This is a genomic window from Rhodoflexus sp. (genome assembly GCF_053489755.1).
The window spans coordinates 1-49,541 of sequence record NZ_JBRCHD010000054.1 but is presented as its reverse complement, the minus strand read 5'-3'; the positions used below and the strand labels follow the sequence as shown (position 1 = coordinate 49,541).

The 49,541-nt window shown below is 47.4% G+C and carries 41 protein-coding genes; 16 read left to right on the top strand and 25 right to left on the bottom strand.

Translation table 11 applies throughout. The annotated features are described in order from the left end of the window. Positions 1–962: deoxyhypusine synthase family protein (locus ACWIP2_RS12655; RefSeq protein WP_448520305.1), on the bottom strand; the 962-nt coding region annotated here is incomplete at its 3' end. A gap of 100 nt (positions 963–1,062) precedes the next feature. On the opposite strand from ACWIP2_RS12655, the gene obgE reads away from it, so the two are divergent. The 3 genes from obgE (at position 1,063) to nqrF (ending at position 4,177) form a co-directional block, all read left to right on the top strand. Continuing rightward, a complete protein-coding gene (obgE, locus tag ACWIP2_RS12650) occupies positions 1,063–2,100 on the top strand; it encodes a GTPase ObgE (RefSeq protein ID WP_448520304.1) in 1,038 nt (345 codons plus the stop codon). After that, positions 2,097–2,756: a phosphatidylserine decarboxylase family protein gene (locus ACWIP2_RS12645; RefSeq protein ID WP_448520303.1), complete on the top strand. Its 660-nt coding sequence runs from the start codon at positions 2,097–2,099 to the stop codon at positions 2,754–2,756. Before obgE ends, ACWIP2_RS12645 begins: the two co-directional genes overlap by 4 nt. Before the next feature lie 119 nt (positions 2,757–2,875). Next, the gene (nqrF, locus tag ACWIP2_RS12640) at positions 2,876–4,177 is read left to right on the top strand and encodes an NADH:ubiquinone reductase (Na(+)-transporting) subunit F (RefSeq protein WP_448520302.1); all 1,302 of its coding nucleotides are present in this window, start codon (positions 2,876–2,878) and stop codon (positions 4,175–4,177) included. A gap of 162 nt (positions 4,178–4,339) precedes the next feature. Here nqrF and ACWIP2_RS12635 read toward each other — a convergent pair whose 3' ends face one another. The 3 genes from ACWIP2_RS12635 to tsaE all read right to left on the bottom strand — a co-directional run bounded on the left by ACWIP2_RS12635 (position 4,340) and on the right by tsaE (position 7,733). Further along, entirely contained in the window at positions 4,340–5,782 is a 1,443-nt protein-coding gene (locus ACWIP2_RS12635; protein WP_448520301.1) for a hypothetical protein, read from the bottom strand. 258 nt (positions 5,783–6,040) lie between these two features. Then, complete coding sequence (locus ACWIP2_RS12630; RefSeq protein WP_448520300.1) at positions 6,041–7,279, bottom strand: alanine dehydrogenase; 1,239 nt, start codon at positions 7,277–7,279, stop codon at positions 6,041–6,043. Next, positions 7,272–7,733: a tRNA (adenosine(37)-N6)-threonylcarbamoyltransferase complex ATPase subunit type 1 TsaE gene (tsaE, locus tag ACWIP2_RS12625; RefSeq protein WP_448520299.1), complete on the bottom strand. Its 462-nt coding sequence runs from the start codon at positions 7,731–7,733 to the stop codon at positions 7,272–7,274. Before tsaE ends, ACWIP2_RS12630 begins: the two co-directional genes overlap by 8 nt. 98 nt (positions 7,734–7,831) lie before the next feature. Here tsaE and ACWIP2_RS12620 point away from each other — a divergent pair, with 98 nt between their 5' ends. The 3 genes from ACWIP2_RS12620 (at position 7,832) to pyrE (ending at position 10,658) form a co-directional block, all read left to right on the top strand. Next, positions 7,832–8,494 (top strand): DUF2461 domain-containing protein, encoded by a 663-nt coding sequence (locus ACWIP2_RS12620; protein WP_448520298.1) that lies wholly within the window; start codon positions 7,832–7,834, stop codon positions 8,492–8,494. A gap of 45 nt (positions 8,495–8,539) precedes the next feature. Further along, positions 8,540–9,787 carry a competence/damage-inducible protein A gene (locus tag ACWIP2_RS12615; protein ID WP_448520297.1) on the top strand — a complete coding sequence of 416 codons (1,248 nt, stop codon included), beginning with the start codon at positions 8,540–8,542 and terminating at the stop codon, positions 9,785–9,787. 232 nt (positions 9,788–10,019) lie between these two features. Next, entirely contained in the window at positions 10,020–10,658 is a 639-nt protein-coding gene (pyrE, locus tag ACWIP2_RS12610) for an orotate phosphoribosyltransferase (protein WP_448520296.1), read from the top strand. On the opposite strand, the gene ACWIP2_RS12605 is transcribed toward pyrE, so the two are convergent. The 8 genes from ACWIP2_RS12605 to ACWIP2_RS12570 form a co-directional block, all read right to left on the bottom strand. After that, on the bottom strand, positions 10,653–11,060 hold the full coding sequence (locus ACWIP2_RS12605; RefSeq protein ID WP_448520295.1) for a thiol-disulfide oxidoreductase DCC family protein: 408 nt from the start codon (positions 11,058–11,060) through the stop codon (positions 10,653–10,655). The two genes, pyrE and ACWIP2_RS12605, sit on opposite strands and share 6 nt — an antisense overlap. Positions 11,061–11,066: 6 nt before the next feature. Then, positions 11,067–11,729, bottom strand: a complete 663-nt coding sequence (locus tag ACWIP2_RS12600; protein ID WP_448520294.1) for a rhomboid family intramembrane serine protease — start codon at positions 11,727–11,729, stop codon at positions 11,067–11,069. Continuing rightward, complete coding sequence (gene ftsY, locus ACWIP2_RS12595; RefSeq protein WP_448520293.1) at positions 11,729–12,688, bottom strand: signal recognition particle-docking protein FtsY; 960 nt, start codon at positions 12,686–12,688, stop codon at positions 11,729–11,731. Before ftsY ends, ACWIP2_RS12600 begins: the two co-directional genes overlap by 1 nt. Positions 12,689–12,822: 134 nt before the next feature. Next, positions 12,823–12,978, bottom strand: coding sequence for a DUF4295 domain-containing protein (locus ACWIP2_RS12590; RefSeq protein ID WP_448520292.1), 156 nt, complete (start codon positions 12,976–12,978; stop codon positions 12,823–12,825). Between the two features lie 5 nt (positions 12,979–12,983). Continuing rightward, positions 12,984–13,166: a 50S ribosomal protein L33 gene (gene rpmG / locus ACWIP2_RS12585; protein WP_448520291.1), complete on the bottom strand. Its 183-nt coding sequence runs from the start codon at positions 13,164–13,166 to the stop codon at positions 12,984–12,986. 30 nt (positions 13,167–13,196) lie between these two features. Continuing rightward, positions 13,197–13,451, bottom strand: coding sequence for a 50S ribosomal protein L28 (gene rpmB / locus ACWIP2_RS12580; RefSeq protein ID WP_448520290.1), 255 nt, complete (start codon positions 13,449–13,451; stop codon positions 13,197–13,199). 70 nt (positions 13,452–13,521) lie between these two features. Then, positions 13,522–14,328, bottom strand: coding sequence for an enoyl-ACP reductase FabI (locus ACWIP2_RS12575; protein ID WP_448520289.1), 807 nt, complete (start codon positions 14,326–14,328; stop codon positions 13,522–13,524). A gap of 88 nt (positions 14,329–14,416) precedes the next feature. Continuing rightward, complete coding sequence (locus ACWIP2_RS12570; protein ID WP_448520288.1) at positions 14,417–15,166, bottom strand: SGNH/GDSL hydrolase family protein; 750 nt, start codon at positions 15,164–15,166, stop codon at positions 14,417–14,419. A gap of 179 nt (positions 15,167–15,345) precedes the next feature. Between ACWIP2_RS12570 and ACWIP2_RS12565 the strand changes: the two genes are divergently transcribed. Further along, positions 15,346–17,961: a leucine-rich repeat domain-containing protein gene (locus ACWIP2_RS12565; protein ID WP_448520287.1), complete on the top strand. Its 2,616-nt coding sequence runs from the start codon at positions 15,346–15,348 to the stop codon at positions 17,959–17,961. On the opposite strand, the gene ACWIP2_RS12560 is transcribed toward ACWIP2_RS12565, so the two are convergent. Then, the gene (locus tag ACWIP2_RS12560; RefSeq protein ID WP_448520286.1) at positions 17,958–18,131 is read right to left on the bottom strand and encodes a hypothetical protein; all 174 of its coding nucleotides are present in this window, start codon (positions 18,129–18,131) and stop codon (positions 17,958–17,960) included. The two genes, ACWIP2_RS12565 and ACWIP2_RS12560, sit on opposite strands and share 4 nt — an antisense overlap. 293 nt (positions 18,132–18,424) lie before the next feature. Between ACWIP2_RS12560 and ACWIP2_RS12555 the strand changes: the two genes are divergently transcribed. Next, positions 18,425–20,287: a SpoIIE family protein phosphatase gene (locus ACWIP2_RS12555; RefSeq protein ID WP_448520285.1), complete on the top strand. Its 1,863-nt coding sequence runs from the start codon at positions 18,425–18,427 to the stop codon at positions 20,285–20,287. A 346-nt stretch (positions 20,288–20,633) separates the two neighbouring features. Here ACWIP2_RS12555 and ACWIP2_RS12550 read toward each other — a convergent pair whose 3' ends face one another. From ACWIP2_RS12550 to ACWIP2_RS12540, 3 genes are all read right to left on the bottom strand, one after another. Then, on the bottom strand, positions 20,634–21,920 hold the full coding sequence (locus ACWIP2_RS12550) for a DUF5690 family protein (protein ID WP_448520284.1): 1,287 nt from the start codon (positions 21,918–21,920) through the stop codon (positions 20,634–20,636). Positions 21,921–21,937: 17 nt separating this feature from the next. Beyond that, complete coding sequence (locus tag ACWIP2_RS12545; RefSeq protein WP_448520283.1) at positions 21,938–24,331, bottom strand: alpha-L-rhamnosidase-related protein; 2,394 nt, start codon at positions 24,329–24,331, stop codon at positions 21,938–21,940. Between the two features lie 76 nt (positions 24,332–24,407). Further along, positions 24,408–26,249: a CocE/NonD family hydrolase gene (locus ACWIP2_RS12540; RefSeq protein ID WP_448520306.1), complete on the bottom strand. Its 1,842-nt coding sequence runs from the start codon at positions 26,247–26,249 to the stop codon at positions 24,408–24,410. An 805-nt stretch (positions 26,250–27,054) separates the two neighbouring features. On the opposite strand from ACWIP2_RS12540, the gene ACWIP2_RS12535 reads away from it, so the two are divergent. The 3 genes from ACWIP2_RS12535 (at position 27,055) to clpP (ending at position 30,600) form a co-directional block, all read left to right on the top strand. Then, positions 27,055–27,819 carry a murein L,D-transpeptidase catalytic domain family protein gene (locus ACWIP2_RS12535; protein WP_448520282.1) on the top strand — a complete coding sequence of 255 codons (765 nt, stop codon included), beginning with the start codon at positions 27,055–27,057 and terminating at the stop codon, positions 27,817–27,819. Between the two features lie 57 nt (positions 27,820–27,876). After that, entirely contained in the window at positions 27,877–29,835 is a 1,959-nt protein-coding gene (locus ACWIP2_RS12530; protein WP_448520281.1) for a GAF domain-containing protein, read from the top strand. Positions 29,836–29,922: 87 nt separating this feature from the next. Further along, positions 29,923–30,600: an ATP-dependent Clp endopeptidase proteolytic subunit ClpP gene (clpP, locus tag ACWIP2_RS12525; RefSeq protein WP_448520280.1), complete on the top strand. Its 678-nt coding sequence runs from the start codon at positions 29,923–29,925 to the stop codon at positions 30,598–30,600. A 148-nt stretch (positions 30,601–30,748) separates the two neighbouring features. On the opposite strand, the gene ACWIP2_RS12520 is transcribed toward clpP, so the two are convergent. Next, a complete protein-coding gene (locus ACWIP2_RS12520) occupies positions 30,749–31,666 on the bottom strand; it encodes a tetratricopeptide repeat protein (RefSeq protein WP_448520279.1) in 918 nt (305 codons plus the stop codon). 91 nt (positions 31,667–31,757) lie between these two features. Between ACWIP2_RS12520 and ACWIP2_RS12515 the strand changes: the two genes are divergently transcribed. After that, entirely contained in the window at positions 31,758–32,504 is a 747-nt protein-coding gene (locus ACWIP2_RS12515) for a hypothetical protein (RefSeq protein WP_448520278.1), read from the top strand. Positions 32,505–32,637: 133 nt separating this feature from the next. Here ACWIP2_RS12515 and ACWIP2_RS12510 read toward each other — a convergent pair whose 3' ends face one another. The 3 genes from ACWIP2_RS12510 to ACWIP2_RS12500 all read right to left on the bottom strand — a co-directional run bounded on the left by ACWIP2_RS12510 (position 32,638) and on the right by ACWIP2_RS12500 (position 38,693). Further along, positions 32,638–34,761 carry a M3 family metallopeptidase gene (locus tag ACWIP2_RS12510; protein WP_448520277.1) on the bottom strand — a complete coding sequence of 708 codons (2,124 nt, stop codon included), beginning with the start codon at positions 34,759–34,761 and terminating at the stop codon, positions 32,638–32,640. Positions 34,762–34,863: 102 nt separating this feature from the next. Then, on the bottom strand, positions 34,864–37,980 hold the full coding sequence (locus tag ACWIP2_RS12505; RefSeq protein WP_448520276.1) for a LysM peptidoglycan-binding domain-containing protein: 3,117 nt from the start codon (positions 37,978–37,980) through the stop codon (positions 34,864–34,866). Positions 37,981–38,048: 68 nt separating this feature from the next. Next, the gene (locus ACWIP2_RS12500) at positions 38,049–38,693 is read right to left on the bottom strand and encodes an O-methyltransferase (RefSeq protein ID WP_448520275.1); all 645 of its coding nucleotides are present in this window, start codon (positions 38,691–38,693) and stop codon (positions 38,049–38,051) included. A gap of 102 nt (positions 38,694–38,795) precedes the next feature. Between ACWIP2_RS12500 and ACWIP2_RS12495 the strand changes: the two genes are divergently transcribed. Genes ACWIP2_RS12495 through ACWIP2_RS12485 form a run of 3 tightly spaced genes read left to right on the top strand, consistent with a single transcriptional unit; the run spans position 38,796 to position 42,048 of the window. Then, complete coding sequence (locus tag ACWIP2_RS12495; RefSeq protein ID WP_448520274.1) at positions 38,796–40,265, top strand: leucyl aminopeptidase family protein; 1,470 nt, start codon at positions 38,796–38,798, stop codon at positions 40,263–40,265. Further along, the gene (locus tag ACWIP2_RS12490; protein ID WP_448520273.1) at positions 40,262–41,188 is read left to right on the top strand and encodes a hypothetical protein; all 927 of its coding nucleotides are present in this window, start codon (positions 40,262–40,264) and stop codon (positions 41,186–41,188) included. Before ACWIP2_RS12495 ends, ACWIP2_RS12490 begins: the two co-directional genes overlap by 4 nt. An 11-nt stretch (positions 41,189–41,199) precedes the next feature. Beyond that, positions 41,200–42,048, top strand: coding sequence for a GWxTD domain-containing protein (locus ACWIP2_RS12485; protein ID WP_448520272.1), 849 nt, complete (start codon positions 41,200–41,202; stop codon positions 42,046–42,048). 2 nt (positions 42,049–42,050) lie between these two features. Here the strand turns inward: ACWIP2_RS12485 and ACWIP2_RS12480 are convergent, their stop codons facing one another. The 5 genes from ACWIP2_RS12480 to ACWIP2_RS12460 all read right to left on the bottom strand — a co-directional run bounded on the left by ACWIP2_RS12480 (position 42,051) and on the right by ACWIP2_RS12460 (position 47,640). Then, positions 42,051–42,374 carry a Rieske (2Fe-2S) protein gene (locus ACWIP2_RS12480; protein WP_448520271.1) on the bottom strand — a complete coding sequence of 108 codons (324 nt, stop codon included), beginning with the start codon at positions 42,372–42,374 and terminating at the stop codon, positions 42,051–42,053. Between the two features lie 39 nt (positions 42,375–42,413). After that, positions 42,414–43,766: a leucine-rich repeat domain-containing protein gene (locus ACWIP2_RS12475; protein WP_448520270.1), complete on the bottom strand. Its 1,353-nt coding sequence runs from the start codon at positions 43,764–43,766 to the stop codon at positions 42,414–42,416. A 2-nt stretch (positions 43,767–43,768) separates the two neighbouring features. Continuing rightward, positions 43,769–44,968, bottom strand: a complete 1,200-nt coding sequence (locus tag ACWIP2_RS12470; RefSeq protein ID WP_448520269.1) for a response regulator — start codon at positions 44,966–44,968, stop codon at positions 43,769–43,771. Between the two features lie 4 nt (positions 44,969–44,972). Beyond that, the gene (locus ACWIP2_RS12465) at positions 44,973–47,156 is read right to left on the bottom strand and encodes an ATP-binding protein (RefSeq protein ID WP_448520268.1); all 2,184 of its coding nucleotides are present in this window, start codon (positions 47,154–47,156) and stop codon (positions 44,973–44,975) included. Positions 47,157–47,250: 94 nt separating this feature from the next. Then, positions 47,251–47,640 (bottom strand): ArsR/SmtB family transcription factor, encoded by a 390-nt coding sequence (locus ACWIP2_RS12460; protein ID WP_448520267.1) that lies wholly within the window; start codon positions 47,638–47,640, stop codon positions 47,251–47,253. A gap of 105 nt (positions 47,641–47,745) precedes the next feature. Here ACWIP2_RS12460 and ACWIP2_RS12455 point away from each other — a divergent pair, with 105 nt between their 5' ends. Further along, positions 47,746–49,428, top strand: coding sequence for an ArnT family glycosyltransferase (locus tag ACWIP2_RS12455; RefSeq protein ID WP_448520266.1), 1,683 nt, complete (start codon positions 47,746–47,748; stop codon positions 49,426–49,428). Positions 49,429–49,541 lie beyond the last annotated feature (113 nt).

The window sequence follows — 49,541 nt, the reverse complement described above, 5'->3', positions numbered from 1 at the left end:
GCAAAAATCAACGGGGCAACAATTGTAGCATCCGATTCAATGACATAAGAAGGCGACTCGATGTGCAGTTTGCCCCATGAAATTTTCTCGTTGGGAACCGCGCCGCTGTATGAGCCGTAGCTGGTTGTAGAATCCGAAATCTGGCAGAAGTACGACCAGAAACTGATTTCATCCATTTGCAAGTCTTGCTTCAGCATGGGTACTACGCAGATAGGGAAATCACCTGCAATGCCGCCACCGATTTGGAAGAAGCCGATACCGTTGCCTATTTTGTGGTTTTGGATATACCATTGTGCCAGCGTAGTCATATACTCGATACCGCTCTTCATCGTGGAAGGTTTCAGTTCGCCTGTTATGCAGTAAGAGGCAAAGATGTTGCCCAGCGTAGAGTCTTCCCAACCCGGTACAAAAACGGGGAGATTGCGCTGGCAGGCAGCCAGCAGCCATGAGTTTTCAGGAGGGATTTGGTAGTACTGCTCCAGCACACCACTTTTGAGCAATTGGTAGAAGAACTCGTGTGGCAAATAGCGCTCACCTTTGTCTTCAGCCCCTTTCCAGAGTTGAAAAATATGCTTTTCTATGCGGCGGATAGCCTCACCTTCGGGAATACAGGTATCAGTAACGCGGTTAAAACCGTTTTCCATCAGATCCCATTCTTCAGCAGGGGTTAGGTCGCGATAACGAGGGATGCGCTTATAGAAATTGTGCGCAACCAAATTAAATACATCTTCTTCTAAGTTGGCGCCTGTGCAGGTAATCGCATGTACTTTTCCTTGTCGGATCATTTCAGCTAGCAAAATGCCCAGCTCGGCGGTAGACATCGCGCCTGCCAGCGTCATGAACATCAAGCCGCCTTTTTCCAGATGCGCTTCGTAGCCTTTAGCAGCATCTACCAGCGCAGCGGCATTGAAATGGCGGTAATTTTTTTCAATAAATTGTGAAATCGGACCTTTCGTAGCCATGATTTGGAGTATGGTGAATAGTTGTTGATTATCAGCAAGTAATAATTTTGTGCCGCGAAATTAGCCATAAATGACTAACTTGCGTCCCATTTAAGGGAGAATGTCATCACCTAATTTCATAGACTACGTCAAAATCTACTGTCGCTCCGGAGCGGGTGGGGCAGGATCAGTGCATTTCCGCCGCGAGAAGTACGTCCCCAAAGGCGGACCTGACGGGGGAGACGGCGGACGGGGCGGGCATATTATTCTGCGCGGCAATGCACAGCTTTGGACACTGCTGCATCTCAAATATACCAAGCATCTCAAAGCGCAGAATGGTGCAGCAGGCACCGGACAAAATTGCAGCGGCAAACAGGGCGACGACCTGATCGTCGAAGTTCCGATCGGAACTATTGTCAGGCATGCCGAAACAGGTCAAAAAATGGCCGAGATTATGCAAGATGGTCAAGAGATTATACTGCTAAGAGGCGGACGCGGCGGACTGGGCAACCAGCATTTTGCAACCCCCACCAATCAGGCGCCGCGCTATGCACAACCCGGCGAGCCTTCTGAAGAGGCATGGGTAATTATGGAGCTTAAGGTGCTTGCAGATGTCGGGCTGGTAGGATTTCCTAATGCAGGTAAGTCCACCTTGCTTTCGGTTATCTCGGCAGCGAAACCTGAGATAGCCGATTATCCATTTACTACTACTACACCCAATTTGGGCGTAGTGCGCTACCGCGACGGGCGTTCCTTTGTCGTGGCAGATATTCCCGGGATCATCGAAGGGGCTGCCGAGGGCAAAGGGCTGGGGTTGCGCTTCCTGCGACACATCGAGCGCAACTCTGTGCTGCTGTTCATGGTGCCTGTGGATAGCAAGCATATTGCCAAAGAATACAATATTCTGCTCAATGAACTGCGCAAATATAATCCCGAATTGCTCGACAAAAAACGACTGCTGGCAGTTACCAAAGCCGACCTAATAGACGATGAGCTAAAAGAAGCCATGAGCCGCGAACTACCCGAAGGAGTACCGGCAGTATTCATTTCTTCCGTTGCCCAGCAAGGCTTACAGGAACTCAAAGACATGCTCTGGAAAGCTATTCAAGACGAAAATCAGCCTCAAGAAGAATTTAAAACGAATCTGCTAAAACTATGACGATCCACCGCGAAGGCTATCCTACGCTACTGCTGACCTTAGTTGTACTGACCGCTGTAAACGTAGCACTGCATTATTTCCTACCTGGACAAGAGCTTATACACAACATCGTGCTGCTCATTAGCTTAGTCCTTTTCCTGATTGTACTACAGTTTTTCCGAAATCCGCACGTAGATATACAAATACAGGAAGGCAAGATCATAGCGCCTGCCGATGGTAAAGTAGTGGTAATTGAGGAAACAATTGAGCACGAATACTTTAAAGATAAGCGCAAACAGGTATCCATCTTCATGTCGCCTTTCAACGTACATGTAAACCGCAATCCGATGTCGGGCGTGGTAAAATACTTTCGCTATCACCCGGGATTATATTTAGTAGCATGGCATCCGAAGGCAAGTACAGACAATGAACGCACCACAATTGTTGTGCAGAACAATGCAGGCATCGAAATTCTTTTGCGCCAGATCGCCGGAGCACTCGCCCGCCGCATCTGCTGGTACATAGAAGAAGGGCAGCGCGTCGTACAAGGTTCAGAATTCGGCTTTATCAAATTCGGTTCTCGCGTAGATATTTTTCTGCCGCTCGACGCAAAAATCACCGTACAAATGAACCAGACAACCACTGCCGGTAAGACAATTATCGCAGAACTTGCCTGAACTTTACAGGGAAATATTCACTGCCCTTCCAAACTATGTGCCTAAACAAACGGTTAGGAATTTATTAAATATTTTAGAGTGCGTATATTTGTGAACCAATCTTAAACGAATCACTTTCGATGACAACAGTTGTAATAGCGTCTATCGTTGCATTTATGGTGCTTATCACCTTGCTGGTATTGCTGTTGCTTTTTGCTCAGGCAAAATTGGTACAGTCCGGTAATGTAAAGATCGTAATTAACGGAGACGAAGCCCATCCGCTCATTGTTCCGGCAGGTTCTACTTTATTGACGACCCTGTCCAATCAAAAAATCTTTTTACCTTCTGCCTGTGGTGGTGGTGGTACTTGTGCCATGTGCAAATGCGTAGTAGAAGACGGAGGCGGCGATGTGTTGCCAACTGAAGTTGGACATTTGAGCCGTGCTGAGCAGAAACAAAAAGTACGTCTTGCATGTCAGGTAAAAGTAAAGCAAGACATGCACATCCACGTGCCCGAAGAAATTTTTGGTATTAAAAAGTGGGAGTGCGAGGTAGTATCGAACTACAACGTAGCTTCTTTTATCAAAGAGTTTGTTGTTAAGTTACCGGAAGGTGAGGTACTTAATTTCCAATCAGGCGGCTACATTCAGATAGACGTACCTCCAATCGAGGTGGACTTTAAAGACATCAATATTGAGCCGCATCCGGAAGATCCTGCGGGCCCTGATAAGTTCAAACCCGAGTGGGATAAATTCAAGATGTGGGATCTAAAGATGAAAAATCCTGAGCCTGTTTTCCGTGCCTACTCAATGGCTAACCATCCGGCAGAAGGTAACATCATCATGTTGAACATCCGTATTGCAACCCCACCATGGGATCGTGCCAACAATAAGTGGATGGATGTCAACCCGGGTATTTGCTCATCTTACGTGTTTACACGCAAACCGGGCGATAAAGTAACTATCTCGGGGCCTTATGGCGAGTTCTTTATCAAGCCAACCAAGCGAGAAATGGTTTATATTGGTGGTGGTGCAGGTATGGCTCCTCTGCGTTCGCACATATTCCACCTGTTCCATACAATGAAAACAGACCGTAAGGTTTCTTACTGGTACGGTGGACGCTCCAGACGCGAGCTATTCTACACCGAGCATTTCCGTGCTATAGAGAAAGAGTTTCCTAACTTCAAGTATTACATTGCGCTCTCTGAGCCATTGCCGGAAGATAACTGGAAAGTAAAAGACAGCATTGACGGGGAAGGTGATGGATTCGTAGGTTTCATCCACCAAGTGTTTATTGATAACTATCTGTCCAAGCATCCTGAGCCTGAGGAAATCGAGTTTTATTTCTGCGGCCCTCCTATGATGAATGCAGCCGTGCTCAAAATGTGCGATGATTTCGGTATTCCACCGGAAAACGTAGCATTTGACGATTTCGGCGGATAGTCCAATCTAAACCCCAATAAAGAGGCTGTCCAGAAAGACTACATGTAGCACAGACTTCAGTTTGTAGCCATCTGATTATCAAGTATTTCAACGATCACAGACTAAAGTCTATGTTACTTTTTGGACAGTTTCTTTTATATTGTAACCTATGCCGGTGATCTATCAGAGATTGACAAACTTGTTCACTAATTTCTCATCGAACAGGATGTATTTGGTAGGCGAAAACAGTTTGCGTCCTCCCGAGGATATACGTGCTGCCAGCGACCTGATCTTCACAGACTTTTCTTTCTTAGCATCGCTGACGGCTACACGCAAAATCTTGAGAAAAATAACGATGTGCGGACATTCGTCTTTGCCCAGCATCCTAATCTGTCGCTGAATGCTATTAACTAACTGTTTGAATAGTTCAAAATCGCCCATAAGACAGTATTGCAGCGCAAGCAGCGACTTAATTTCGATAGTTGCGTGTTGGTATTTTTTCAGGCTGAAAGCATTAAGCAGCGTGTTGAGCCAGCGGGCTGCCTCTTCGTACTTTTCGGCATAATAGCAGCAAATAGCTCTGTAGGTCATATAGTTGATGTACTGCGGGATATTTTCTTCATCCAACTCAAAATCATTGAAAAGCATCTCGTTTTCTTCATACAGGTGTCCCTCGATGCCCAAACGTATGCTGCGCTCAAGTTTAGTCATCAGGAATTGCGAAGGGAAAGTGTAGAGCGAATAGTTAGCAAGCAGCAAGGCAGCAGAGTCATTCACATCCTCGAAATAGCGCTCTGCCTTTTTAAAAACTTTGTAGTGATTGTAATATTCGAGCCGCAGGTACTCAAATACCAGCTTTAGGTGGTGATAAATCGGGTCTAATCCGTACTGCGTAAACTTTTTATGTACGTTGTCTATAATATCTTCTATCGGCTCGTGATCGTCTGTGGGCTTGTCTTCCTCTACAAAAAGGCGATGGAAAATATTCATACAGCTTTGATAGACAAACAAGCGATGCGACTCGTACATTTTTGCAATGTTGCCCATCTCTTCGTTAAGAAGAACCAGTTGCATTTTGTCAATTTCATCACCCGTGAGCGTATAGATGCCGAATTTTTTGAAATAATCTGCCAGCATATCCTCTGCCTTATCTACTGCCAGCATGTAAGCAACGTGGCGGTTATAGGCTTGTGAGTACGAAAAATAATCCGGGGAGTTAATGTGCAGTTTTTTGAGATGCTTGTAAACAATGATCAGTTCGTTAGACAGATCGTAGTCGAGCAGTTCGCGCTCTAAACGCTTCAGCGTAGCAATTGCGATCGCTCTTTTGCGCGTAAAAATAGTCTCGTTGATGTTGGCTACCCGCTTCAAGAGGTCGGTGCGGGGGCTTTCCATTTGCTGTAGCAGGTACTCTTCGATCTTTTGGTTCAGGCGCGAGCGCAGGGTGTAATACGCATTGGTATTTACATCCAGTTCTTCCATGATTTTATTGTCGGATTGCTGCTTTTCGCGCATTGATCGTAGCAGTGTGGCAGACTTTTCTGCATTGCTTTCCAGCAGGGAATTGTAAATTATTTCGTAGTCTCTGTTAGATAGCTGCTTGATAATATTTTTGAGCTTTGCCATTACAACCTAATGTTAAAAAGTACTTACCGCGAAGGTAGCAACTCTTGCATAATTTTGCGCAAATTTACTCCTGTGGTAAACTAATTTTTTTTATAAATAGGACTAATCTAATAAAAACAGTTCTTTTTCGGTGCCTAACTGACTAAAGTATTTAAAAATCGGTTTTTATTACATAATGTTTTTAACAGGCCCTTTGGGCAAAAAAGGCAAAATAGCGCGTCTGGTAATAAAAAATTACTTGCAAAACATACATGAAACTTACTGACGAGTGGCTGCAGCAATAATGAGCGACAGTTCTTTATGTTTCATATGGAATTTACGCCCGATGTATTCGTTGGTCAATTCACCTGAATAGCTGTAAACTCCTTTGGCAAAACCCGAATCCATGTAAATCATTTCATCCACTCCGCCATATTCGCCCATTTGCCTGAGCAAAGGTGTAAAAATATTGCTAATGGCTTTGGTTGCTGTTCGGGCTACACGTGAGGCAATATTAGGAACACAATAGTGAATTACCCCATACCGACGATAGGTCGGAGCGTCGTGGAAAGTTAGTCGCGAGGTTTCAAAGCAGCCGCCATTGTCTATGCTGACATCAATGATTACAGCATCGGGGCGCATTTGGCTGACCATTTCTTCAGTTACCACACAAATAGATCGCCCGTTTTGCGAACGCAAAGCGCCAATGGCAACGTTGGTAGTTTTCAGGGCGCGTGCAAGCGTCGTGGCTTCGATAGTAGAAGTGTAGAGTTGCTGGTCGCCGAGGGAGTGTTTCAGACGGCGCAATTTGTAGAGGCTGTCATCAAAAACTTTGACAGAAGCTCCCAGCCCAAGCGCAGCACGAGCCGCATATTCGGCAACGGTGCCTGCTCCCAAAATAAGCACTTTGGTAGGGGGAACACCCGTGATGCCACCCAGAATAATGCCTTTGCCACCACTTGTGTTGCTAAGTAATTCGGCAGCTATCAGCATGACGGTACTGCCTGCAATTTCGCTCATCGCACGTACCAGCGGCAAGCCGCCGACTTCATCTTCGATCATTTCGTAGGCAATGGCTGTCAACTTTTTCCGATTGACGGCATGCAGGTATTCCTGCGTAACTTTGGCTAATGGCAAAGATGAGATCAGGGTTGCGCGGTGCGACATCATCTCAATTTCTGCCGGGGTGGGCATGTCTATCTTCAAGACAATATCTGCCTTAAAAACTTCTTCGGGCGAGTAAACTATTTGTGCACCAGCCTCGCTGTAGTCGGTATCGGAGTAGCGCGAAGGAAGGCCCGCACCCGATTCGATGTAGATCTCGTGCCCGTGGGCAATTAGTACGCGCACCGATTCAGGGCGAAGCACAATCCTGTTTTCTTGATAGGCGATCTCTTTGGGTAGACCTATTACCAAGCGTTTGTTGCTTTCCTGTACCTTAACAAGCCTTTCCTGCGGGTGGAACAAACGGTGTTCCTGCGCGAGTCGCTTCATTTCAGATTTCAGATGATCAGTCATATCGGTAAAGGTCTATAATGCGCGAAAAATCAGAAGCCGTACTTATACGGACTGTTAAATTTTGGGGTGGAATTAGTCCGGCAATGCGGCTACCCCACTCTATCAGGCAGCGATTACCCGAATAAAAGTACTCTTCTACGCCAATGTCTATGGCTTCTGCCTCGTTGCTAAGGCGATAAAAATCAAAATGGAAAACGGTGGCATTTGTGCCCGGCAGTGCATATTCATTGACTAAAGAAAAAGTAGGACTTGAGACATTTTCTTGCACTCCCCATAGCTTGCAAAGGTGCTGGATCAAGGTTGTTTTGCCTGCGCCAAGGTCGCCCTCGAAGAGCCAGATGGTATGCTGTTGCGCAAAATCGGCTAATGTGCGGGCAATCGCATCCAACTCACCTATGTGGTGGCAAACTAACCGAAGTGCTTCCGAACAAGATTGATGCGTCAAAAAGTCCATTTCTAACAAAGTTACAGAAGTAAATAAAAATAATCATTATCGCGCGTCTCATACTTTACAGGATCGCTTACCTTTGACAAAGCTAATTTACCAATCTTATGCAACAAGCCGCTTTGGATTTTCTTGCTGACCTGAAAGCAAACAACAGCCGCGAGTGGTTTGCCAAACACAAACCACGCTACGAGCAAGCAGCGGCCGACTTTTTGGAGCTTGTCGAAAACTTATTGCAGCGACTGGCTATACGCGAGCCGGCTTTTGCGAACCAAAAAGCCAAAGAATGTGTGTTTCGCATCTATCGCGACACGCGCTTTTCGCCCGATAAAACGCCCTATAAAGTACATCTGGGGGCTTATTTTTGCAAGGGTGGCAAGCAGTCGCCCCTTGCAGGTTATTACCTCCACATACAGCCGGGCGAAAGTTTCATAGCAGGCGGCTGCTGGATGCCTCCCGCGCCAATGTTGCAGGCAATCCGTCAAGAAATAGACTACAACGCTGCCGAATTCCGCGCCATTGTACAAGCCCCCGCCTTTGTCCAGCGTTTTGGCAAACTTTCCGGCGATACTTTGAAAACAGCACCTAAAGGCTATCCTGCCGATCATCCCGAGATTACTTTTCTCAAACACAAAAGTTTTGTTGCTGTTCAGCCGCTGACAGACACGCAGATATTGGCAAGCAATCTCGATGAACAGATCATGGAAAGTATCGCCGCGATGCAACCCTTAGTAGATTTTCTTAACCGTGCCGTAGCAGATATTAGCTAAATTCGGTCAAATAGGTATAATTTCAAATCTTCAAAACACAGCACCATGAAACAAGTTCTTGCCGAAATAATTACCATCGGCGATGAAATACTTTACGGACAGATAACCGATACCAACTCGCAGTGGATGAGCGCCGAGTTAGACAAAATTGGGGTGCGCACCGTCCGCAAAACCTCTATCGGCGACTCAACGGAAGCTATTTTAAACGCTTTGCAAGCCGCCGAAGCCGTAGCGGACATCATCTTGATGACGGGAGGTTTAGGCCCCACCAAAGACGACGTTACCAAGCGCACCTTAGCTGAGTACTTCGGCGCAGCGCTCGTATTTGACCAATCGGTATTGGACAATATCACGCGGCTGTTCAGCGCGCGCGGGCGCGAAGTTACGCCTACCAACCGCCAGCAAGCCTATGTGCCGGCTAACTGCAAAACGCTGCAAAACCTGATTGGCACGGCGCCCGGCATGTGGTTCGAGCGCAACGGAAAGGTGTTTGTTTCTTTGCCCGGCGTTCCCTACGAAATGAAAAAAATGATGAAAGAAACCGTGTTGCCCATGCTACAAACGCGGTTTGAAACCCCGCACATCATCCATCGGATGATTAAAACCATCAATATTCCCGAATCTACCCTTTCCGATTTGATAGAGGAATGGGAACTATCGCTGCCGCCGCACCTCAAACTTGCCTATCTGCCGCGCATGGGGCAGGTGCGCCTGCGACTGACAGGCATCGGCACAGACAAAAAGGCATTGCAAGCAGAGATTGACCGCGAAACGGCAAAAGTTGTAGCCCTGATCGGCAAACACTTCTACGGATACGACGATGACGAAATAGAAACCACAGTAGCCAAGTTGCTGCTCCAGCAAGGTAAAACCATCGCCACCGCCGAGAGTTGTACGGGCGGCTATATCGCCCATCAGTTCACTCAACACGCGGGGTCAAGCCGCTATTTTGTAGGAGGAATTGTAGCTTATAGCAACGAGGTGAAAGTTTCGCAACTCGGCGTACTGCCTGAAACGCTGGCAACTCATGGCGCAGTGAGCGAAGCAACCGTGCGGCAAATGGCTGAAAATGTGCGCATTCGCTATGGGGCAAGCATCGGCATCGCCACCACAGGCATCGCAGGCCCCGACGGCGGCACGCCCGAAAAGCCCGTCGGCACGGTTTGGATTGGCTATGCAGACGGCGCGCAGGTCATCGCCAAAAAACTTGCCCTTGCGCAAGAGCGCAGCCTCAACATCAGTTTGACCTGCAACGCCATTCTTGATTTGGTAAGAAAGCAACTGACTTGCTAACGCAAGATTCATATTGATACAATTTATCGGTAACATGCGCCACCTACTTGAGGCTGTCCAAGAAGGCTGAATCTAGCACAGACTTCAGCCTGTAGCTATTTGGTTATCACGTGATTAACAAATCACAGACTCATGTTACTTTTTGGACAGCCTCGATTTACCCATCATGCAGTTCATAATTGGATAAGCTTTTCAATAGCACAAAACTGTTGTCGCCAGTGTAATTTTGGGCATGAATACTACTGTTGCACAAAAAATTGCTGCGCTGCTGCTGGAAGCTGGCGCGGTTAGGCTCAGCCCACACGAACCTTTCACATGGGCATCAGGCTGGAAATCACCGATTTATTGCGATAACAGGCTTACGTTGTCTTTCCCGCACATTCGCAGCTATATCAAAGAGGCGCTTGCTAATGCTGCTCGTGAAGTGTTTCCGCAGGCAGAAGCTATCGCAGGGGTAGCTACGGCAGGAGTGCCTCAAGGTACGCTTCTGGCAGACCTGCTCAATCTGCCCTTCCTCTATGTGCGCCCCAAACCCAAAGGTCATGGCTTGGAGAATCTGATTGAAGGTAAAATTATGCCGGGCGCTAAGGTGCTGCTGGTCGAAGATCTGGTTTCTACAGGGGGCAGCAGCCTCAAAGCTGCGCAAGCTATCCGCAATGCAGGAATGGAAGCCTACGGTATGCTGGCAACTTTCAGCTACGATTTTGACCTAACCAGACAGAATTTTGAACAGGCAGAAGTGCCCCTCTACACGCTGTGTACCTATCCGACGCTGCTTATAGAGGCTGTAGCTCAAGATCTGATCACAGAAGAGGATATGGCATCGCTACAGGAATGGCGCAAAGCCCCTGAAGTTTGGTGGCAATCATAGAAAGCGGGTTTTCAGTTCGGGCGTGGGCATTCGGCAGGCATCGCGTTTGCCAAACCAGCGGTAGCGATTCTTAGCAACCCAACGATAGATCCCGTCGCGAATAAACGGCGGGATCATAATTCCCACATAAGCGATCTGCCACAGCCCACCGAGCTTGCGAGCAACCTCTATTGCCGCACGCGAGCGCGTATATGCTTTCCCGTCTGTGTAAAAAACAAAAGTATCCAAGTCTGTTGTATCCATGCCAAAGCGCAGCAGCACCTCCTGCCCTGTTTCGGATTGCAGCGAGGCGAATTTCAGCCGCCCCCGGCGGTCTGCATCTATTAGAAAATTGACGATGCCGTTGCACAGGTTGCATGCACCATCAAACAATACGACCGATTCAGATTCCCAGCGATACATGATTCCTTAGCCTTTTCGCTTAATAAATACGTAGCGGATTTTTTTATTGCGCAGCGGACGATAGCCCTCTTCCAGATCGAAAAGTATTGTGTCCTTATGCTGCGGCATGATTAGCAGAGGTGATGCCATGTTGCGGTAGTGCCATGCAAGCACTCCGCCGACAAGCGCCCCGAACAGATGCGACTCCCACGATATATTATGCTGCCCCATCTGGGGAAACACTCCCCGTATCATACCGCCGTACAGGATGCCAACGCCTACTGCAATAATCAGCGAAGCACGATTGCGGCGAAAAAGTCCGGAAAAAAAGAGAAAAGAAGCCAATGCATACACCTGCCCGCTCACCCCGATATGATACGAAGGACGCGCCAGCAGCCACACGCAGATACCCGTAGCAAAGTAAGCAATTGTTAGTACGGGGCGGCTTTCGCGCGGGTAAAACATAAAAACTGCTGTGCATAAGATCAGCAGCGGGCATACGTTTGAGAGTAGATGCATCCAGTCGCCATGTACCAGCGGCGCGGTCAGAATGCCAATTGCCCCCAGCAGCGAACGCGGAAAAATACCCAGACGCGCCCAGTTATAGCCCGAAACCCACTGCAAGAGTGCAAAAAGCCAAAAAGGCACAGTTAGCAACAGGCTCAAAAGGAAACTTCTGGACAGTCGCATCAGCCTTGCTTCTTGAAAAAGGAATCTACAAACTCATCGCGATTGAAAATTTGCAGATCTTCTATTTTTTCGCCCACGCCGATATATTTGACAGGAATTTTGAACTGATCAGAAATTCCGATCACTACTCCCCCTTTGGCAGAGCCGTCTAATTTCGTGATAGCCAGTGAGTTAACTTCTGTAGCCTTAGTAAATTCGATTGCCTGCAGAAATGCATTTTGTCCGGTACTGCCGTCCAAAACGAGCATTACCTCGTGTGGTGCATCGGCAATGAACTTCTGCTGCACGCGCTTAATCTTGGCAAGTTCGTTCATCAGATTCACTTTTGTATGCAAACGTCCTGCAGTATCTATAATGATAATATCCGCGCCCATTTCCGTACCTTTTTTGACGGTATCAAAGGCGACAGCAGAAGGATCAGTATTCATACCGTGGTCTATAACAGGCACCCCTACACGCTCGCCCCAGAGTTTGATCTGATCTACAGCAGCGGCGCGGAAAGTATCCGCCGCACCAATAACAACGCTGTAGCCCTGTTTTTTGAACTGAGCAGCCAGTTTGCCGATGGTTGTGGTTTTGCCTACACCATTTACACCGACGACCATCAACACATAGGGGCGCTTATTTTCAGGAATATGGAAACCATCCAGCGTATTTTGCGGATTTTGCGCCAGCAGCGACTTGATTTCGTCGCGGATGATGCTATCCAGTTCTGAAGTGCTTACGTACTTATCGCGCTTCACGCGGTCTTCTATGCTGCGGATAATCTTGATTGTAGTAGCTGCACCTACGTCGGAAGCAATCAGAATATTCTCCAGTTCGTCGAGTACTTCTTCATCTACCTGCGATTTGCCTGCGATAGCTTTGGTGAGCATTGAGAAAAAACCTTTGCTGCTTTTTTCAAGCCCTTTGTCTAATGATTCTTTTTGCTCTTTGGAAAAAAATCCGAATAAACCCATGGTAATACGGTTGCGTTGGTATTTAACCTTAAAGTTGCGAAGTTTAATAATAAAAACCCTAAGGACTGCTAAAATCCTTAGGGTTTTGAGGCGACAAAAGCGGCTCGACTCAAGTCTGCCGCACAATGACAAAATTACTTCGCACTGAGGAAGTCTTTTACCTGATCTTCAGGCATAATTTCCTCTTTGAAGATATATGCACCGGTTTTAGGCGACTTAACAGCCTTTACAACGCGGGTATATTTCACACCGCCTTCTTTCTTCAGGGTAGCAACTACTTTCTTTGCCATGACGATTACTTAATTTCTCTGTGAACAGTATAGCGCTTCAGAATTGGGTTGTACTTTTTCAGCTCAATGCGCTCGGGAGTATTTTTGCGGTTTTTAGTCGTAACATAACGCGACATGCCGCCCATGCCTGAATTTTTATGCTCAGTACACTCCAAAATTACTTGAATGCGATTGCCTTTCTTTGCCATTGTATCTTGTAAGTTTATGCTGTGCAACAATTATTTCAACTTCACCTTAGGCGACAGCGTACCTTTCAGAGCAGCTGCTTTCAGTACATTGCTCAGACCGTTCTTGGTAATGGTACGCATAGCAGAAGTAGATACTTTCAGCGTTATCCAGCGGTCTTCCTCTGCCAGATAAAACTTTTTCCTCTGCAAATTAGGAGTGAAAGTGCGCTTTGTTTTGTTGTTAGCGTGAGATACGTTGTTTCCAATACGCACACGCTTACCGGTAATATCGCAAATTTTAGACATGGTGGTACTTTTTGAACAGGACTGCAAAATTAGTACAGAGGCGACAAAAAACCAACAGATTGTCAAATAATTAATTTGCTTTCCCTATGACAGCATCGCTGATGCCCATGCTGCTGAACCCGCCGTCGTGGAACAAGTTCTGCATGGTTACTTTGCGGGTCAGATCGGAAAACAGCGTGATAATATAGTCTGCGCACTCGTCGGCAGTGGCATTGCCCAGCGGCGACATGTTGTCAGCATATTTGAGAAACTCGTCGAATCCGCTCACGCCCGTACCTGCGGTGGTAGGTGTAGGCGACTGCGAAACGGTATTCACGCGGATCTTCTGCGATTTGCCGAGGCGGTAGCCGTAGCTGCGAGCAATAGATTCGAGCAGGGCCTTAGCCTGCGCCATATCGCCGTAGTCGGGGAATACGCGCTGCGCTGCGATGTAGCTCAACCCTACGATAGAGGCATAGTCGTTAAAAGCAGCCAGTTTTTCGCCTGTCTGCATCATTTTGTGGAACGAAATAGCAGAAATATCGAGTGTTTTGATAAACCAGTCGTAGTTCAAATCGCCATATTCTTTCTTTTTGCGCACGTTGGGGCTCATACCGATAGAGTGTAACACAAAATCTATCTTGCCGCCCAAATGATCTATTGACTGGCGGTAGAGGTTTTCCAAATCTTCTATCGAAGTAGCATCTGCCGGAATGACAATCGTCTGGCATTCTTCTGCCAATTTATTGATTTCGCCCATGCGCAGGGCAATCGGTGCGTTGGTGAGTGTGAAAGATGCTCCTTCTTCTTTGGCACGCAGCGCTACGCGCCACGCAATAGAGTTGTTGTCTAATGCGCCTGTAATGATACCTCGTTTGCCTGATAACAGCTTATACATCGCTAAATGGTTAGATTAAAGTGGAAAAACCGGGTGCAAATTAACAAACCTGTGTTAGTACGCAAAAATCGAAATAAATTGGCAGCATTTATTTGTTGCCCGAAAACGAGAAAGCGATGCGTGGATTGCGATCTATCCAGCGGCTGATGCTGTCTGCCCAAATGGCTGCAGCTTTTGCAGTCGGGTGTGCGCCATCTTTGCGCCGTTCAAAGTTCAACCGGCGTGAATCGAAGAAGCGCTCATTGCCTATATGCTTGATAATGAGGTTATTAATTCCTGTATCCTCCTTCCAGTTAGGCGGGCCGATCCAAACGTATTCCGCATCGCCCAGTTGGCGGACGATCTCGCGGATATGGTCTTCTTTGGCTGTAATTTTATGGTCGTTGATTTGATTAGCACCCAGCGAAAAAAGCACCAGCGTAGGGCGATAGCTCCTGATCATATGCTCGAGCTTATCGGTTTTTGCCCAACTGTCGGTTGTTGAACCATACCATGGCTGGTAGCGAATATCGAAATTGCCTTTTTTACGCATTTTGCGCCAAGCCAAAAAAAGTCCGTCGCCCATAGAATCGCCTGTGAGTAGGATGCGGTATTGGCTGGTATCATTTTTATCATGGAAAACCAGTTCTTTTCCCTTTTTAACTTTGCCTTTGGCAACAATGCGTTCGTGTCGGCGCAGGGAGTCGGCAACGCGGGCAATGCTGTCCCTAATGGCTGCTTCGCGTTGTGCTTTCAGCCTTTCTGCATTGATCGGAAATTGCGCAGCCCAGCGTATCATGAGTGCAACAACAATTAAAGCAAATATGCCCAAACTGATATTGCGATGTATTGGATTCATATTTTATCGGCATTAGTATTGCTGTTGAATACCTCTCAACTAAATACAAGCCATAAAACAAACGATAAGGCTTTTTGGTTCCCGATTTGCTCATAAGCCAGCATCATAGGCAGACAATCTTTGTAAAATCGCCTTTTAAAAGCTCTCTGTTACAACAGGAAACAACGAACTTTGCAAACATGAACAAAAAGGAAACTTGCACCATGAAATCGCTTTATGGATTAAAATATACTCTTGCTGCAATTGCCATTGCCGTCCTATTGATGGGTACAAGTGCTGTGGCGCAGCAAAGACCTCAGAATAACCAGAAAGCTCCTGCCAGAAAACCGGCTGCCCCCAATCAGAAACCTGCGACGACTACTCAAAAGCCGGTAGTAGCAGCCCAAAAAGCGACGACTACCGCGCCCGTTCAGCGCGATTTGGCTGCTTTAGAGCCGCACTACCAAAATCAAGTATTTCAGATCATTGAATTTTTGGAGTTGATTTTCAACGAGTTGGGATCGAAAGAAACGCCGCTGCAAGACAAAGAAGAAATTATCCGCACCAGCTACCTCAAAGTATTCCGCGACGATAAAGTACAGGTAGAAGACGATCTGGATACGCGCAGGGCTACGCCTACTAATAAAAATGTGCAGTCGTACTTGAAAGACATTGATTTTTTCTTCCGTCAGGCAGAGTTCAAACTGACACATAAACGCACCGAACAACTCATCTCCGAACAGGGTATTCGCGTAGTTAAGGTAACGCTCAACCGCCAACTGACCGCCACATTGCTCGACGGTAGCACAATTGCACACAATCAGTTGCGCTACATCGAGATGAACATTGACTCTGTGCGACGCGAACTGAAAATTGCCAGCATCTACACCAATCGTTTAGACGAGGCGCAAGAACTACAAGAATGGTGGGCGAGTTTATCTCCTGAATGGAAAAAATTAGTTGCACCTCAGTTTGAAGGACTATCGGAAGTTAGTCTCGAACAGCTCCGCACCATTACACAGATAGAAGCACTCGACCTAAGCGCGCCTGCGCGTGCAGGGCTGATCACCTCATTCGATCCGCTTACCGAGCTTACCGGGCTGCGTTCGCTGAAATTAGCACAGACACATATCAGCGATTTGTGGCCGCTGCGCAATCTTTCGCGCCTGCAAAGCCTCGATATTTCGGGTACGCAAGTTAGCTCGCTCGATCCGCTGAAATATCTTTCCTCGCTGCAACAACTGAATCTGGCAGGCCTTGCCATCTCCGATTTGTCGCCTCTGAGCAACTTGTTGCAGTTGCAGCAGCTCAATATCTCCGGTACGCGCGTCAGCGACTGGGAAGCTCTCGCAGAGCTTTCTAATCTGCAAACCTTGCAGGCTACGAATCTGCCTGCCACCAGCCTCAAAGGCATCGAACAACTCAAATCTCTCCAATTTTTGGATGTTTCTAACCTGAAAATCAACAATATAACTCCACTTGCCGCCCTGCCTGTCTTAGAGCGCGTTTATTTAGATAACACGGAAATTTCTACGCTGGGTGCGCTGCGCGGCAAAAGCAGCCTACAGTTGCTCTCTATCAACGGCACGCGCATCAGCAGCCTGAGCGATTTGGGCACAATGCCTGCGCTGGAGCGCATCTATGCCGACGGAACACCACTTACCCGCGAAGAGATTAACCGCTTTATTGCCGCTAATCCCAAATGTTTGGTGATGAATAACAGCGATGCTATGGCAAGTTGGTGGGAACAACTGCCGCGCAACTGGCGCAATGTAATCGTTACCTACGTGCGCGTACACAGCGCCAATCCAAGCCGCGAACAACTGGCGCAAATGGCGCGTCTGACAGAAATAGACATTACCGGCAAGTCGGACATTACCAGTCTGGAGCCGCTCAAGGCACTGCGCGAACTGAAACAACTAAAAGCCAACGGTACTGGGGTGAGCAGTCTTGCGCCGCTGCAATACTTAGACGACCTACAACACATCGAATGCCGCAGCACGTCAGTCAGCGACCTTACGCCGCTTGCAGGCCTCAAGCGCCTTACTTATCTGGATATTTCGGGGACGAAAGTAGCCTCGCTAACAGCTATTCAAGGGCTGCCGGAACTCGCCTTTCTATATGCCGACAATACCTCGATCGAACAAGCGCAATTTGCCACTTATATAGATGCTAAACCCGAGCGCACAGTCATATTCATGACGCGGGTCTTGGAAAATTGGTGGGCGCTACTCACCCCTGAGTGGAAGCAGATTTTCAGGCAGGCAATTGCCCTCCGCCAAGAGAACCCCACAACGGAACATCTGCATCAAATGGCAAAACTGCACATGCTGAATATTCCGGCAGGTACGCGGATTACTTCGCTTGCTCCGGTGGAAATACTTTTCCGCTTACACGAGTTTAACTTTAGCAACACACAGGTGCAGGATCTCTCGCCGCTGAGCAAAGTGCGCACCCTGCGCGTGCTGCGTCTGCCCAATAACCCGATCCGTAGTCTGTCCGCAATCTACAGTTTGAATGGTTTGGAAGTCCTCGACATCCAAAGTACGCCCATCGAAAAAATAGAGGAAGTACTGCCTTTCGTCAACCTGCGCGAACTCAATATTTCAGGTACGCCGATCAGACGACTCCGCGGCATCGAGCAATTGCAGCGCTTGGAACGTCTGAGTTTCTTCAGCACCGCCATTAACAATATTAAGCCGCTGGAAAGTCTTCCTAACCTGAAGAAAGTACAGTGCTACCGAACCAGACTCTCGCCCCGCGCAGTAGAAAATTTCCGACGCATCAGACCGGGCTGCGAGGTAGAGTACTATTAGCCACGCGCCGTTGCACGCGCCGTTGCACGCGCCGTTGCACGCGCCGTTGCACACGCCGTTGCACGCGCCGTTGCATTTTTATGCGCGTCATTCCGAAAATTCAGATAGAAAAATCCGGGCAATTTGTTGGCCCACACGTATGCTGTCGGCACTTCGGAATAGGTTTGCATGTTATTTTTTTGTTGCTTAAACGCGTTGTGCAAACTTTATTTAGGCGCCGAACGTTAATGGTTTATCAATTCTTACACTAAGTATGTAAACTGACAAGCAACAGACGTATCATATAACTACTTTTATTCGTTAACCATTTGTACCCCTACCGCGAATTACATTTTTAATTACCTAATTACCGTTTGCTAGGTTCATTTTAAGGGCATTTATGGTTAATATACGTTACGTTTTGATCAGCTGGCTGTTCTTGTTTGCAATATCTGCAAGTGCAGATGACCGTATCGGGCAATTAATGCAGATCATCAGTCAGGATAAAAAAGATGCGCGGCAAGTAGATGCGATGAATGAGCTTGCCGAGCATCTTGCTGTCAATGAGGTGGAAAAAGCACTTGAACAAGCCCGCCAAGCAGAAAAACTTGCCCGTCAGATCGGATATGTGAAAGGGCAGGCAAAGGCTTTGGAAGTACAGGGAACCATTTGTGCGTTTCGGCAACAAAAGCACGACGATGCGGCAGATTACTTCAAAGATGCCTACAAAATCTATTACAGGGATTATCAGGCCGGTAAGCTCGACAAACAAGTGCTCTACGACTTTGTTACCAAGAAAATATTACCTGCCTATCAGCTCATTACAGGCAAAGAAGAAGATCTGAGCAGACGCGACAAAAGAGCATTGAAAATCTATAAAAACTTACAGAGTGAGTTTACCCCCGTTCTTGCAGAAATAGCAGCCATACGAGAACAAGAAATCCGCAAGCGCGATTCCCGCTTGGACTCTGCCAAAAATCTCTTGGACAGCAAAAAAAATGAGCTTGAATCCAAAGAGGCCGAACTTAGGCGCAAAGAAGCCGAGTTGCAAAATAAAAACAAGCAACTGAGCAGTAACAAACGCGACCAATTCCAACTGGTGAATATGAATGCTCGGTTAGGCGACAGTTTGCGCCGCTCGTCGGACAGCCTGAAAATGACGATGGATAGCCTTGCGCAAATGGCCGAACACTTGAAAATCACAACTGAAATGCTAATGCTGCACGAAATCCGCCTGCAACAGGCAGCAGTAAGAGCGCTTGAAGAGAAAAACCGCAACATGATATTAGAGCAGGAAAAGAAACAGCAGCAACGCATTATCTACCTCTCGCTGGCAGCACTTGGCGTCTTACTCATCATCGGCGTGCTAATTTATCGGAACAACCGCGCACAACGCAAACTCAATATCTTATTGACTAAACAACGCAACGAATTGGCGGAAAAGAATGCGGAAATAGAGATGCAGAAAGAAGAAATTCTGGCGCAAAATCAGAATATTATGCAGCAGAATATACAGATAGAAGCCCAACGCGATAAAATCCACGCCAAAAACCAGCAGATTATCGCAGGGCTGAACTATGCAAGCCGCATTCAGTCTTTCATGTTGCCGTCTATCGAATACATCAGACAGTCTATTCCTGAATTCTTTGTATTTTACAAGCCTCGCGACGTAGTCAGCGGCGACTTCTATTGGTTTGGCAAAATTGGTGAAGGTGCAAATGCACCACTGGTAGTTGCCGCAGCCGACTGTACCGGCCACGGCGTGCCGGGCGGCTTTATGAGTATGATCGGCAATAAATTGCTCGATGAAATCATCTACATCCGCAATATTCATTCCCCGGAACTGATCCTGAACGAAATGCACAAAGGCATTATCAAGTCGCTGCGTCAAAATGAAACACGCAACAACGATGGTATGGATATTTCCATCGTAATTATCCATCCGGCGGAACAAAAAATAGCAGTTGCCAGCGCAAAAAGTCCTGTGGTTTACATTCAAAACGAAGAATTGCGCGAAATCAAAGGCGATAAGCTACCGATCGGCGGTGTAGTAACCGAGCAGCGCGACTATACGCTCCATCACATTGATGTCAGTCAACCCGCTATGATCTATATGTTTTCCGACGGTTTGCAAGATCAATTTGGCGGCCCTGAAGGACGCAAGTTTACGCTTCGCAACCTGCGCAACAAGCTCGCGTCTATCTACGACCAACCGATAGAAGCCCAGCAACAAGCTGTTGAAACTACCATGAAAAAATGGATGGAAGGCTATGGAACAACATATAAGCAGATTGACGATATGATGCTGCTTGGCTTTAGAATAGGTGGTAAAGCAGTAAACGCATAAAAATATTTGGTTGATTAAATACTCAGGCAAATTAAAGTTTCTTTGTTGCCGTTGCGCTACGCGCCTATGACGACACATTTACAGCTTTGTAGCTAATAAAATTGCACAACAGCCTATCAAAAATTAGCAAGCCAACATGTTATACTAAAATGAATTATCTACCGTGCAGTTTTACACAAGGAGGCTGTCCAAAAAGTAACATAGACTTTAGTCTATGATCGTTGAAGTAATTGATAATCAGAGGGTTACAGACTAAAGTCTGTGCTACATTCAGCCTTTTTAGACAGCCTCTACAGGGCAATTATCATACTATCCCGAAAATTTATGCTTATGGATTTCTGAGGTTTTAAGTAGCTTGCAGCCAATGCCGCCGCCAGAAATAGATAGCCGAAACCAGTATCAGCAGAGTACCTGCAATCGAGACAATATAGCTTCCTTGTACGAAAAACGGCAGCCAGCCTGTGGCTTGCTGTCCAAAATTTTTGTAGAATAATACCGATACGCTGCCCACATAGCCAAAAGAGTCAGCAAGATAGATCAGAAAACCAACATTGCCTGCGTGGCGGAAGGTAGCAATCAAGCGATCGAAAAGGACGCTGTTGAAAGGTACGTAGCCCAGATACAGCCCAAAACCAACGCTGATAATCCACCAGACAGGGGAGATAATACCCGCCTCGAAACCCAGTGTCGCCAATCCGACAAGTACAAATCCGCCGCCAATCATCGCATGGTTAATAAGGAATGCCCGCAGATTGTCTTTGACTAACATCATCAGGCTGACGGCTATCATCACGGCGAGGGCAACAGGCGTTTCGGTCAGTGTAAATATCTGCGGCGAGCCGCCATAGCCCAGCGCCTGCCAGATTTCGGCAGCATAGTTATCGCGAAAGTCGCGGTAAATGGTCAGCAGGATGTAGGCCAAAATCAGACTCACTAAGCCACCTGCAAAACGGCTGAAGAATGCCAGTCGCTCTGCTCCACTCATGGGTTCGCGGCGGGTGCGGGCTGCTTCGTCGGCAGCAGAGGGCGGCGGCAACTGCTCCAGCAGCCAGATAAACACCACTAAGGGCGCAGCAAAACCGACAGCTACGACTAAGGGCATCAAAAAAGGACTAATGCCCAAGCCATTGACTACCCACAGGGCAATACTTTTGGAAATGCCCGACGAAAAGATGAAACTGACCGACAGTCCTGCGCCCAGTACTTCGGTTACGCGCCTGCCCTCCAGATAGCCAATCATCAGTCCCCAGCCCATACCCAGCGGCAAGCCATTGAAAAATAAGCAGATAATATTGTAAGGTGCCGGTATGAGCGCAAAGCCAAGCCACGAAGTCAGCGCAACTGCAACCATAACAGCAATGCTGACTGCCCGTTTACCGTGCGACATTTCGGCAATCAGTTTGATGCCGATAAATTTGGACAGCATATAGCCGAGCACCTGCGCCGTAATCAGCCAGATTTTATAGTCAATGCCTGCAAATACAAGCCCCTCAAAAGTAGCTGCCGTAAAAGGTTTCCGAAGTGCAAAAATGCAAGTGTAAGCACAAAAAGCAGCGCCTGCTGCATAGGCAGAAAAGGCAGCTGGCGAACTTTGGGAAAGCCATTGTTGTAGGCGGTTTGAGATGGTGGACATAAGGGGCTACCGATGGTTTATCGCGCTGTGAGTTCGTTGATGCCGCTTTTGAGCGGGTAAATTTTTCCGTTCCACACAAAAGTTCCTTCGATACCTTGCGGAAGTTCTACAACTGCTTTGATAGCATTGCGCGGTTGGCGTGTGAGCGATACGCGAATCATCCCTTCCGGGTGCGGCATAGAGGCAGTTACGCGATTGAGCATTCCCAAGGCCGGAGCCACACGAACAGCGGTAAATCCCGGCGCATCGGGTGTGATGCCGCAGATAGTCGCCAGAAAGTCGTAGTTGGGGCTTGCTGACCATGCGTGGCAGTCCGAGCGCGTTGGTTCGCTTTTTTCGGCAAAGGTAGTCAGCCCGATAGCGAGCATCTCGCGCCAAGGCTGCAAGGTGGCATAGTAAAAATCTGCCAAGCCGGCTTTCACCATTGCCCGTGTGAGGTAGAACCGATAGTACAGACTGGCCTGCGTAACGCTCTCATCGGCGAGCGCCCGCTCGATCAGACTTGCCTGTTGGAGCATAGGTGCGCCTCCGCTCAATACAGCCATAATCTGTGCATGTTGGCTGAAGGTTTTTTTCTCGGGCGTATCGGCTACCAGTCCTTTTTTGATGTCATAACAGGCGTTGTAGGTTTCTCGTGCCAGTTGTTCTGCCTGTTGCAAATAGATGGCAGCAAGTTCCTTCTGTTCGTAGTACTCCAGCAGTTCGGCAGCTTGCCGCAGGGTGTAGGCATAGTGGAAAGTCAATACAGAGGAGTAGCTCTTGTCTGCCCCTTCCGGTACGCCGCCGATATTGGTTTCGTTCATGTATTGCCACTGCTCCGTCCAGTCGGTAAAGTTCCACCAAGGCAGCCCCCCAAGCATGTCTTCGCTGCGGTCGGTGTTGTCTGCAAACCACTGCAAAACCTGCTGTATGCCGGGCAGCATTTGTCGCACAAAATCGTCGTCGCGGCGGTGCATCCAGTAGTCGTGTACCATCGAGACCCAGTAGAGTGAAAAAGGCGGTATAAATTGCTGCACAGCGCTCGGATAACGCGCCTGCGTCAGTCCTTCGGGAACGCGGGAATGGTTGATGTCTTGGATGGCTTTGCGCACCAGCCGATCGTCGCCACTGACGTATAGGGAAATCAGCGCTTGTATGCGCGCATCGCCCACGTATTGGAGTTGTTCGTAGTAGGGGCTGTCATAGTAGGTTTCGTTGGCGCAAAGTCGCGCTGTGCGCCAGCCCGTTTTCCAGATTTTTTCCAGTTCCGCATCATCGCTGCTAAACCGCGCATTCTCTTCCATTGGATAGGCGGTAAACTGATGCGTAATGTCGCTGATAATCAATGGTTCTTCGGCGGTTTGGATGTCTAACTGCACGTAGCGAAAAGTCCGGAACCACAGCGGGCGAAACAGGCGGTTTGCGCCACCGTCGGGCAGGAAGCGGTCTTTATAGCCAAAAATTTTCAGCCCGTCTATGCGGTCGCGGTGGTGCTTTTGCCAATCGGCATCTACCAATGCCTCTGCGTAAGTAATTTCAATGCTCGCACCTTTGCCGCCCTGTACAATCAGTTCAGGATAGGCGGTTGTCAGTTGTTTGTTGTCCAATAAAATAGCTGCATGCGTATTGGGCGGAATGCTTAGGGGCTGCTTCCCCTTGAGCCAGTTGTCGGAAATATTGGCAATACCTGTGCTGCGGCGCACCTGTGCAAATCGCTCGGTATTTTCCTGCCAGAGCGGAATGGTGCGCGGGGTGAGATAGTATGCCGACCCTGTGCCTCTGCCGCGCGGCATGCCCTTGTAGAGTGGAATGGCTACTTGCCACGCGCTGTCGTTGTAATTTTTATCTTCCCAACCCCAAGGGTAGCGGCTGCCTGCAACTTCTTCGCCCGGGCCAACCACGATGAAATTTCGCACATCTTCCATGCGGATAGGAATGGGGCTAATCGCCTGATTACGCAATACTTTCCATGTGGAATTTGTGTTAATAAACGATTCGTTTTCGGTGTTGCCTTGCAAAATGAAGCCTGTTTGATAGCTGATTTGCGCCCAAGGCGCATGCTCGGCAAAGTTCCAGACAACGGCAGCCAGCGTATTGCCTCCGGTTTGCAAATAGGGGGCAATGTCTAATGTTTCAAAGTTCCAATAGGCAAGATCGCTGCGAGCAGGGCCGTGCGCAACAGGCACGCCATTGACAAACAACCGGTAGCGATTATCTGCCGAAACATGAACGATAAATCTGTTGGGTTTGACTTCTAAGACAAAGTTTTTGCGAAAGTGATACACACCAAACGATTTGAGCGGCACGTCAGGACAGGCAATCCAGAAGGCTTCCCACTCGCGGTTGAGTATGCGCGGGTGAATATCGGCGCTTTGCGCCAAGAGCACAAAAGGCAGCCAACAAGCAATCAGATATGGCAGCAGTTTTTTCATCATTTTTTACGTCAGGCCATATTAAATATTTTCGCTTTATCCTGCAAGCAGACAAATAGCTGCGCTTATTTTGCTTTCATTGCCCTGTCCAACGCAAAATTTCCAAATAGCTGGGCTGCGTTGCACTATGAAAAATAGTTTGTGTGGCTTTAACGTAATGTTCGGGTTTTGTGTCTTTATACAGATTAGCTACATAAGTTTGCGGATTAATTTCAATCATAGGAAAAGCTGTGCTTTGTATTTGTATCATAATTTTGTGTCCTTTTTTGAAAGTGTGCATAATGTCTTGCAAAGGAATTTTTATTTGAGTAGGCTGATTGGGAATCATAGGCTTGGGCCTATAAAAACTTTCACGCCAACGACTTCTAAATACTTCGCTGCGCACCATTTGTTGGTATCCGCCCATTTGAATGTGCGGCGGATTATGGAAAAAATTAGGATGGTCTAGCGGATATACGTCTATTAATTTTACGAACCAATCAGCATCCGTACCTGTCGTCGCTACGATTAAATTCATCAAACTTCCGCCTACTAAGGTTATATCTTCCGTTAAAATATCTGTTTCAAAAGTAAGTACATCGGGGCGGCGCGCTGCAAATCGTTGGTCGTCTGTCATATACTCGCGCGTCATGGTTGGTGCAATATTTTCGTAGCTTGGCACGGGTTTTTTAGGGTCGCTAATGTAGCTGCTTGCAGATGTTGCCTTTGTAGGCGCAGCGTTTATGGTAAGTTTTCCGTTTTCTTGCAAATACAATCTTATTGTTTGAGTTTCTTTGGGAGGCCATTTGTCAAAAGTGCGCCATTCATTTTTACCCGTAATAAAAATAGAGGCTTCGGGCAACGGAGGCGTTCCTTTTCCATCTTTTTTCAAAAAATGCTCAAAAAATTTTTGCTCTATGTGTTTCGCGTAATAATTAGAGATAGTATCGCCAAAATCTATGTTGCCGTGAGTTAATCTGCCAAAATCTCTTGCCCATCCGCCGTGCCGCCAAGGTCCGAACACGCAAATATTATAGGCTTGGGGACTTTTTCGTTCGATGTTGTAATAAGTTTGAAAACTACCGTAAAGGTCTTCAGCATCGTACCACCCCCCTACGGTCATAACGGCGTGTGTGATGCTATCGGTGTGGTTTAAAATATTTCTTCTTTCCCAAAAAGCGTCATAATTGGGATGGTCTTTTATTTGTTGCCAAAGTATGTTGTCTTTTCCGTAATATCGGTCTATGTTGGGCGTTGGGCCTAAGTTTAAGTAAAATTGATAACCGTCTTGCGTTCCCATTTTTACTTGTTTGTCTGCAAACCAATCTTTTGTGGTCAGGGAGTCTTTTTGATAACCAAAAACGTGATTAAAGTTTGTAGAAGTAAGCACAAAAGCGCCTTGATGGTGAAAATCGTCATACCAAATATCCGCCATAGGCGCTTGCGGGCTGCTGGCTTTGAGAGCAGGGTGACGGCACAGAGAAGAGGCGGTTGTATAAAAACCGGGATAGCTAATGCCATAAATGCCTACGTTGCCGTTTGTATATTTTGCCAAATGCGCAAGAAGCCACTCGATTGTGTCATAAGTATCGCTGGCTTCGTCTATGCTATCTTTACTTGTTTTTTGGCGAATGTGCGGCGTCATATTTTCGTAATAGCCTTCGCTCATGTACCGACCACGCACATCCTGATATACAAAAATGTATTTGTCTAACATCAACAACCGGCTGGGGCCTAAACGCTTAGGGTATTTATCTTCTCCATAAGGGCGGCATGTGTAAGGCGTTCTTTGCATCAATATAGGATATTTTACAGTAGTATCTCTTGGAATATATACGGCTGTAAAAAGATGTTTGCCATCTCGCATAGGTATTCTAAACTCTTTTTTGAAATAATTGGCTACAATCCAAACGCTATCCGCATCTAATTGCGCTTTGATTGCTTTTTGTACAGAATCTTGATAAGTTGTTACTTGAATGCACGGGGATGCGTTCGCTAAGGCGCTTTCTTTTTTTTGACAAGAGCATACGCTGCCGAAAGCAAATGATGCAAGCAGTAGAGCAATTGCTTTTAAAATTCTGACTTTCATATTCTCACGCTGAAACGAAGGATTTTTTAATATAAGCAAACATTTTACATAAAGCAAGCTATTTTTTTGCTAAGTTTTATTTTTAGCAGATTTTGAAAGATAGCAAGCCGCTTTTCATAACCAAACGAAGATAACGCCACATTCTCCACAGTTATGGCTTTTCACTCTTTATATTCACAATGCCGTGTTAAACAAACATGTTGCTTTGCAGTTACTAATTTATTGTTAATCAACAGGTTTTTAGAAAAAGAAAACTTAACAACAGAAATGTCAGAATCATTAGACCATTATGAATCGCATGATAGGGAATTTCCGTGCTACCCATATGCAATCCCTAGACGATAAAAACTGCATGGTAGATGATTCATTTTAGTATTCATTCATGTCTTGCATCACAACGAAATTAGTTTACAATGTCAGATTTTTGACGAAAAAGCATTTTTTTAAATAAAAGCAATACCAATTTGACTTTTTTGAGGTTTTGCATTGTTGCAATGAGCATCAGACTACTGCGTAGTGTCTTTTTATGTACAAAGACAGCCCAAATCTTACATAAACTTTTCAAGCCGGCAGCAGTTTATTTGGCAATAACCCAAAGATTGCGCGGTTAATTTACGGCATTCACCTATTGCTAACCTAAGAATATTTTTACCTGATGGTACGTAAATTACTCTGTTTTTGGTTTTTTTTGGGGGGAGTATGGGTGCAAACGCCTGCGGCGGCGTTTAATCAATGGCACACAAATTTTGTTCCTTACAAGATTGCATACCGCATCGAAAACGTTGTTGAGATTGTTTACGATAAACTCAATCTTGCCCGTCAGGGTATGCATCCCGATGCTTTTAAAAAGGCACTGATTGGTTATCTGCAATTCAGACAGGCAGAAAAGCTTTCGGCCAAGTCGCTGCTGACAATCATAGATTTCTCGCTGCCTTCGCATCGTCCTCGTTTATGGGTAATAGATCTGGCAGAACAGCGGGTGCTGTTTCACTCGCTGGTGGCTCATGGGGTGAACAGCGGGCTGCATTACGCCGAGAAGTTTTCTAATGCGGAAGGCTCATTCCAAAGTAGCTTAGGCTTCTATATCACGGGCGAAACTTACTATGGTAAACATGGGCTTTCCCTTTATCTGGATGGTCAAGAGGCACTTTTCAATAGCAACGCCCGTCGCAGAGCCATCGTTATGCATGCGGCAGATTATGTCAGTGAGGCGCATATTGCCCGTACAGGGCGCATCGGACGCAGTCAGGGTTGTCCTGCAATACCTGAACACCTCAAAGATGATATTATTTCTACCATTAAAGAGGGGACATGCCTGTATATCTATCATCCGTCGCCTACTTACCACAAGCGCACCAAGTGGGGAAACCAGCATAACGGGGGCGAGCAATTACTCAGTTATTTGCCTTTTCCCATCTGATTTGTTAGTAAAGTATATCGAAAAGTGTAACTTAGAGGGCATATAGGGCTTGTATCCATGAACAGATCATTCTTCAGCATCCAACTGAAAATTGTTGCAGGGACTTACTTAGTCGCATTTCTTTTTTTACTCAATGCGATTTTTACCTACGCTTTTTCGCAGCAGGTGCTCGACTTTATCAATAAAGACTATGAAAATATTGATCGTCTCATTGCGCAGTTGAATAAGTTGCGTACTATCGTCATCCAGTCGCAACTCAATACTAGCAACTGGATTTTTCGTGAAAAAGACGCAAGCAGCAAACTTGCACTGCGCAATATCCATAGCGACGATTTTACGACCCTGCAAATAGAGATCAAAAAGGCATCTGCCAATTTTGAGCAGGCAGGCAACATAGAGGCTTCGCAACAGTTAGATGCTGTGATGCGAAGAGTAGATACACTTTTTGCGCATCAAAAAGCCATTATGCAGATGCTCAACGCAGATGCGGATTACGAAGATCCGCTGAAGCGTTTTGAGAGCGAAACGCTACTCAATACTAAGGTGATGCCTTTGGCAAACGAGGTAGTCAGACGATTAGAAGGCATCATATCTAAGGAGAGAACATCCCGCCGTGAAGTACGCGAGTCGATGATCAGGCATTTGCACGCAGAGAAAAATATAGAATTATTGGCTGCTATCGGCATTATTGCTATTTCAGTGCTGCTCTGGCAATCATCCTCCCGTCAGATTGTCCGGCCAATTCGCGAAATTCAGGGAGCTATCAGCAGTTTGAGCATAGGAGAGATACCGCCTCCGGTTAGAAAGATTACAAACGATGAAATCGGCGACATCGCTAATGCCACCAACCAACTCATTAGGGGATTGTCTAAACTCAGCGATTTTGCGATACAAATCGGCAATGGCAACTATGAGGTAAACTATCAGAAACTCAGCGAAAACGATGTGTTGGGCAATAGTCTGCTCAACATGCGCGATAACCTGAAAAAACTCGCCGAAGCGGATGCCCGACGCAACTGGGCAAATGAGGGGGCTGCCAAATTTGCAGACATCCTGCGCTCGACCAGCCACTCAATCCCGACGCTGGCAAAGACAGTACTTGCCGAACTTATCAAGTATGTAGAGGTTAATCAGGGTTGTTTCTTTGTGATGAGCCAGCAGAGCCAAGAGCCACAATTAGAACTGGTGGCTACTTTTGCTTGGAATCGCCAACGCATCCGCAACAAAATAGTAAAATGGGGTGAGGGCCTTGTTGGGCAGGCTTGGGTGGAAAAAGACACCCTGTTTCTGACCGAAATACCGCAGCGCTACATAGAAATAGGATCGGGATTAGGCGATGCAAACCCCAAGAATATTATTGTTATTCCATTGATCTTCAACGATGAGGTCTATGGTGTTATCGAGCTTGCATCCTTCAGTGTACTGCCTGAATACCGCGTAGAGTTCCTCAAGCGCATTGCAGAAAATATTGCTTCTACATTGGCTGCCACTTTCGTAACCGAGCGCACGCAGCGCCTGTTGCAAGAGTCGCAGAGCATTTCCGAGCAACTGCGCGTACAAGAAGAAGAGATGCGCCAGAATTTGGAAGAGTTGCTTTCTACCCAAGAGCAATCGGCACGCAACATAGAAATGGCAAAGTCTTCTTCCGAAATGCTGGAGCAGATTATCGAAAGCCTTCCCGATGCCATCTTGCAGGTGGACGGGGATTGGCACATCCTCAAGGTCAACAACAACCTGTGCAAGATGACCGGATACAGTCAGGCGGCGCTGCTGGGCAGCAGTATTACCCGATTAGCCAAACAAAGCAACCCCGCGATGCTCAAGTCGGGGGAAACCTACATACAAGAAATCACCAGAAAAGACCGCTCAACATTTATGGGTGAGATGAGCATTCGTCAATTAAAAGACGACGAGATGCTGATTTACCTGCGCAATGTGGACGATCAACTGCGGCGCGATAAAGAATTAGCCCTCCTCAAGAAGACTTTAGAGCAAAGCGGAGTACAGCAGGGATAGCAAGGTAGTCATTTTGTCAGCTACTTGATTTTGGATTAATTTTCGTTAGATTTAAGCAAAATCCAAAATCTATAACTCAATCCAAGCATGAGCTATTCTCAGGAATTCCGCAAATATGCTGTCAAAGGACAGGGTATTAGCAGCATGGTGGTAGATCAGTACATCAATACTACCATTACCAATTTCACCCCCTATATTATGGAAGAGCGCCCGATGAATCTGATCCAGATGGACGTTTTTTCCCGTTTGATGAAAGATCGGATTATTTTTTTGGGAGTGCCTATAGACGATCAGGTAGCTAACGTAGTAGTAGCGCAATTGCTATTCCTTCAATCTACAGACCCTTCCAAAGACGTAATTATGTACATCAATAGTCCGGGAGGATCGGTATATGCAGGTTTGGCGATTTACGATACCATGCAGATCGTAAGCCCCGATGTTGCCACAGTTTGTACGGGTTTGGCGGCTTCTATGGGTGCGGTATTACTTTGTGCAGGTGCGGCAGGCAAGCGTTCCGGTTTGCCACATGCACGCGTAATGATCCACCAGCCACTGGGCGGCGCACAAGGACAGGCATCCGATATCGAGATTACACACCGCGAGATCCAAAAAATTAAGAAAGAACTGTATGAAATCATCTCTAAGCACAGTGGACAGCCCTACGAGAAAATCTGGGCAGATGCTGACCGCGATTACTGGATGATGTCAAACGAAGCTAAGGACTACGGTCTGATAGATGAGGTGCTGTCGCCAAAAACTAAGTAGCACGATCAGTTTCCTCAATTAATGAGGCTGTCTAAAAAGGCTGAACGTAGCACGGACTTTAGTCTGTAACCGTCTGATCATCAAGTATTTCAACGATCACAGACTAAAGGCTATGTTACTTTTTGGACAGCCCTGTTTATTTGTCTATTTATCTTTTGAGCATCTCTAACTGCCGCTTGGCATAGGCAATCTGGTTGGCGCTTAGGTTAGAAGCCTGTAAAAATACTTCGTAGTATTTGATAGCTTCCGAAATTTGTCCGTCGTCGCGGTAAAGATCTGCCAGATTCAGGTTGATAATGGATCTGTTCGGAAAATTCTTTTTGCACTCTAGCAGTAGCTGCTCTGCTTTGCGAAAGTCTTTGATTTTGTAGTAGGCAAAGCCCAAATTATTCATCACTTCGTCCATTGGGCCGGCAGTTGCGAAGGGGCCATTTTGCCAATAGCTAAAGAGTTGTTCCCAAATGCTGATAGCCCCCTGAATATCGCCCTGCTGATAGCGTTGGAGTGCTTGCTGATTCATGGCAATGCGTTCTTTGGCTACTTCTGCGCCGAGTCCGGTGTCTATGGCACGCTCTTTTTGCAGAAACAACTGACCGTTACTGTAGATGATTTCGTCGGTACAGTTAGAGCGAGCCGTTCCGGCAGCGTAGAAGCGCGTAATAACGATGCGTTGCCCGTCTGCTTTGAAGTCGTCGGGCGCAAGCGATCCTAAGCCTCCGCAGTAGTCGGGTTCGTAAAACTTGTCAGATCCCATCTGGCGGTTGAGCATTTCGCTCTGTGCTTCGTCTATTCGTTTATTGGTCAGATCATAAGCAAAGAGGCGCGCATGGATGCCGTCTGCCGGATCTTGCGACCAGTTGGCTACGTCCTCCGTTCGGCGAATAGCAACCAATACAAGCGCAAAAGGAGAGTTAGGAACCAACAGTGCCTTTTGGTGCAATATATTTTTGCCTGTTACAAAATTTTGGTAAGCGGGCTGCGTGTTGAGTTCGATATTTTGCCCATGAAGCAGGAAACTGAGCAGAAAACCAAAAAATGCTGATAGTGATAAGCGTAGCGGGTTCATACAGACGTTGGTTATGGTTCTTGGCAGGATTGCTTTCCGTGTCAATTAACACTTAATTTACGGAAAATTTGAAAGACATACGCCAAATATCGTGCAAGAAACCGATTTCAGCCATTTTACACTTTGGGAAGCCCGCTTTGAGACAAATGATCTTACGCCACCGCCCTTTAGCCATTATTACCACCTGATTGTCAGAAAAGAGGGCGGGAGCTATCGCGCTTCTTACGAGCTTGTTTATACACATCGCGAAGAGTTTACCGAAGAGGAGCTTGCCGAGGAAGGCTTTACGCTCAACGATAACCGCGCCTGTGAGGCAGTGTTGCATCAGGTATGGATTGCGCAGATAGAGCAACTGTTGGCACAGACACAACCTGAAACGCGTGCCAGACAGCCGAAGCACAACTTTCTTGAACTGCACATGGTTGGACAAAACGGCGAAGCACAGACTTTTAGGCCTAAAAATCGGGTAGCATGGGAGATGCTTTTGCAGCAAGTGGTGCAAGGACTCATGGAGACGGCGCAGGTGGAAGCCCCGCTGATTTTGGGTTATGCTTGGCAGGCAGGAGGTAAGTTACAGCAGTACCAGATCCGTTGGCAGTTTGCAGACCGATCTGCCGTGCGGGTGTACGAATCGCAAACGCAACAGATCCCATGGCAGGTAGCTATGGCAATTATGGAGCAGAGTTTTGAGGTAGAACCCGATTATGAAAAAATGTCGTCCAAACCCAAAAACGGCATCGAGCAGATCAGCCCCGGGGATGGTAACTGGTACGCGCTTTTAGACGGGCAGAAAAATCGTTGGGAGGCGCTCAAGGAAACTATTCAGAAGATCGGATAGAAAAAAGAGGGTGTCCAAAAAGTAACATGGACTTTAGTCTGTAATTTATTAATAAATTGATAATCAAATTTTTACAGACTAAAGTCTGTGCTACATTCAGCCTTTTTGGACAGCCTCTTTCTTGGCATTTGGCTTACAGCAAACCGGAACGCTTCAACAGCGCCTTAGGTGAAGGTTCAGCGCCTCTGAAGCGCTTATAGAGCGTCATTGGGTGTTCGCTGCCGCCTTTGGAAAGGATATTGGCGCGGAACGACTCGGCAACTTCTTTGTTGAAAATGCCTTTTTCTTTGAACAGATCGAAGGCATCTGCATCGAGTACTCCTGCCCACTTGTAGCTGTAGTAGCCCGCAGAGTAGCCGCCCGCAAATACGTGGCTAAACGCTGTGCTTGTGCTAATGCCTGCTACGTCGGGGAAAAGGTTGGTCTTTTCGATCGCTGCTTTTTCAAAAGCATTTACATCCTCAATTTCCTGTGCTTTTCTATGGTAAGCCATATCCAGCATACCAAAACTCAACTGACGCAGGGTAGCAAAACCTTCCATAAAGTTGGCGCTCGCTATAATCTTTTGGATATAATCCTGAGGAATTGCCTCGTTGGTTTGGTAATGGCGTGCAAAAAGATCCAGCGCTTCTTTCTCATAGCACCAGTTTTCCATGATTTGCGAAGGAAGTTCTACAAAATCCCAATACACGCTTGTACCCGATGTTGCCTTATACTTGCATTGTGAAAGCATCCCGTGCAGTGCATGGCCAAACTCGTGGAAAAGCGTTGTTACCTCGTCGAAAGTGAGCAAAGAGGGCATCGTTTCGGTAGGTTTGGTAAAGTTACAAACGATAGATACGTGCGGGCGCACATCTTTGCCGTTCTTTACGTACTGATCGCGGTAGCTGGTCATCCATGCGCCGCCGCGCTTGCCTTCGCGGGGGAAGAAATCTGCATAGTAAACGGCTACAAACTTACCGTTGGCATCAAAAACCTCATAGGCTTTTACCTCCGGATGATAAACCGGAATCTGCTCATTTTCTTTGAAAGTCAGCCCAAACAATTTGTTGGCGATGGTAAACGTGCCCTGAACAACGTTTTCGAGTTTGAAATAAGGCTTCAGGGCTTCGTTGTCAATACCAAATTTTTCTTTTTTGAGTTTTTCGGCATAAAATCCGTAGTCCCAACGCTGGAGGCGATCTTCTGTGAAGCCGTTTTTCTTAGCATATTCCAAAAGTTCGCTCATTTGTTTGTCAGCAATAGGCTTGGCGTAGTTGTAGAGTTCTTCTAAGAAGCTATCTACTTTTTCAGGCGAGCCGGCCATGCGCTCTTCGAGTACAAACTGTGCATGGGAGGCATAGCCCAGTAGTTTGGCGCGTTCGTGGCGCAACTTAACGATTTCTTTGATAATTGCCTGATTATCATTTTCGTTGCCTTTGGCTGCGCGGGAAGAGAAAGCAATAAACATTTTTTTGCGCAACTCGCGGTTTTCGCTGTAGGTCATAAACGGCCCGTAGCTGGGTTGCTGCAAGGTGAATACCCAGCCTTCCATATTTCTCTGCTTAGCTGTCAGGCGGGCAGCGTCTTTGACAAAATCGGGCAGACCTGCCAGATCTTTTTCATCGGTTAGTTGCATGGCGAAATCGTTGGTCTCTTTGAGAACGTTTTCGCCGAAAGTGAGTGAGAGTTCGGAAAGGCGCTTACTGATTTCGCGGAGTTTTGCTTTGTCTGCCTCGTTCAGGTTAGCACCGTTGCGGGCAAATTGTTTGTAGGTTTTCTCCAATAAGGTCATACCTTCTGCATCTAACTTCAACTTGCTGCGCTGTTCGTAGAGTTTTTTGATGCGATCGAACAACTTGGCGTTGAGCAGGATGTCGTTGCTGTATTCTGAAAGCAGCGGAGAGGCTTCTTTGACGATCTTCTGCAATTCGGGGCTGGTCTCTGCACTGTTCAGGTTGAACATCGCGCTTTGTACTTTGTCAAGCATTTCGCCTGCCTGATCCAGCGCTACGATCGTATTTTCAAAAGTGGGAGCTTTGCTGTTGTTGGCAATAGCGTCTATCTCTTTTCTGCCTTGTGCGAGTGCTTCCTGCAAAGCAGGCATCAGATGCTCCAATTTGATTCTATCAAATGGCAGTGTTTCGTGTGGGGTATTGAATGCTGAGAAAAACGGATTATCGTTCATCATAGGTTTGGGTACTTGTTGTTGAGCGGTTAATAGTGAGAGTCCTGCCGCTGCTACCAGCAGCCGGACAGGTTTAAAGCGTATTTTCATACAAACCGGATAATGAGTATAACAAATATTGTACAGGCAAATGTACGAAAAAAGCCCCAAGGCAGTTAGCATGGGGCTTTTTTCGATCGGGGAAATCGCGGCTTACCGGCTTACGATAATGCGCGAGCCGACATTGATCTGATCATTTTTCATGTTATTCCAAGATCTGATCTGACTTACTTTCACATTGTATTTTCTTGCAATGCTGAAAAGCGTTTCACCTTTATTGACAACGTGGTAAATGATCGAGCCTTTGCCTGTAGTTGTTGCTGTCGCTATGTGTTGCGATGGGGCAGGGCGCGTAGCCGTTGCACTGCCGCGCGTCGCCTGTGAAATAATGATGGCTGAAGACTGCTGTGCTGCTTGTGCTTTCATAGCTTCTACTTGCGCGGCTGCTGACTCATTGATGGCTACAGGAGTACCCGCAGGCAGTGAAAATACACCCGGAGGGATGTTGTTCCATCGGCGGAAGTCGTTCAAACGCACGCCAAAGCGGTTGGCGAGGTCGTAGATGTTATCACCCGGAACAGTGGTGTAAATTCTGGCTTCTTCGGTATTGGTCGCCGGATTTGCTGAGGCAGACACGATGGCAGCGCCGCGGGTATTACCTGCTACAGGTTCTGAAACATTGGAAAGCATAGTGGCATTATTGCTCACGTTGATAGCTGCAATGCTGCCCGGAGCTTGCAGGCTAATTGCCTGACCTATCTGAAGGCGGGTGTTCATATCCATGCCGTTCCAGCGCATCAGATCGGTTACAGGTATGTTGAATTTGCGCGAAATGCTGAACAGTGTTTCGCCCGGTTGCACAATATAAGCCGAAGTTGGCTGCACAGCGGCAGTAGCCGGTGCATTACTTATAGGTATGATTCCTGTGGCGGCTGTAGGTTGCGAAGTTGCTGTATTGGCAACAGGCGGGGTTAATGGTTGTGGGGTTACATTCACTCCGCCGCCGCTGACCATTGCAGGATCAGCCACAAAAACTGTAGAACCCGGATCAAGTGCAGTTCTCCCTACAGGAATATTAGCATTCCAACGATAGAAATCATCGGTGCTGATGCCGTATTTGCGCGTGATGTCTTCTACGGATTCACCAAATATTACCAAGTGCTTTCCTGTATTGTTGGCAGGTGCTGTACTGCCCTGTGGCATGATGTTGATGGGCGTGCTTGTGGTAGCTGCAGTGTTAGGAGCGGCACTCGTAGTGCCTTCGGGGTTGCTTACAATTAACTCCTGATTGATTGCCAGCGCATCGGTTTGCAGGTTGTTCCATGCGCGGATATTGGCTACTGATACACCATAACGGGCAGCAATGCGGGTCAGGTTTTCGCCGCGCTGCACAATGTGTCGTTGTACATTGGTTGTTGTGCCGCTCGTATTGCTACTTACTACGTTGAGTTGTTGCGCACCTCCAGCAATAATAGGTGCTTCCGAAGGATCGTACAGTTTGAGAACGTCGCCTGGCTTGATCGTACTGGTTAGTTGGAGGTCGTTCCAGCGACGTATATCGTCCAACTTAATGCCGTATCGCATAGCAATGGAATAGATATTATCGCCCGGTTTTACGATATGTGTAGGTTGATTTTGTGTATCAGACATCACATCAATATCGCTTGTGGGCAGGTTTATCATCGCGCTGTCTGTAGTCGTGCTTGCAATTGTAGTTTCCACAGGTGTCGTCGAAGAACCTTCCCCGCGAATTTTCAGTTCCATGCCTGAAGCAATGGAAAAGCCTGTGATGCCATTCCAACGGCGCAGATCGGTAATACCTACGTTGTACTTAACAGCAATATCATAGATGGATTCGCCGGGTTGCACGATGTGAATGCCGCTTGATAGGGCATTTGCATTAGGATCCATCGTATTATCTGAACGGAAGGCTGGGTCGTTTTGGACAACTGTGGGGTTTACTGCGGGCAGTGGTCTGATCTCCGGTTGTGCATTTTTTGCTAAGCGCGTTTGCAACAGCAATACCCGTCCAGGCTGTAAGGTTTCATTTTTACTGATGCGATTCAGTTGCATCAGGCTGCTCATCCTGATGCCATACATTTGCGAAACAGACCATAAAGACTCGCCCGGCATAGCCAAGTGCTCTTTCACCGGGCCTTTACTGTTTTTGGCTTTCAGATATATTACCTGACCTGCTTCGAGGCGTGCGTCGGGACTGTCGAAGTCGTTCCAACGAATCAGGCGGTTTTTGCTGACTTTAGATGCTGCTGCCAGATCGTCCATGCTTTGCGCATCGGCAGCAACCATGCCCGAAATACCATTAATCGTTGCAAAGGTGAAATCTTTGCTGCCTATGCGGCGATCAATGCGGTTAGTAATGACAGGAAAAGGATTTTCATTAGTTGCAATTTTACCTGCTGTAGCCATAAGACCTTGTCCTGCATCTTCGATTTTCAGGATGGCACTTACAGTACTTACGCGCTCCAGAGGAACGGGCAGATATACGGGCAGATTCTGTCCGCTTGGTATAGCCCTGCCAAGCAGCCATGAGTTGTAATAGCGCACCTGCTCTACGGGCAGGCTGGTAGCGCGTGCGATAGACTCCAGCGTTTTGCCTTGTGTTTCGCGGTAAACCAACAGTTGAATAGACGGCGTAGGTTTATCCTGTTGATTGCGGAAGACAAAAGTATATGCCAACAGATCAATAATCAGGTCATCGGTTTTTGCATCAATGTCCATCTGACTTACGCCTATTTTGGAGCGATCTATCCTTGCAAAAACATTATCAGAACCTACTTGATAGGCAAGTGCGCTAAAGAGCCAGTTGCGCAGCGCATAGTTTTGCTGTTTGATTGCTTCTGCAAAGGCTCGGGTTGCCAAGAGCAGGTTTTTGCGTTCATCAATCGTGTTATTGATTTGCAGTTTGCGCGTGAGCGATGCGCTTTGTGCAAGTTCGGGTGTGATGAGCCAGAATCCCACTGCACCGGGCATACGCGGCGAGGTAGCATCCGCAGAAAGCCCGCTGAGTTGCATCGCCAGATAGATCATGTCGTCGTGGCAGCCCTCCTCGCGTAGCACCTGCGAGATCAGTGGCCCAAAGAGTTGGTTGCGCTCCGAAAGTTCCCTATACGACGACCAATTGCCAATCAACTGATTCGCGCGGTTCTGAATCCTGTTGCGGGTACTCGGCTCTATGAGCAGCTCCATATCGGCGAATCGCATTTGCGAAGGGACTGTCAGTTCTTGTGCTACCAGCTGAAGTGTATCCATGAGGAGGAAGCAAAGCAGAAAAAATAACTTGTTCATATTCATAACTATTCCGGGGGTTGAGAACTTTACTATAGTTTTTGCGCAATTAGCAGTCCATCGCGGATGGGTAACAACACATTTTTAACGCGATTGTCTTCATGTACCATACGGTTGAAGGCTGCAATCGTTGCAGTATCTTTGTCTGTAGCTGCGGGCGGGATTACCTTGCCGCTCCACAAAACGTTGTCAATCAGCAAATAGCCACCTTTCCTAACCTTTGGCAATGCCATTTCGTAATAGTCGGCATTTTTACGCTTGTCTGCATCAATAAAAACGATGTCAAACGTAGTATCTAACAAGGGCAATATCTGTGCCGCATCGCCTGTTCTGATGTCTATTTGCGCGGCTATGCCTGCTGCTTCGAAGTAGCGGCGGGCTATTTCCTGTGTCTCTTCGTTATTGTCTATGGTGATTAGTCGCCCGTTTTCAGCAAGGCCTTGCGCCAGACAAATCGCCGAATAACCTGTAAATGTGCCGATTTCCAATATATTTGTTGGGCGAATCATTTCGGAAAACATGGTCAGCAATGCGCCCTGCAAATGCCCGGACAGCATACGGGGGAGAACGGTTTTTAGGTGTGTTTCCCGAACAAGCCGTTGCAGCACAGGCAGCTCCGGTGTTGTATGCGCCTCTGCATATTGTTCTGCTGCGATCTGTTCCCAACGGCTTCTCATAATCAACTGGCTTAAAGTTTTGATTTATCCGATAAATGTAAAGTAAAGGTAGACAAGAGTTTACCATTTATCCAAGTTTTGTTCTCATTTGTTTTTATGCCCATGCAAGCAACTTTTACGCACCTGCTACCTACACAGCCTACACATCTGCTGCTGCCTTTTACCACTTCCGAATGGGAGGCTGCCGTCGGCGAAATTGCTGCTCGCTACCGCCTGAATACCGATTTTCTCAGACAGGAATTCAAAGCGCAGAAAGAAGAAATTGCTTCTTTGCTGCTGCCCGATCATCCGCACGTAGGCCGTTTGCTACTACTTGGTTTGGGCGAGTGGGCGCAGGCGGAGGTGTTTCGCAAAACGATGCGCCTGCTGGTTCACAAGCATAGCGATAAGTTATTGCCGCATCTGTCTATTGATTTGGGGCAATCGGTTGCTTGCATGGCAAACCTGCAAGCCTTTGTTGCTGCCGTGCCTGCTATGTTGCTGGGTACTTATCAGATTGGCAAGTACAAACTAAGTCCTCCAACGGAAAAATTACTGCCCAACCTGAGCATTATCGTCCCTGAGCATTTACAAGGCATGGCACAAGCCGCATTTGAAGAAGGCAGACACATTGCCGAAGTACAGCTATCGGTAATGGATTGGGTGAATATGCCCAGCAACCGGATGGATGCACTTGCATTGGCTGAGGCTGCTCTTGCAAGCGGCAACAGGTACGGTTACAAGGTTCGAGTGCTGCACAAATCGGAGATCGAACGCGAAGGACTGGGAGCGCTGCTGGCCGTTAATCAGGGCAGCGAACTGCCGCCGACTTTTACCATCATGGAATATGAACCCGCCAACAAACAGCCTATTAAAACAGTAGGTTTAGTAGGTAAAGGTATTACTTTCGATACGGGCGGCATTACGCTCAAAGACGGCGCTAATATGGGCTGGATGAAAAGCGATATGGGTGGGGCGGCGGCTGTAATAGGGGCAATGGAAGCGGCGGCGCGTTTGCAACTGCCCGTGCGCCTGATCGGTATTGTGCCTGCTACAGACAACAAACCCGACGGCAAAGCCATGCAGCCCGGAGATATTATACAAGCCTACAACGGCATGAGCATTGAAGTAGATGATACGGATGCAGAAGGGCGCATGATTCTGGCAGATGGGGTAGCTTACTTGGCTAAAAACTTCCAGCCCGATATTATGATAGATATTGCTACGCTGACGGGAGCTTGTATTTTCGCTTTGGGCTACCACGCGGCAGGTCTCTTTACCAATAATGATGAGTTGGCGGGCTTACTGGAAAAATCGGGACAGGTTTCAGGAGAGCGCGTGTGGCGCTTGCCTTTGTGGGACGATTACGATAGTCTGGTGCGTTCGGACATGGCAGATGTGAAAAACTATGGCGGCAGACCCGCAGGGGCGATTACAGCTGCTAAACTGATCGAAAAGTTTACAAATCAACACCCTGCATGGGCGCACATAGATATTGCCGGTACTGCCTTTGGAGACTCCCCCTTTGCGGGCGGCCGCAGCGCAACTGCCTTTGGAGTGCGATTGATTACTGAATTTTTAAAAGCGCTATGAAATGTTTCTTTTCGAAATACCTTGCCACCATCGCGGTAAGTTGTCTGACAATTGGTATAGCATCGGCACAAGACAGTTCTGGGGCAGACATAGACACGCTCTACCATGCCTTTGGGAAAATGTATCGCTTGCAACTCAGCAACGCGCCTTTTCCTGCGCCTGAACGCGCTCAGGGACATACCTACAACGGCAAACTGTACCCTGCTGAGGATCACTACATGGACAGCACTACGCTGGTTTTTATCCCAAGGAAATTCATTCCGGGGCGCGAGATAGACATAGTTGTTTACTTCCACGGTTGGAACAATAATCCCGACAGTGCCATTGTACAATTCAGCTTGATCAATCAGTTTATACAGGCCAATAAGAATGCCATACTGATAATTCCGCAGGGGCCTAAAAATGCTCCTGATTCGCACGGGGGAAAGTTGGAACGCGCAGGGCTTTTTGCTGCATTTATCAATGAGATCTGCCTAAAATTAGCTGCTGACAAAGTTATCCGAAACAATCCGCGCATAGGGACAATTGTCATTGCAGGGCATAGCGGCGCTTATCGCGTAATGGCACATATTCTGATGCACGGCGGCATAGATATCAAGGAGGTTTACTTGTTCGACGGGTTGTATGGACAATTTGAAAAGTTCATTTTGTGGATAGACCGCAACAAAACTGCCCGATTTGTAGCCATTACCTCGCCTGCCGAAGGCGGCACAGAAAAACAAAGCATGGATATGATGAGTGTAATGAAGGCATGGCGCATACCTTTTGCTTCTTTCAAAGAGATAGACGGATCGCTGGTAGAGATGGAAAAAAACCGCGTCATATTTATCCAGAGCATACTCGGGCACAACGAGGTGCTTGCTACAGGTAACAATTTGTACAAATGCCTCGTAACCAGTAGTAATTTGAAGGATATGAATTAAGTAAACTTATGATGCAAAATCTGATAAAAAAACTTGCCCTGCTGGCGCTGTGGATGCCTTTGGCTGCTTTCGGACAAAAGCTGCCTTTTGCTGTTGTGAAAAATAATCCCTCGCTTGGCATACAGCCTGTAAGCGGTAATTTTGCTACCGAGAGCGATACCTTGCGCTTTACGGGAGAGGCTGCCCGCGAAATCTTTGTCTATCGGCTCAAGTCAGACTTTCAGGTAGCATTGCCACCTATGCAGGTAAATCTGCCGCCGTCGCGGCCAGATCTTGCTGTAGATTCGCTTTTTAGCATCGCTGTCGGTACGGATTTTATGCTGCCTACGGGGCTTTATTTTGCCCAGTCGGATACAACTACTGCCATTGGTACGGGCTTCATCATCGCAGATCGCGCTTTTCCCAAGTTGCGTCGCATAGACGATGTGCTGGCCGCATTGGTATATATTTCTACCAACGATGAAATTGCCGAAATCAGCAACAGCCGCGACAAAAAAGCCGCCTTAGACAATTACTGGCTGCGTCTGGGCGGCAACGAAGAGAATGCACGCCGCATGATTCGGCTGTTCTACCAGCGCGTAGAGCATGCCAACCGCCACTTTACGACCTACAAAGAAGGCTGGAAAACCGACATGGGCATGATCTACATCATCTTCGGCGAACCTACAGGTCTGAACCGCACCGCCAAAGGTGAAGAGTGGGAATACCGCACATCGGGCAAAAATGCCATCCGTTTTACCTTCCAGCCCAAAGCCAACCAGTTTACAGGCGTGCATTACGATTTGATTAGGAATGCCCGCTACCGCGATGTCTGGTACGAGTATGTAGATCGCTGGCGACAAGGGCTGATTGCTAACTGATCTCAGATCTCAATTTCGACTCCTTTGTCTGAAATACTGATAGGGTAGGTGCGGAGCGCACGGCAACCATGCCCGGAAAGTTCCTCGCCACTGCGCAGCGAGAAAGTGTAGCCATGCCAAGGACATAAAATTTTCGCCTGCGAAACTACTTTGCCTTTGTGCATAGAAGCTCGCTGATGGGTACATTCGTTGCTGACAGCAAAAAATCCTTCATCTGTATGGGCTAAACAAATTTCAAATTGACCCGTGCGAAGTAATGCGGTTGTATAGAGCGGCACTTGCTCCTCGGCTGCTGCCAACGTTGGGAAAATGACGTACTTAGACACGTTTGTAAGGGATTAAAAGCAAATTTACATACTTTGCGCTTAGTCTTTGCCCGTTACTACATAGTTTAGTTGTCGCGTTTTGGCTTTTTGTAAAAAATCTTTCACAGATCGGCTTTCCAGAAAATCAGGAACAAAGGGATTGTCGTTGGCATGAAAAAATGCAAGTTGCGGCAACTGCATCAGTGCGTCTATCGGCAGGTCTGAAAGTTGGTTTTGTGCCAGATTGATTTCGCGGATATTAGGCAACTGCAACACAAAGGACGGAAAAATACTCAAGCGATTTTCCTGCAAGCGAAGTACCTCCAAGTTTTGCAGCGCAGCGTAGCTATCGCTAAGGCTGCTGAGGCGATTCCGATGAGCATACAAGCCTTTTAGCTGCTGCAAAGTAGCGATGCTTTCGGGCAGTTTTTCAATCTGATTGAAAGACAGATACAGGTGCGTGAGGTTTTGCAGCCGACTGATTTTGTCTGGAACTTCCTTGATTTGGTTCATGTAAACATCTAATTCCTCTAATTGGCGCAGATCGAATATGCAATCGGGGATAGCAGTTAGCTTGTTGCCGTAAAGGATGATCTGCCGCAACTGCTGCAAGTTGGAAATTTCGGGGGCTACCTGCGCTATTCGGTTGCCTGCTACATTGATGGAAAGCAAGGAGCGATACTGTCCGATTGTTGCCGGAAGCGTTTCTAACTGATTGGAAATCAGGCTTAATTTCTTCAGTTTTGGTAGTGAGTGCCACGTGCTGTTATCGTTGAAGCGGTTGTAGTCCAAATACAGCGCCGACAGATTGCGCATCCGCTTTATTTGGCGCGGCAAAGTTGTCAGGCGGTTGCGGCTCGCGTTGAGGGTGTCTAACCTGCTGATTTTCCAGATGCGCGGCAGCTCGTCTAAGTAGCGGTTGTTAATGATCAATGTGCGAACATGGCGCAGGCAGCCAATTTTGAGCTGTTGCGGTTGAATTTCTTCTATCAGGCGCACACTGAGCAGGTTCAGGCTGTCTAATACCTGTCGTTGGTGGGCGGCGCTCATGGTTTTGAGTCGTGCCTGCAAAATACTGTCCGGCTCGATGCGCCGCGATTGTATGTTCATGCCGTCTAAGGTGATTTTTCGCAGATTTTTCAGGCGGTTCAGGCGGCGCGGCAACTCGCTGATAGGGTTGCGGCTTAGATCGAGTGTCTGTAGGTTGTTGCATTCATAGACCCACTGAGGAATGGCAGATAGTTTTTGTTCTGCCAGATTGAGGTGCAAAATGGTGTCCTTGCGTGTTGAGGTTGCGGCTGTTATAGTGGCAGTGTTGTTGCGCAGCATGAGCGGCGAAACGAACTGAGCACAGGTGATCTTCCCTGAAATTAAGGCGCAGGTAGAGAGAATAATTCGCAGTAAGTTATTCATTGTCAGATACTTATTCCAATCAAGAGCGCATCAGTAGAGGGGCTGTGCAGGAGACTTTCCTGCTGTGCCTGCCACTCGTCCCAGAGCGATTGGAGCAACTGCTTTTGCCGTGCACCGCTCAGGCTGTGCATCTCTTCAAGTATTTGCGCAAAATAATTCTTTCTAAACGAATTGTTTTTCAAGCCACACAGTTGCTCAATCATGCCTTGTGTAGCCATATAAATAAAGTTGTGTGGTGGCAATCGCCTGATGTGCTGCTGAAAGTCATCGGTGCTGAAGGCATTATTTTCCTTCCCTAAGGGTTGGGGCAATCCTTGTAGCCACTCAGATTTACCACCTGCTGCGAGCAGCAGATCCTGTCCTGCCCCTGCATAGACTATACTTTTATCGGCATGGTGGATAAGGAGCGCCCCTATTGCCAGATCTACTACATAAGGCATGATGCGCGATACTGTGCAGAAATTGAGTTGCAACTCGGCGAGTAGCTCCGCAGGCTGTCGGATGCCTTGAATGACGATATGGTCGGCCAGATGCCTGACTAAGAGGGTGAACAGTGTTCCCTTCAGCGATGTTTCGTTGGAGTTTGCAGCCATTACCAGCAGGCTCTGACTTTGGTCGGCAAAGCGGTAGAATATCAGCAACGATTTTTCTGCTCCTTCGGCTTGTGGGCTAAACAATAGAGCATCTGTGGCAACAGCTTTCAGCGATTCTTCGGTAGGTAGCATTACCTGTTGTAGCTGTGCCAAAACGGAAACCTGCGGTGCCGGTGGTTGGGGTAGCGGCTCAAAGGCTGCTTGCTGTCGCTGCTGTTGAGCCATGAGAAAGGCTTCGTCTATCGTAAGGCGCAGGGCATCAATTTCCCAAGGTTTGGTTAGGTAGCGGAAAATGCGCCCCTTGTTAATAGCGCGGATGATGGCTTCCATATCCGAGTAGCCTGTTAGCATCATCCGTACCGTTTGCGGAAACTCAAGGGCTGCAATTTCCAGCAGTTCTACACCTGTCATTTCGGGCATTCGCTGGTCGGTAATCAAAATATCGAACGCTTCTTCGGGAGATTGCGAGCGCATTTTTTGCAACGCTTCTTTTGCCGAAAGCGCCGTATGGATATGGTATAACTTGCGAAAAGCTGCTTTGAAGATGGTCAGATTATCAATCTCATCATCTACGTATAGGATTCTTGCCAGCTTAGGCGCGAGCATCATATTGCTAAGTCTGATTTAGTTGGCAGGGCAATATAATAATAAATTGACTGCCTTTGCCTTCCTGACTTTGGGCAATGATATTGCCGCCGTGTTCTTTGACGATGCTGAGCGCAATAGAAAGCCCCAGACCGCGTCCGTCGCCGATTTCTTTAGTTGTAAAGAAGGGGTCAAAAATGTGTTGCAGATTCTTTTGCGAAATGCCTCTTCCGGTATCGGCAATAGTGATAGCTACTGCTTCATAAAGTGGGGTATTGGGACATACGTTCCGGGCGGGGTAGTGAGTTGAAACAGTGATTACACCCCTATCATCCACTGCTTCAATCGCATTAACAAGCAGGTTAAGAAAGACCTGATTCAATCGGGCAGGGTAGCATTCTATCTTAGGAACACCTGCATAGCGGGTTTCTATGCGGATGTTGGGCGGTAGTTGTCCGCTCATTAACATGAGTACGTTGCTAAGCCCGACCTCAATATCAACCATCTTGATAAGATTCTCTTCGTCAATGCGGGCAAAAGTGCGCAGCCCTTGTACAATTTCAAAAGTGCGGGTAGCGCCGCGTTTCAGGCTTGCTACTAGTTCGTCGCTTTCTTCAATCAATACTTCGGCGTTGTGATGCATACTTTCCCACTCCTCAATGGCTTTCTGACGGCTGCCGTTGTGTAGAACAGGATTGCCGTAAATGGTTAATAGCTGTTTCAAATCGGCAAAGTTGCGGCGCAGCGAATCTGCTCCTGCATAAATAAAATTGATAGGATTGTTAATCTCGTGTGCAATACCTGCCGCCATTTGCCCCAGCGAGGTCATGCGGTCTTGCTGTACCAACTGTGCCTGCGTTTTTTTGAGTGTGGTCAGCGTAGTGGTCAGTTCGGCATTTGTGGCTTCCAACTCTTGCTTTTGGCGAACTGTGCGCCTGTAATAGTAGCCGATTGCCATGCTCATCGAGAGGAATGTTACAATTAGCGCAGCGGCAACCATGAGTTGGTTGCGGGCATCGTTCTCTATGCGTTTATTGGCCCGGTCCAACTCTGCATTTATGCGCTCCAGATTCGCAACCTGAACGTTTGCCATGCGCGCAAGCGAGTCTTTGGCAGCGATAGCCTCTTTGAGGCGTAGCAGGGCGCGATGGGTTTGCTCATTGCCGTTGCTGATCAGATGATGATTGGTAAGCAGCAACTGCTCAAGTGCTTCCATGCGTTGCATGTAGCGGCGAGCCTCGACGGGATGGATGTTAGCATCGTTGGAAAAGCGTCTGGACAGGCTATTGATTTCGCCGATGACCAAACTGTTATAGTTTTCTATTTTCGATTTATTGCTTTCCATGATGCGAGTAACTTCGTCAAAGAGTTGTATGTAAATCTGCGAGGAATCCATCGGACGAGGTGCGGCAATAGGGGCAGTGTAAAGGCTGATACGCCTGAGCGGGGTACTTAGCTTGCGCGCCGTAACAGTAGCGCCTACAACCTTTAGCCGCTGCATGTCCTGAATTGTTGAAAGGGGGATGTAGATCACCCCTTTGTTGTCGGCCATAAATTCCTGCTTATTGTAAATGATGCGGGCATCAACCTCAATCTGCTTTTGGTTGTTGTAAACAATAACTGCATAGGTAGTAGCTGAAGAAGGTTCGTCGTAGATCCGCAAAAAATACCCTTGCTTAGTCTCTGTGATGCTGACATCTTTCGGCATTACGGGCGCTCCGTTTACCTTTACAAGCGGCTGGGCGGATAGTTTCGTCTGACCTGTAACAGCAATTAAGAAGTAGCCGTTTGCATCGCTCGGCTGGCTGGGTGTTTCCGATCCGTTGATAGTAAGCGTTATCAGTGCATTAGCTATCGGTTCGCCACTGCGTGTTACTACTCGCCCTGTTAGCTGCATGTGCTGTACGGTGCGGATATTGATTTGCAGAAAACGCTGCTCAGCGTCGTATGACCAGGTGGTAGTCTCGTATGCGTGGTCGGTAAATTGAATTTTATCGGGAGGGGCAAACGAGGCAGGAACCATGCTGCCAAACTGCCCTTTTCTGTCTGTATAAAATTTGCGTAAGTTATCTATCTGAAACTCAACATTAGCAGCCGGGCGACCATCGTCAAAGACTACCTTTCCATGCAGCAATACCTCGTTCTGTGCTGTCAGAGATAGGATGAGTCCTTGTAGCAATAAGATCAACAATAAAGTTCGCAGTAAAGCCATTAGCGCAGCAGGTCAATATGAAAGTGTGCTAAATTACTGCTTTTTGGTATAAAATTGAATTTTACCAGTAAAATCTTACAGTATTCTCATAAGCTCAGCTCCAGCGGTTGGCTTGCCCAAATAAGATGCGATTAGCCGCCAGTTCGCGGTTGGAAAGCAGTGTATGGTAGATTTTCAGATCTTTTTGCAGGTCGGTGTCTTTGTTCAGGTACTTAAAAATCTGCTCAATAAATTCGCTCAGTTCATCTTTAATGCTGTAAAAAACCCACTGATCTATTTTCCGATAGTTGACTAATCCGGCGCTGCGCATGTAAGCCATGTGGCGCGAAATTTTTGTTTGGGTAAATTCTAACACCAATTCCAGATCGGAAATGCACATTTCTTTATTCTTGTACAAAAGGAATAAAATCCGCAGGCGCGACTCATCGCCTAATGCTTTAAAAAATTGCTCACCTACGCTCAGGTTAAAGTGTTTTACCTTCATTTGATTATGCGTTTAGGCAAATATAAACAAAAAACAATAACTGCAATCCACAAATCGCAAATCAACAATCGCAAATCGGTTTAGCTTTGCAGAAAAAAATTTGTGATGCCTGCCAATCAAAAAATTTCGTGGCTCATTGCCTTTGTCGCTGCTGTTACGTTTATGCCTTTTTTGGGTGGCATCAGCCTTTTTGACTGGGACGAGGTAAACTTTGCCGAATGCGCCCGCGAGATGATTGAATTGGGGGACTACCTGCGCGTGCATATAGATTACCTGCCGTTCTGGGAAAAACCGCCCTTCTTTTTTTGGTTGCAGGCAATAGCGATGCAAATTTTCGGCATTGGCGAATACGCCGCCCGCTTTCCCAATGCGGTTTGCGGCGTTGTTACGCTGGTGCTGCTCTTCCAAATCGGGGCGCGGCTGAAAGGTACGCGCTTTGGCTTGCTTTGGGCAGGTGCGTACTTTGGTTCTATCCTGCCGCATCTGTATTTCCGTTCCGGCATCATTGACCCTTGGTTCAACCTGTTTATTTTTTTGGGCTTGTACTTTTTTGTACTGTTTTACTGGCGTAAAGACGGCATTAAGGGTATTTCGCTGCAATGCGGCGCGTGGTACTACCTCATCATCGGCGGGCTGTGGCTTTCGCTGGCTATCCTGACCAAGGGCCCTGCCGCGCTCATTATTGCCGGACTTTGCCTTGGTGTATATTGGGTGCTGGAGCGTTTTCGCTGGTATGCGCACATCGGGCATTTTGCCGCTTACGCGCTCATCAGTTCTTCGGCGATGCTGATTTGGTACGGCATAGAAACGCTAAAAAACGGGCCATGGCTGGCGATAGAATTTACCAAATACCAGTACCGCCTGTTCAGTACGCCCGACGCGGGTCATGCGGGCTTTCCGGGCTACCACTTTGTGGTGCTGCTGCTGGGCTGCTTTCCTGCTTCTGTTTTTGCTATCCGCGCCATGACTATGCCGCGCCCGACAGGTGAAAAAACGGCACAAACCGATTTTAAGCGCTGGATGACGATTCTTTTCTGGGTGGTGCTGATTTTATTTACTATTGTCAAATCAAAAATTGTCCACTATTCGTCTATGTGCTACTTTCCGCTGGCTTATCTGGCGGCTGTAACGCTGGAAGAACTGCTGCAAGGCAATATCTCATGTAACAAATGGATGCGCGGCGGACTGTTGGCGATCGGTTCTGTCTGGGCGCTGGTGCTGATTGTAGTGCCTTCGCTGGCGCAAAATGTGGCTGCCTTGAAGCCTTTGCTCGCTGCCGATCCTTTTGCACAGGCAAATCTGGATGCTGTTGTGCGCTGGTACGGCTGGGAGGGCATCACAGGCATTATTTTCCTTGCCGGAACGGTTTGGGGCATCCGCCAACTGAGCCATCGGGAAAAGGCACAGGCAGGCGTTATCGCGCTGTTCGGCGCTACGGCGCTCATGGTAACAATGACAATGTATCTGTACTTGCCTAAAATTGTGCAATATACGCAAGGCGCGCCCGTGGCATTTTTTCAGCGACTGGAAGGAAAAGATTGCTATGTGTACACCTATGGCTACCGAAGCTATGCGCACTGGTTCTATGCCAAAACCAAACCCGACACGCGCCCCAAAACCGAAGACGGGCAGGCATGGCAAGATTACTTGTTCTATGGCAATATAGATAAAGATGTTTACATTGCTTGTAAAATTTTCAGCCGCGCAGAGTTAGACGGCATCCCGACGCTGCAATTCATGTATGAACAAAACGGTTTTGCGTTTTACAAACGGGAGAAAAGTGAGTAGAATAGCGGCATGAAGCATGACACGAATCTGATACAAACCAACCTGCTCATCCACGGCGACAATATTCAGGGAATGAACTACCTGTTAGCCAATGGATTTGCACAAAAAATAGA

Bases quoted from the DNA above. Each gene is read 5' to 3' on its own strand.
- ACWIP2_RS12500 (WP_448520275.1), bottom strand. From the start codon at position 38,693: ATGAGAAGCCGTTGGGAACAGATCGCAGCAGAACAATATGCAGAGGCG.
- ACWIP2_RS12475 (WP_448520270.1), bottom strand. From the start codon at position 43,766: ATGAATAACTTACTGCGAATTATTCTCTCTACCTGCGCCTTAATTTCA.
- ACWIP2_RS12600 (WP_448520294.1), bottom strand. From the start codon at position 11,729: ATGCGACTGTCCAGAAGTTTCCTTTTGAGCCTGTTGCTAACTGTGCCT.
- ACWIP2_RS12590 (WP_448520292.1), bottom strand. From the start codon at position 12,978: ATGGCAAAGAAAGTAGTTGCTACCCTGAAGAAAGAAGGCGGTGTGAAA.
- ACWIP2_RS12460 (WP_448520267.1), bottom strand. From the start codon at position 47,640: ATGAAGGTAAAACACTTTAACCTGAGCGTAGGTGAGCAATTTTTTAAA.
- ACWIP2_RS12530 (WP_448520281.1), top strand. From the start codon at position 27,877: ATGAACAGATCATTCTTCAGCATCCAACTGAAAATTGTTGCAGGGACT.
- ACWIP2_RS12615 (WP_448520297.1), top strand. From the start codon at position 8,540: ATGAAACAAGTTCTTGCCGAAATAATTACCATCGGCGATGAAATACTT.
- ACWIP2_RS12545 (WP_448520283.1), bottom strand. From the start codon at position 24,331: ATGAAAAAACTGCTGCCATATCTGATTGCTTGTTGGCTGCCTTTTGTG.
- clpP (WP_448520280.1), top strand. From the start codon at position 29,923: ATGAGCTATTCTCAGGAATTCCGCAAATATGCTGTCAAAGGACAGGGT.
- ACWIP2_RS12505 (WP_448520276.1), bottom strand. From the start codon at position 37,980: ATGGATACACTTCAGCTGGTAGCACAAGAACTGACAGTCCCTTCGCAA.
- ACWIP2_RS12550 (WP_448520284.1), bottom strand. From the start codon at position 21,920: ATGTCCACCATCTCAAACCGCCTACAACAATGGCTTTCCCAAAGTTCG.
- obgE (WP_448520304.1), top strand. From the start codon at position 1,063: ATGTCATCACCTAATTTCATAGACTACGTCAAAATCTACTGTCGCTCC.
- ACWIP2_RS12630 (WP_448520300.1), bottom strand. From the start codon at position 7,279: ATGACTGATCATCTGAAATCTGAAATGAAGCGACTCGCGCAGGAACAC.
- ACWIP2_RS12455 (WP_448520266.1), top strand. From the start codon at position 47,746: ATGCCTGCCAATCAAAAAATTTCGTGGCTCATTGCCTTTGTCGCTGCT.
- rpmG (WP_448520291.1), bottom strand. From the start codon at position 13,166: ATGGCAAAGAAAGGCAATCGCATTCAAGTAATTTTGGAGTGTACTGAG.
- ftsY (WP_448520293.1), bottom strand. From the start codon at position 12,688: ATGGGTTTATTCGGATTTTTTTCCAAAGAGCAAAAAGAATCATTAGAC.
- ACWIP2_RS12575 (WP_448520289.1), bottom strand. From the start codon at position 14,328: ATGTATAAGCTGTTATCAGGCAAACGAGGTATCATTACAGGCGCATTA.
- ACWIP2_RS12620 (WP_448520298.1), top strand. From the start codon at position 7,832: ATGCAACAAGCCGCTTTGGATTTTCTTGCTGACCTGAAAGCAAACAAC.
- ACWIP2_RS12510 (WP_448520277.1), bottom strand. From the start codon at position 34,761: ATGAAAATACGCTTTAAACCTGTCCGGCTGCTGGTAGCAGCGGCAGGA.
- nqrF (WP_448520302.1), top strand. From the start codon at position 2,876: ATGACAACAGTTGTAATAGCGTCTATCGTTGCATTTATGGTGCTTATC.
- ACWIP2_RS12565 (WP_448520287.1), top strand. From the start codon at position 15,346: ATGAACAAAAAGGAAACTTGCACCATGAAATCGCTTTATGGATTAAAA.
- ACWIP2_RS12635 (WP_448520301.1), bottom strand. From the start codon at position 5,782: ATGGCAAAGCTCAAAAATATTATCAAGCAGCTATCTAACAGAGACTAC.
- ACWIP2_RS12605 (WP_448520295.1), bottom strand. From the start codon at position 11,060: ATGTATCGCTGGGAATCTGAATCGGTCGTATTGTTTGATGGTGCATGC.
- tsaE (WP_448520299.1), bottom strand. From the start codon at position 7,733: ATGGACTTTTTGACGCATCAATCTTGTTCGGAAGCACTTCGGTTAGTT.
- ACWIP2_RS12555 (WP_448520285.1), top strand. From the start codon at position 18,425: ATGCAGATCATCAGTCAGGATAAAAAAGATGCGCGGCAAGTAGATGCG.
- ACWIP2_RS12470 (WP_448520269.1), bottom strand. From the start codon at position 44,968: ATGATGCTCGCGCCTAAGCTGGCAAGAATCCTATACGTAGATGATGAG.
- ACWIP2_RS12570 (WP_448520288.1), bottom strand. From the start codon at position 15,166: ATGAATCCAATACATCGCAATATCAGTTTGGGCATATTTGCTTTAATT.
- ACWIP2_RS12645 (WP_448520303.1), top strand. From the start codon at position 2,097: ATGACGATCCACCGCGAAGGCTATCCTACGCTACTGCTGACCTTAGTT.
- ACWIP2_RS12520 (WP_448520279.1), bottom strand. From the start codon at position 31,666: ATGAACCCGCTACGCTTATCACTATCAGCATTTTTTGGTTTTCTGCTC.
- ACWIP2_RS12465 (WP_448520268.1), bottom strand. From the start codon at position 47,156: ATGGCTTTACTGCGAACTTTATTGTTGATCTTATTGCTACAAGGACTC.
- ACWIP2_RS12495 (WP_448520274.1), top strand. From the start codon at position 38,796: ATGCAAGCAACTTTTACGCACCTGCTACCTACACAGCCTACACATCTG.
- ACWIP2_RS12485 (WP_448520272.1), top strand. From the start codon at position 41,200: ATGCAAAATCTGATAAAAAAACTTGCCCTGCTGGCGCTGTGGATGCCT.
- ACWIP2_RS12560 (WP_448520286.1), bottom strand. From the start codon at position 18,131: ATGCAAACCTATTCCGAAGTGCCGACAGCATACGTGTGGGCCAACAAA.
- rpmB (WP_448520290.1), bottom strand. From the start codon at position 13,451: ATGTCTAAAATTTGCGATATTACCGGTAAGCGTGTGCGTATTGGAAAC.
- ACWIP2_RS12535 (WP_448520282.1), top strand. From the start codon at position 27,055: ATGGTACGTAAATTACTCTGTTTTTGGTTTTTTTTGGGGGGAGTATGG.
- pyrE (WP_448520296.1), top strand. From the start codon at position 10,020: ATGAATACTACTGTTGCACAAAAAATTGCTGCGCTGCTGCTGGAAGCT.
- ACWIP2_RS12490 (WP_448520273.1), top strand. From the start codon at position 40,262: ATGAAATGTTTCTTTTCGAAATACCTTGCCACCATCGCGGTAAGTTGT.